Genomic DNA, 56518 nt, shown 5'->3' on the forward strand with positions numbered 1-56518 from the left:
CTCGTCCATGGCGCCGCATGCGGTGCCGGCTTCTCCTTCCTGCTGGCCTGTGACGTCCGTTTCGCCGCACCGGATGCACGGATGAATGCCGCCTATATCCGCATCGGCGTTGGCGGCTGCGACATGGGGTCGGGCTACCTCCTGCCCCGGCTGGTTGGCCTTTCCGTCACCTCGGAACTGTTGCTGACGGGCCGCTTCCTCAAAGCCGAGCGCGCAAGGGCGATCGGGCTGGTCAGCGACATCGTTCCCGCCGATGAACTGCTTGCCAAGGGAATTGAATTCGCCTCCGAAATGCTGCGTGTTTCTCCCATGGGACTGCGACTGACAAAGCAGGCCCTCAACGTCCTCATCGACGCCCCGAGCCTGGATGCCGCACTCATGATGGAAGACCGGCAGCAGGTGATCCTGCTGGAGACGAACGATCATGCAGAGGCGGTCGCAGCATTTCGCGAGAGGCGCGACCCGTCCTACTCCGATCAATAACCAGGACGGATGCCGCCTCTGCGCTACTTCGTTTCGGCAAATGTCGCAGCTATCTCCTTCAGCCTGAACTTCTGAATCTTGCCGCTGGCGGTGCGAGGAAGGTCGGCGATGGCCTCGACGCGCTCCGGCCAGAACTGCTTCGCCATCTTGCAGTCGCTCAAATAGGCTTGCACCGCGGCCAGATCGATGGTGCTGCCGGGTCGTGGAACGATGAAGGCGCAGCCGCGCTCACCGAGCCGCGCATCTGGAAAACCAACCAAAGCGACTGCGGCCACGGCAGGGTGCTTGTAGAGCAGGTTTTCGACCTCGACGACCGGCACGTTTTCCCCGCCCCTGATCAGGATGTCCTTCACCCGGCCCGAGATGCGGATGTAGCCGTCCTCGTCCATGTAGGCGAGATCGCCGGAATCGAACCATCCCTCGCTGTCGAAGGTCTGCAGCTCCGGCCGCTTGTAGTAGCCCTTGAACATCTGGGCGCCGCGAACGAGCAACCGTCCCGATTGGCCGGCGGGCACCGGCCCGCCCTCGAGATCGACAATCCGGACTTCCATCCCATCCTGCGCCCGGCCATCCGTTGTGGCCGATTTTTCTCCCGCCCGCGAAGGCTCGGTGAGCGTGCCCGACAGAATCTCGGTCATGCCCCAGAGCGAACAGACCTTGAGACCGAGTTCGTTGGCTGCCCGTTCGATCAGCACGGAAGGGATCGGCGCGCCGCCACACAGGAACGAGCGCAGGTCCTTCGGATGGGGAGCGCCCGCCTTCACGGCCTCGCAGATATCGCTCAGGAACGGCGTCGAGGCGGCGGTATAGGTAACGCCTTCACGCGCCATCAGGCCGACGCCGTGTTTGGGCTCCCACACGTCCTGAAGGATCATCGTGCCGCCAAGATAGACCGAGAGCAGAACGATTGCCGCATACCCCGTCATGTGGCCGACCGGCGAGGCCACCAGCAGGACATCGCTGGAATCGAGGCCGAACCTGCCCGTCAGCGCCTTGCAGCAGGCAATCAGCGAGTTCGAGGTGTGCATGACGCCCTTCGGCTCGCCCGTCGTGCCCGAGGTGAACATCAGGACAGACATGTCATCGGGAGCCAGGCCCACAGGAAGCTTTCCGGGATCGGACGCCAGCAGCGCGCGCTCGAAACTGTCGGGTCCATCTCCGTCGACGACGATCACATGTTGGAGATCGGGCAGATCGCCGCGCATACCCTGCGCCATCGCCGCGTAGTCGAAGCCGCGATAGGTCTTCGGAACGATGAAAACCTTGGCCTTGCAGAAATTCAGGATGTAGACCAGCTCGCGCTCCCGCAGGATCGGCATCACCGGATTCATCACGGCGCCGATCTTGCTGCAGGCGAAGGCGGTGACGACGAACTCCCACCAATTAGGAAGTTGCACCGTCACAATGTCACCGCGTCCAATACCGAGCCGCAGCAGTGAGGTGGCGGCGCGATTGGCGCGGCTTTCCAGCTCCTTGTAGGTCAAACGAAGCGCCTGCGCGCGATCCGCCCGATCGGCGACGACCGACACCTTGTCGGGTGCCTTGGCCACCGCCTCGGTAAGAAGCTGATCAACGGTCTTGTCGAGCCAGTATCCGGCTTCCCGGAAACCGGCGGGAGACGTATCGCGCTTGGCAGCGGTTGCGGTCATCATCTTTCCCTCCTGCGGCGGATTTTTCCGAATTCTATGTTCGGATTAATATCGTTCACTAGTGTACCTTATTCTGAGTTACGATAGTTTGCAACAGGTCAAGATTGTCGCTCCTGCGGCATCTCGCAAGCGGCGGCTCACCGCCCAATGAATGCCGGCTTTCGCTTTTCGACAAAGGCCTTGACGCCTTCGCGCGCGTCGGCGGTTCGCGAAATCGCGGCGAGCGTCTGCGCCTCCTCCTCCAGTTGGCTTTCCAGCGACCGGTCCAGCGTCTGCGAAAACAGACGCTTGATCGCGCCATAGGCCTCGGTGGGACCAGCCGCCAGTTCCCGCGCTATCCGTTCCGCCTCGCGCTGCACTTCGCCATCGGGAACAACGATGTCGACGAGGCCGAGCGACAGCGCTGTCGCAGCGTCCAGCGTCTCGGCGAGCAGGAAAAATCGTCTGGCGCGCGCCACGCCGATCCGGCGCGTGACCGTGGTCGTCGAGCCACTGTCCGGACTGAATCCAATTTTTGCGAAGGCCGATGAGATACGTGCCGATTCCGCGATAACGACCAGATCGGCCGCCGCCATCAGCGACACGCTTCCGCCGGCGACGTTGCCGTGCACGGCGGCAATAACGGGCGCCCGCATGCGGACCATTCGCGCAATCGCCGCATGCAAGTCCGCCGTCCAGGCCTTGATTGTTCGGGGTAGCGCGTCGCCCTGCTTCACCAGCGACATCAGGTCGCCGCCGACGCTGAACAGCCGACCGCGCCCGGAGATCAACACCGACCGCACGTCATTCCGCTCGCTGAGTTCGGCGATGCACAGGCTGAATTCGCGGCAAAACTCCCCATCGATTGGATTGCCGCGGTCCGCCTGATTGAGAACGATGTGGGCAAGGCCATCGTCGATGGTGCAATCAAAGCTCTTGGTCGACATCGCAAGATCCATCGGCGCCTCTCCCTCTTCGTGCCGCAAGCCACTTTCGCTGCAAATGCGTCAGATCGACCGCGTTTCCTTTTCCCTGCGTACCGAAGCCTGAATGGCCTCGCGGGCGCGTTGCCAGTCGGCCGGCGACAGTTTTGCGAGGCCGGCGAAGGTGCTGGGCGCCGCCAGATGATGGCCGCCGTCGATGCTGATCGTGTCGCCAGTGATGTAGCTGCAACCGTCCGACATCAGGAAGATCAGGAGATTGCGCAACTCGTCCATTTTTCCGAAACGGCGCAGCGGCACCTCATCCGCCTGCGTTGCGCCGACGCCGGTCTCCGCCAATGGATTGAGCTTGTCCCACGCGCCTTCGGTCGGGAATGGACCGGGCGCGATCGCATTGACGCGGATGCCTTTGGGGCCCCACTCAACCGCCAGCGACATGGTCATGGCGTGCACCGCCGCTTTCGCCATCGCCGCCGGCACCACGTAGGCCGATCCGGTCCAGACCCAGGTGACGAGATTGCTGATGATGACGCCGGGCAGACCTGCAGCAATCCACCGCCTGCCGCAGGCAACGGATGCGTAGAACGAACCGTCCATCACTGTCGATCGGATCGCCTCGTAACCCCGCGGCGACAGAGTTTCGGTCGGCGCCAGGAAATTTGCTCCGGCATTGTTGACAAGGCCGGTGAGCGGGCCGTCCGCCCATATCGCAGATATCATCGCCTCGATGCTGTCGGGATCGCGAACGTTGGCGATCAAGGCGTCGGCTTGCCCGCCCGATCGTTCGCGGATCTCGGCCACCGCCAGATCCAGCACCTCCTTGCGCCGCCCGCAAATATAGACGTGCGCGCCATGGGCCGCGAACCCCACCGCCATTTCCTTGCCAAGCCCGGTGCCCCCGCCCGTGACCAGGATCCGCTTGCCTTGAAGCAGGGCGGCGTCGAACATGGTGTCTTCCTTCCCTGCGGCGCGATTTTGATCACGCTTCGCTGTGCCTGGCCAGAACCGGCAGACAATTCATACACTAGCGTACTTCTTTTGTAAACCGGCTGACGGCTGGTTAAGAAGCTCCGTTTAAGCCGGAAATCGCGATATGCCCTTTAAAATACGCTGGTGTATGGTATTGGTTGATGGCCTGCCCCCGACTCGCCTCAAGGGAAATATCAATGGTTGAGCAACCCGATTGGGATCTCCGGCTTGGATATCTCATCCACGACGTGTCGCGGCTCAGGAGGATGATGTTCGACCGCGCCCTGGCGCCGCTCGGAATCACCCGCTCGCAATGGTGGGTGCTCGCGTTCATTTCGCGCAAGGACGGCCTGCCCCAGACCCAGCTCGCCAACGAACTCGACGTCGGAAAGGTTGCCGTAGGGGCGCTGATCGACCGGCTGGAGTCTTCCGGCTTTGTGATACGCCAGGCCGATCCCGTCGACCGGCGCGTCAAGCGCGTCTACGTCACCAAGCAGGCCCGCGGTTTCCTCGAGAAGCTCCGCAAGGAAACCGACAAGTTCAACGCCATGATCGTCAACGGGATCGACCGGAAGCAGCTGGAAGGTGCATCGGATGCACTGCTGGCCATGAAGCACAATCTGCTCGCCATGTCGGACGGCACGCTGCCCGAGAATCAGAAGGAGAGCGAAGAGACGGAAGCGCCACGTGCCAAGGCCCGCAAGAAGCGGCGGGCGGCCTGAGGTTAGTAACCTTCTGATACGCCACCATCGATAACTGGCGGATCATTTCCTTTCGATTTTCGCGATCGCAACGATCTCCGCCCAGCGTTTGGTGTCCGCCTCCTGAAACGCCCCCAGTTCCCCGGGGGTGGCACGAAACGGCTTTGCGCCGACCGATTCCAGATAAGCCTTCGTCTCCTCGCGCGTGACGAAGGCGGTCGTAAGCTCATTGAGCCTGGCGATGACATCGTCCGGCGTGCCCGCACGCACGAAGACGCCGACCCACGCGGTCAGTTCCGATCCGGGTAGCCCGGCTTCGGCGATGGTCGGAACGGCCGGCATGGTCGCCAATCGCTCGCTGCTCGTCACCGCCAACACGCGTAACCGCCCATCCTGTACCAACCCCTGCGCGCTGGCGGGATCGGCGAACACGCAGTCGATTTCGCCGGAAAGAACGTCGGTCAAGACCTGGGGCATTCCGCGATACGGAACGTGCTGCATTGCGATTCCAGCACGAAAGCGGAAGAGTTCGGCAGCTCCCCGGCTCGACGTGTTGCCGCTGCCAAACGACAACGGCTTTTCGCGCGCCTTTGCCAAGGCGATGAATTCGGCCACGTTGCGCGCGGGAAACTCCGCCTTCACCGTCAGCATCATCGGAATCGTCATGATGCCGGCAACCGGTGCAAAATCGCGGGCGGGATCATAGGGCATCGAATTGAAAAGATTGACGTTGGCTGATTGCGTCGAGTTGGTGGTCACAAAGATCGTGTATCCGTCGGCGTCGGCCTTCAGGACGGAAAGCGCGGCAAGGTTGCCGTCGGCACCCGGCTTGTTCTCGACCACCACGGTTGCGTTTGTGGCAGCGCCGATGCTTTCGGCCAGACGCCGGGTCACGGCATCGGTCGCGCTGCCAGCCGGGAACGGCACGACGAGATTGATCCGCCGAGACGGATAGGATGCCGCATCCGTCCCGTCCATTCCGAGCAAGGCAATGAGCAGGCCGAACGCAATCGTCAGGCACGCGCGCATGAATCGTTCCTCAACATCAACAGCTTGGCGCCGCTGCGAAAACACGGTCCTCGATTTGTTCTTACTTGTACGCTAGTTTACTATCCATGAGAACATTTTGTTACAAGCAGTCCATCCGGTTTATTGCTGCAGCATCGCAACACCCAGCCAATGCCCGATGCGTCAGACCCCTACCGGCAAGGTTCCGATTCACCGGCCGTCCCGGCCAGTTCAATTCGATCAACCCTGGCGAAGAGATTATCCGCCATGGCGATATCCGTTACGAAATGCATGGGATCAGCGTGGCCGCAGATCACGTCGGGGAAATGCCAGTCCACCGTTGCCAGAACCTTGTCTTTCGCCAGGACCGCCACTTGTAAAGGATATCTCTTGCCGATGCCGCGCTCGCTCTGATAGCCGTCGGCAATGCAATAGAGCTCCAGTCTCACCTTGCCTTCGGCGACATGCTGCACCGATACCTCGATCTCGCAAAAGCCGAACGCGGCATCGTCGTTCGAGCCCTCCATGTAGAAATAGAAAGCGCCTATCTTGCCATGCGCGCATGCGCCGAGCGCCCTGTCGCGCGGCACTTGCGGGTCAGGACGGGCCGGCGTACGCGGCGGCAGCGGCCCAAGCGAACAAAATTGGGGATAGGAATAGCACGTACCCAGGACGACCTCCCTCTCAACGGGCGCGGCGCGCAGTCGACCTCGTTTCGAGGCCGAGCAGGCTTCGCGCATTATCGGCGAACGTTTCGCGCGCCATACCCAGCGCCGCTTCTGCGAACTCCGCCGGACGGTCCTGCTTGATGGTAAACGGATAGTCCGACCCCACCACCAACCGCTCCTTGCCGACCTTTGTGACGAGATAGTCCAGCGCTGCGCCATCATAGAGGATGGTGTCGTAGTAAAACGCCTTAGCCATCTCGCCGGGATCGCGCAAAAATAGCCTGTCCAAGGGCGGTCCGATCGTTCTCGCGTGCCGCAAACGCGGCAAGATCCAGGGCAGCGCTCCGCCTCCATGGCTGAGCAAGAACCGCAAGTTCGGAAATTCCTCGACAATGCCACGCGTCATCAAGGACACCGCCGCAAAGGCAGTCTCCAATGGGAATGCAGCAACGGCGGCGAGTTCGGGCCGCCCGCCCATGCGGTCGAGGCCGAGCGGATGCAGCGGGTGGACCATCACCATAAGGCCAGCCTGCTCAGCCGCAGCATAGACCTCACGCAGCCGCGCATCGCCGAGCGGGATACCATTGATATGGGTGCCGATCTCGATGCCACGCAGGCCAAGCGAACTAACTTCCTCCAGCCGCCTGGCGGCCAGCGCCGCATCCTGCATCGGCACCATACCGACGCCAACGAAATGCCCGGGGTGCGCGCTGCAGAGTTCCGCGATCCCCTCATTGACATGCCGGCAGAGCACGTCCGCATCATCGGCTGGAAACCAGTGCGACAACAACTCCGGCATTGGTGAGACGACCTGCACGTCGACGTCATCAGCCGCCATGTCGCCAATCCGGCGCTCCGCATCCCAGCTTCTGGAATCGATGATGCGAAATATTTTGCCGCCGACGATGACCGCGGCAGCATCGCTCCCACTGATCTCGATTGACGGCCAGAGCGGATTGCGCCCCGTTTCCAACGGGATGCTGCGCGGAACGAAATGGGTATGGATATCGATGGCCTCGGCCAAAACGCTTCCTCGTTCTCGTTATGCACCGAAACGTGTAGTGCCCAACATTCCGCAGGCTTCGCTGCGATCTTACTTTACAAGCAGGTTGGACTGTTTTTATTATGCTTGCAATCGAAGAATAATGTCGGCCGCGGCAATCCGCGCCAGGGGACGGAAACGGACGAGAACCGAACATTGTCGGCTCCAATCGAAAACATCGTGATTGCAGGTGCGGGCCAGGCTGGCGGCCGCGCCGCGGAAGCCCTGCGCGCAAAGGGCTTTCAGGGCGCGATCACGATGCTCGGCGAAGAACGGCATCCGCCCTATGAGCGGCCGCAGCTCTCGAAGGAAATGCTTCACGCGCCGGAAACGCCCGTTACCTATATCAAGCAGGCCGGCGACTGGCACGACAAGTTGGGGATCCGGCTCGAAACCGGTGCGGCCGTAACCGATTGCGATGCCGATCGCCGGACCGTGTCGACCGCGGACGGCCGCTCGTTCGCTTTCGACCGCTTGCTGATCGCGACCGGGACGCGCCCTCGCCGCTTCGCAGCGATCGAGAACTGCGGGCTTGACGTTCAATACCTCCGCAATGTCGAGGATGCGCTGCGCTTCCGCAGGTCGATCCAGCACAAGTCACGAATCGCGATCGTCGGCGGCGGCGTGATTGGGCTGGAAGCGGCCTGTGCAGCGGCGATGATGGGGTGCGCGGTCACCGTGATCGAAAGCGAACAGCGCCTGCTGGCACGCGCGTTTCCGACCCTTGTCAGCGATCTCGTCGCGGCAAAGCACCGGAGCCACGGTGTGGATTTCATCTTCGGCACGACGGTAAGCGGTGCAAGTTCGAACGGCGTGACGCTCCGCGACGGCCGCGAGATCGCCGCCGATATCGTGCTGGTCGGCATTGGCGTCGAATCGGTACCGACAGTCGCTGATAGCCTTGGGCTGCCGTCGGCCACGGGAATCGCGGTTGACGCCAACGGCCATACCGCGGCGCCCGGCGTGTTTTGCGCAGGGGACGCGGCGCTGCAATGGAGCCGCTGCCATGGCCGTGCGATCCGGGTCGAGACCTGGGCCAATGCGCAGAACCAGGCGATTTCGGTCGCCGCCAACATGATCGATGGGGCAAGCGAATATAACGACCCGCCCTGGTTCTGGACCGATCAATACGACCTGAACATCCAGGTCACCGGCGACATGCTCGACAGCGATCACATCGTTCGTGGCGACACGCGTTCGGGAAAGTTCTCGGTGATCGCAATGCGCGGTTCGGACGTGGTCGGCGCGCTGTCGGTCAATGCCGCCAGGGAAATGGCTATGCTGCGGCGCGTGATCGCGGCGAACAAGCGCCCCGCCCGCGCTGACCTGGAGTCACCTGCCTACGATCTGCGGACCGCCTTGAAATGAAAACAAGCAAAGAACCTTTTCGGGAGAGACAGCAATGATGGCGTTCCAGCGGATGAACACCGCGCTCATGATCGACGAATCCAGGAAGATCTTCAAGGTTTCGCGCCAGGCCTTTGTCGACCCCGATATTCTGGAAGCCGAACGGACGCAGATATTCGACAAATGCTGGCTTTACCTCGGCCATAGCTCCGAACTCGCCAAGCCCGGCGATTTCGTCACCCGTCAGGTCGGCGGCCGAAATATCCTCTTCGCACGCGACGGCAAGGGCAATCTCAAGGCGATGCTGAACACCTGTCCGCATCGCGGAGCGCAAGTCTGCCGCGAAAAACACGGCAGCGCCAAATCCTTCCAATGCTTCTATCACGGCTGGGTGTTCGGGCTGGACGGAACGCTGCGCAGCCAACCGGGAGAGACGTCTTACGCTGAGGATTTCAAGGAGCGTTCGACCTCCAATATGCAGCAGGTTCCGCGCTTCGAGAGTTATCGCGACTTCAATTTCATCTGTTTCGACAAGGACGTCGAGAGCCTCTCGGACTATCTCGGCCCGGTCAGGGAATATCTCGACGTAATCTGCGACCAGGCCGAAGCCGGGATGACCATCGTCGGCGGCACGCAGGAATATTCGATGCGCGCCAACTGGAAACTTCTGACCGAAAACAGCATCGACGGCTATCACGCACTGACGACACACGCGACCTATCTGGACTATCTGAAGTCGGCGACGGGGGCACTGGCCCAGGTCGCATTCGAGGGTTCGGCCCGCGATCTCGGCAAAGGGCATGCCGTGCTCGAATACAAGGCCCCTTGGGGCCGCCCGGTTGCGCAGTGGATTCCTTCCTGGGGTGAGGAAGGAAAGCGCGAGCTTTCGCGCCTCTATGACGGCCTGCTCAAGCGATTTGGGAAAGAACGAGCCGACCGCATCGCCACCTTCAATCGCAACCTGTTCATCTTCCCTAACCTGGTGATCAACGACATCATGGCGGTGACGGTGCGGACCTATTATCCCGCCGCGCCCGATTTCATGAATATCAGCGCCTGGGCCCTCGCTCCCAAGGAAGAGACCGATTGGGCGCGGAAGTACCGGCTGTTCAACTTCCTCGAATTCCTTGGGCCCGGCGGTTTTGCGACGCCCGACGACGTCGAGGCGCTCGAACAATGTCAGCGCGGCTTTCGCAACTCCGCCGAAGCACAGTGGAACGATATTTCGAAGGGCATGGGCAAGGAAAACCCGTCCTACGACGACGAGTTGCAGATGCGCGCGTTCTGGTCGAACTGGAACGAACACGTTTTCAGGGTGCCGGCATGAGTGACGGAGTAACGGTCATGCAATCCATAGCTCGCACGGAAGTCGAGGATTTCTTGTTCGCCGAAGCCGAATTGCTCGACGAGTGGCGCCTGCCGGAATGGCTGGAGCTGTTTACGGACGATGCGATCTACTACGTCCCGGCGACCGATCTCGCCGTCGATGCCTCGCCGGACAACAATTTGTTCTATGTCGCCGATGATCGCTTCCGGCTTAGCGAGCGAGTCAAGCGCTTGATGAAGCGAACCGCGCATGCCGAATTCCCGCATTCGAGGACACGTCACCTCGTCAGCAACGTGCGAATCCGAAAACAGATCGGCAACGATCTGGAGATCAGTTCGGCCTTCATCACCTATCGTACCAAGGATGGCGTGACCGATACCTATTTCGGCAGCAATCGATATCGGCTGGTGCCGGGCAACGGCACGTTCCGGATTAAGGAAAAGCGCTGCCTTCTGGACAGCGAGGGCCTGCGCGCGCAGGGCCGCGTCAGCATCATTCTCTGAAGAAATGACGGAAATGGACAAGAAACTCAGGGATAATGTGGCCATCGTCACCGGTGCGGCGAAGGGCATCGGCCTTGCGATCGCCGAGCGGCTGGCAAAGGACGGCGCCAGGCTGGTGCTTGCCGATCTCGACGAGAGCGGACTGCAACAGGCCGCTGCGCATCTCAGCAAGGCGTTCGGCGCGGAGGTCGCGAGCCATGCCGGCGATCTCTCCAATCAAGAAGTAGCCGAAAAGACCGTCAATCTGGCGAGCCAGCGGTTCGGCCGCCTCGACATTCTCGTCAACAACGCCGGTGGCGGTATCATCAAGGCCTTCGCCGAGCATTCGCCGGAAACGCTGAAGACCACGATCGACCGCAATCTGTGGACCGTCTTGTGGTGTTCCTGGTATGCGGTTCCCAGGATGCGCGCGCAGGCTTACGGCCGCATCATCAATCTTGGTGCCGACTCCGTCCGTAACGGTTTGTGGGATCACGCCGCCTATAACGCCGCCAAGGGAGGCGTTCACGGTCTCACGACCGGCATGGCGCGCGAATTCGCGAAGGAGGGCATCACCGTGAACACGGTGGCCCCCTGCGCAGTGAACACGCCGCAGATGGTGGCGATCACTAAGAGCAACCCTGCGCTCGCCGCCAAATTCGTCAGCGTCATCCCCATGGGCCGTCCGGCCGAGATGGAGGAAGTCGCCTCGATGGTCTCCTATCTCGCTTCCGCCGAAGCCTCGTTCGTGACCGGACAGGTCATCAGCGTCAACGGCGGCAGCACCATGCTCTAGGTTTTTGCAATGGGTGAAACAGTCGTGCTCTGTGCGGCCAGCGAAGTGGTCGAAGGTGAAATCCGGCAGGCTCCCCTGCCCGATGGAACCAACGTTGCCTTATATCGGGTGGACGGGGCGATCTACGCCACCGCAGATATGTGTACCCATGGCGAAGCATCGCTGGCGGAGGAAGGCATCATCACCGGCAAGACTGTCGAATGCACCTTTCACTTCGGCACGTTCGACGTGACCACCGGCGAGCCCACCGGGATGCCCTGCGAAATAGCGTTAAAGACATATCCCGTCACCATCGTGGACGGAAAAGTTCAGATCGAGGTTTGACATGGCCAACCGACCCGACCGCGTCCCAGCTCCGCTGAAATCTGCCCGCCGTACGCTCGGAACAGCGCGGCGGCGAACCCAGGCCGAACGCACCGAGGCAACCCGCACGCGAATCCTGAAGGCTGCATCGGAGCTCATTCGCCGGCGCGGCTACGCACGTTTTCGAACCGCCGATGTCGCCGCCGAGGCGGGATTGTCGCGGGGGGCGCAACTTCACCATTTCCCGACGAAGGATTCGCTCGTCGTCGCCACGCTGGAATATGTGTTCGAGCAGGCTCAGATTGTAAGCCGCCGCCGCGCCGCCGCCGTCAACCGGCCGCGCGACCTGATCGAGGCCGTCATCGAAGACGCCCGCGAATTCTTCTTCAGCGAGCACTTCATGGTGGCGATCGACATTGTGCTGTCGACCTCGACCGACCAGGCCGTCCGCAAACAGATCCTCGACATCTCCCGCAAGGCCCGCCGTCCGGTCGAGACAGCCTGGACCGAGGCGTTGGCGGCGAGCGGCGTCCCGGCCTCAGTCGCAGCCGACATCGTAGCGCTGACACTCAGCGTCGTCCGCGGCATGGCGCTGCGCACGCTGTGGGACAACGATCCAAAATGGTTCGACGAGCTGTTCGCGGTCTGGCGGCGGATGATCAAGATTTTCCTCGAGCACCAGCATCCGAAGGCGCGCACGCGATGAACAACGGCCGCGCGACTCCACTGATCAATTCGGTTTGCTACGTCCGCCTCGCGGTCAGCGAGCCCAGCGCCAGTGCGCGCTTTGTATCCGACATCTTCGGACTGCAGCGCATCGCCGATCAGGACGGTGAGATTGCCTTTCGTTCGGACGATCGCTTTCGCACGGTAAGCCTCGGCAAAAACGCCACGGATAGTGCAAGCGTTGGAATAGAAGTCTGGGACGATGAGGCCCTGAAGGAAATCGGTCGACGTTTACGTGAGGCCGGCTTTACGGCCAACGAGGCCACCGCCGGCGAGTGCCGGCGCCGCTACGTCCAGTTAGCGCTGCTGGCCGAGGATGCGTCGGGCAACCGGATTGACCTGGTGGTCCGGCCGACCCGAAGTGGACGGCGCTATTTTCCCGCGCGCGATGCCGGCATCGTCGCGTTTCACGGCGTTGGCCTCCGCACCACCGATCACGCGCGCGACCTCGTGTTCTGGCGTGCCCTCGGCGCCGAGGTCAGCGACTGGGTCGGTGATATCGCTTACCTAAGAATCGACGGGCTGCATCATCGCGTTGCGCTCTATCCATCGAAACGCAGCGGGGTTCTCTATGCGGCCTTCGAGGTCGAGGCGCTCGATCAGATCATGCAGAACAGCTACTTCATGCAGGAAAGCCAGACCAGGATTGTTCAGGGCCCCGGCCGCGAACCGGCCTCGCACCAGATGTTCCTGCACGTCGAGGGGCCCGACGGTCTGATCTTCTCCTATGTGAATGGCATGGCGAAGCTCGATGAAAAGCCGCGGCTGGCGCGACAGTTTCCGCTCACCTCCACATCGCTCTGCGACTGGGGCAGCGAAAGCAAGGATGTACCGGAACTGGGCGCACCGGTGTAGATGGACAGGAGAGCAACATGATTCAGCTAAAGGACGTGAGCTACGTTCGCCTCGGTTCGCCTGATCTCGAATCTGCCGAGAATTTTGCCACGACCTGCCTCGGGCTGCAGATTGCCGAACGCGGCAAGAAGGATCTCTATCTCCGCTCCGATGCGCGCGCACATACGCTGTGCTATTCCGAAGGCGATCCTAATGGTCAGACCGTCGGCTTCGAGGTCGAGGATGAGGCGAGCCTGCAGGAGGCGGCGTCAACGCTGGAGTCGCTCGGCCACGCCGTCCACGCGGGTTCCACACATGAAGCCGAGCAGCGCAAGGTGAGAGCCTTCATCGGCTTTCGCGATCCGACCGGTAACCACATTGAACTCGTGGTGCGGCCCGAACGAAGCGGCCGCCGCTATTTTGCCAGCCGCGACGCCGGGATCACCGGCTTCAGCCATATTGGACTGAATTCCACCGATCCCGCACGCGACGAACGGTTCTGGACCCAGGTGTGCAACGCCCGCGTCAGTGACCGCATCGGCGACATCCCGTTGATGCGCGTCAACGCGATCCATCACACGATCGCGCTTGTGCGGGCACCGAAGGCTGGCATCCAGCACATCAATCATCAGGTGGAGAGCAGCGACGATGTGCTGCGCTCCTATTATTTCCTCAGTGAGCGCCGCGTTCCGATCGTGTTCGGCCCGGGACGGCATCCGACGTCAGGCGCGCGCTTCCTATACTTCAAGGGTCCCGACGGCATGATCTTCGAATATTCCGTCGGCGTCGACGAAATCGAGGATGAAGCCACGCACCGGCCACGGCAGTTCGGGTTCGAGCCGACAAGCTTCTGCATGTGGGGCTCGAAGCCCGCCGGTATGGCCTTGCCGAACAACTGAACATTGCGACGGCCTCACTGCCGCGCGAAGTGAACAAGACGAGGACGCATGGATCTGGGATTGAAGGGGCGCACGGCAATCGTGTGCGCGGCAAGTCAGGGCCTTGGCAAGGCCAGCGCCATGTCTCTCGCCCGCGAGGGCGTCAATTTGGTCATCGCCGCCCGGCGCGGCGACGTACTGGCGCGCGCGGCCGACGAAATCGCTTCCGCAACTGGAAATCGACCGAAAACGATCATTGCCGACGTAACCACGAAGGAGGGCCGTGATGCCATTCTCACCGCCTGCCCTGCCCCCGACATCCTCGTCAACAATGCTGGCGGACCGCCACCTGGGGATTTCCGCAAGTTCGAGCGCGACGACTGGATCAAGGCGCTCGATGGTAACATGCTGGCGCCGATCGCCCTGATCAAGGCGACGCTCGACGGCATGATTGCGCGCCGGTTCGGCCGTATCGTCAACGTGACGTCGCATGCGGTGAAGGCACCTGTCGCGATGCTCGCGCTGTCCAATGGCGCCCGTACCGGCCTCACCGGCTTCGTCGCAGGGCTCGCGCGTTCGGTAGCCGAGCACAATGTGACGATCAATAACCTGTTGCCCGGCACCTTTGACACCGACCGGCTGAAGTCGAATCTGGCAGCATTAGCGAGGAATTCCGCGCGCGATATCGGCGCGGTCACCGAGGAAATAAGGATCGCAAACCCAACCAAGCGGTTCGGGCATCCGGACGAATTCGGCGCGACATGCGCGTTCCTGTGCTCGGCACAGGCCGGCTATATCACCGGGCAAAACATCCTGATCGATGGCGGCGCCTATCCCGGCACATTCTGATCACAGCTCCGCTGCGGACCGGTCCCGCCCTCGGGATCGTACCAGGCGTAGGTGTAGTTGATGATGCCGAACACGCTCAGACGTCCGCGCCGTCCTGATCGCCGGCAATGGACCGAACTTCACAGTCGGTGGCGACCTCGGCCTGTTTGCGGGCACCGCACGTCGTCAACGGAGTGAACTCCTAACCCTCGCAACGGTCAACAATGACCGCCATTCGGGCGGTTACAAGATGACCTTGAGATTCGAAAGCTTCTGGCGCGCTACATGAAGGGCAAGGATTTGTGCAGCTCGCTTCGAGGTGTGCCGAAGTACGCGAACGGATTGCGGTGGTCGATCCGGACGGTGGCAATATCGAACTCACAGGCGCCGAGTTTTGATCTGCTCCTGACCTTTCTCACTCGTCCCGGCCGCGTGCTCTCACGAGACCAATTGCTCGATCTGACGCGGGGGCGCGATGAAGACGTCCTGGACCGCTCGATTGATGTGCTGGTCAGCCGCCTACGACGCAAACTTTCGGACGGCGGCGCAACTGCCATGTTCAAGACTGTCCGCAATGGCGGCTACCAGTTTGCCACCAAGGTCACTCATTAGATAAACACGCTTCGTGCTAAGGTTGACCTGTGTCTAATGACGTCGATCATCGCTGTCCTCGCTTTGATCACGTATGCGTTAGACGCGCGCACCTAAGTTCGATGAGGGCAGCAAAAGCGTTCAGAAGAAGCGCCGGAACAAAGTGCGATTAGACGAGCAATATCAACTGGCTGGGGCGGGAGGGATCGAACCTCCGAATGGCGGAATCAAAATCCGCTGCCTTACCGCTTGGCTACGCCCCAACGGTCCAAAGCCGAACGCGCCGGGGCGATGACCCTGCGCGAACCGGTTCGGACAACGCCGGTCTATAGAGGGACTTGAGCCATTTCAACAGGCTGGAATCCCAAATTTTGTCCGAAATTTGCTCCCCGGAAGCATGACCCTTTATATATATTGGGACCGCACACACGAAATCCCCGGCCGGTTTCACGCCCCTGCCGCGGCCCAATACCGCCGATCGAAGAGTTGAGACAACCCCGGTTTCGTGGGAATACGGCAGCCCATTTCCCGTCAAAGCGAGATTTTCGTCATGACCTACCGCGCGCCGATTTCCGACATCCTGCTCGCGCTCAACCACGGCGCAGGCCTGCAGGCGGCCGTGAAGGCCGGCCACTACGGCGATTTCGACGGCGACATCACCGCGGCCGTGCTGGAGGAAGCCGGAAAATTCGCCGGCGACGTGCTGGCCCCGCTGAACAGAGTGGGCGACGAACACGGCATCAAGCTTGGGGACAACAAGGTGACGACCGCGCCCGGCTGGCCCGATGCCTATCAGCGCTGGATCGCCGCCGGGTGGAACGCGGTGTCGGGCCCGGAAGCTTTTGGCGGCCAGGGCCTGCCGATGGCGATCAACGCGGCCTGCACCGAAATCTGGAGCGCCTCGAACATCGCCTTCGGCCTTTGCCCGCTGCTGACGCTCTCCGCCATCGAAGCGCTCGATGCCCATGGCAGCGAGGAGTTGAAGCAGATCTATCTGGAGAAACTCGTCTCGGGCGAATGGACCGGCACCATGCAGCTCACCGAGCCGCAGGCCGGCTCCGATGTCGGTGCGCTGCGCACCCGCGCCGAGAGCGCAGGCGACGGCAGCTATCGCATCAAGGGCACCAAAATTTTCATCACCTATGGCGACCATGACATGACCGATAACATCGTGCATTTCGTGCTGGCCCGCCTGCCCGATGCGCCCGCGGGCACCAAGGGTATTTCGCTGTTCCTGATTCCGAAATTCATGGTCAATGCCGACGGCTCGCTCGGCGCGCGCAACGACATCTATCCGTCCGGCGTCGAGCACAAGCTCGGCATGCACGCCTCCCCCACCTGCACCATGACGATGGGCGATCACGGCGGCGCCATCGGTTACCTGATCGGCGAGGAAAACAAGGGCATGCTCTGCATGTTCACGATGATGAACCAGGCCCGCCTCGGCGTTGGGCTGGAGGGCGTCGGCATTGCCGACCGCGCCTACCAGCAGGCGCTGGCCTTTGCGCAGGAACGCAAGCAGGGCCGCGCCGTCGGCAAGAAGGGCGACGGGCTCGACCCGATCATCGTGCATCCCGACGTCAAGCGCATGCTGCTACAGATGCGCAGCATGACGGCCGCGGCGCGCTCGATCTGCTACGCTACGGCTGTCGCGCTCGACATTTCCGTGCGTGCCAAGGACGCCAAGGTGCAGGCTGATGCCGCCGCGCGTGGCGCACTGCTGACGCCGATTGCAAAGGCCTTCTCCACCGATATCGGCAACGAGGTGGCGTATCTCGGCGTGCAGATCCACGGCGGCATGGGCTTCATCGAGGAGACCGGCGCCGCGCAGCATTATCGCGACGCGCGCATCACCACGATCTACGAGGGCACCAACGGCATCCAGTCGATCGACCTCGTGACGCGCAAGCTTGCCGCGAACGGCGGCGCATCGGTGTGGGCTCTGATTGATGAACTGGGCGGCATCGTCAAACAGGTCGAAACGTCGAACGATCCCGCCTTCGGTACCACTGGCGCCAAGCTGCGCGACGCGCTCGGCTCGCTGGAGCGCGCCAGCAAATGGCTGTTGGAGCGCGTGACGTCTGCACCGAACGACGCACTCGCCGGCGCCACGCCTTATCTCCGTTTGTTCGGTTCAACGCTCGGCGGCTGCATGCTGGCCGGCGAAGCACTGGCCGCCAAGAGCAATGGCGAGGCCGGCGATCCGCAGCGCTACGTGACGGTGGCGCGGTTCTTTGCCGAGAACATCACCGTGCAGGCGGGATCGCTGGAGCAGACGGTGACGGACAGCGCCGATGCCGTGAACCGCGCCGATGCGGTGTTGCTGGGGTAACGGCGGATTGCGCTTCGCTGATCTGCCCTACGAGCCGAATACGCGGGGTCGTAGGCCGGCGTCGCAGAATGGCACAGCAAGTTCCATGCAACGGCGCGTGGCATTGAAGCAACACTTCAAAAAAATGGACGATCCCGTAGTGTCCGGCCGTTGCGCATTCATTTCGCAGTGCGAACAATAAGCGCCGTCGCGTGCTTGGCTATGTAATCAGGCTCATGCGGAGCCTTGGGAGGCCGGATCATGGACCCATGGCGATTGGCAACGAAGGCGCAGCGCCGAATCAATTTCGTCGCGGGCTTGGCTCTTACGAGCTGTGCTCTCGCCTGGCTCACAGGCTTCGGTTCGGCTTCCACCGAGCACATCAGCGCTTCCGTCGAAAACGCCGGCGCGAAGTCAATCGTGGAACGCCACGAACCAACTCTCATCGCAAGCACCGAGCCCACGGCCATACCGCAGGCGACCGTAGTAGCGAACGCCGCCATCGGCGATGTTGAGACGGCAACGGCCGCCGAATCCGCGCCGCAGAAAGCCACCGACACGACGGCAAGCCGGGATGAGCCGAAGACTTTTATCGTGGCCGCGCTGCCGGATTCGTCGCAGGTGGTTCCGCCCGAAGCACCGTCCGCCGAGCGCGCGCAGGCGAGCACGCCTGATCCCGCGCCAGAGAAGGCCGCCGATACGACGGCAAGCCTGGATGAGCCGAAACCTTTTGTCGTCGCCTCAACCGATCCGTCGCAGGTGTTTTCGCCCGAGGAAGTCACAACGGCGCCCGACAATGCCCTGCCGGCCGTGAGCACCATCGAAATCAATGAGGAATGCCTGGTCGCGGAGATCTGCATCGATCGGTACCTTTGGGCGCTCTACGAACGGGCGCCCAAGATCGATGCCATCAAGGTGCATGAGCGGAGGAAAGTGACGGTCAAGCGGAAGGGCAAGACGGTGACTGTCACCAGGACCTTTACCAGGCGTGTCGACGAGGAGTTCGGCTGGAAGGACCCGAAGGCGGCGGAAAAAGTCGGCATGACGATGATGGACTACGTGATCGGCGGCATGGATCGCAGTTTCAAGATAAAGCTCTTTCATACGCTCCACGCGGCCGAACAGGCCGGACTGCAGCCAGGCATCACCAGCGCGTTCCGCGATGACTACCGTCAATCGATCGCAACCGGGCTGAAGGCTGCAACCGACAGATCCTACCATGGCGGGAGCACCCGTGGCGGCTATGGCCGCGGGCTTGCGGCCGATATCGTGAGCGTCAAGGGCGCGACCCGAGGCCAGCGATGGGTCTCCACCGAAAAGCTCTGGAAGTGGATCGACGACCACGGCAAGGAATTTGGCATCGGGCGGCCGTATCTCAATAGGGATCCGCCGCACGTAGCGCCGATCGACGGCAAGGAATATGCCTCTCGCCGCGGCGGAGCGAAAACGCAAGACGCGGAAGCGAAAACGAAAACTCGCGTGGCGGAATCGACTGTCAGGAAGGGCAAGCGGCTGGCTGCTCGAGGCGAACACAGCACCGCCAAACGCGCGCGAACCGTAAAATTGTCCAAAGGCGCGAAAACCGCAAAACTGTCCAAGGGAAGGACCATGTAGCCGGTCCGAGCACGCCCTTCCCGCACATGGCGGGAGGGCTGCAAGCCCGCCTCCCCTCCGCTCCCGTCAGGAGTTGGTCAATCATACCAATCCGCTCGCATACCGATCCTATCGGCCAGGCGGCACCAAGAGTCAGCCCGTATTCCTGACTGCATTAGCCAGCATGGCGTAAAGCTCACGCTTGGTGAATTCCCTGGTTGGCGTCGCGGACGGCTTGGGCTTAGACACCTTGGGCTTCGACACCACCCTATCCACCGGCTGGGCACAGGCTGCCGCCAACGCCGGCCTTCGTGTCGGCACGGCAACGATCTTGGGGTTGGCCGTCGGTGGCTTGTGACCACGCTTGTGGCCCATGCGCTTCAGCTTGGCGCTCACGGCGTTGCGGCTGTAGCCCAGCCGACTTGCGATCTGACCGGCACTGTGGCCCGCGGCCCAGAGTTCTTTGAGCAGTGCTACGTCTTTCGCATCCCAACTCATGGGAGATACTTATACGCCGAATGTCGGCAATAGGCGAGTCGTTGCTGAACGTGCTTCGCCGATGGTTCATCTCGTCGTTAATGCAGCCATCACTGACTTGGAAGTTGGCTACAGCGGCCGGCTCTTACCTCGGGTCACGAGTTCGCGAGCCAGCCGCCGCGACCGTCAAGGCGATCGCTGCGGGATCGCAGCAGAGCACCATCAACAATATCAGCCATCGCACCGCGTCTTCGGGCGCGGCGCCGACCATCATCGCGAGATATTGGATCGGGCCCGCGGATGCCTCGACGCGGGAACGTTCACCGGCCAGCGCTGCGCGTTGCGCCTGCAGACCGACCAGCGTTGCCGTTGCCGCCTGCCGCTGCGTATCCAACCCGTCCCGCGTCGCACGCTCCTGCGTGGCGATGTTGATCGCCCGAGTCACCCGGCCGCGCCGTGTCGACTCGTCGACGGCCCGGTCGATTTGCGCGATGCGGTTGGCCAGGTCGGCAACGTGAGCCGTTTGCGCCGTGACGCGGGCGTCGATCGCCTCAATGCGCTCGGTGACGCCGGAACGCGACGAGACCGCGACGCTGACATGCGCCTCGACCAGCTTGCCGAACACACCGGCAGCGTTGATGAGCGCGAGGCCGGCAACGAGGGCCATCATGACCGAGCGCATTTTCCAGTTGGTCCGGGCCCAATGCGCGGCCAGCCATCCGGCGATCACGAGCTTGCCGGCTTCCATGGTGGCGGCGAGCACCATGACCGCAACCGGCGCGCCGGGAAATATCTCGGCCATGCCCGCGACTGAAAAATAGGCCGCCACCGTCGCCAGTGCGAGCGCTGCAAGAAGCGCAAAGGCGCGGCTGGTGCGTGCGCGTTCCGGCGTGGCTGGAACCGGCTCCGGCACGGTGGGTGCGAGGGAAACTGTCAGCGGCTCAAGCGGCGCGTTGGGCGGCTCCGGCTCGCCATCGGCCTCGGCGATCTTGGCCTCGGTCGTCTTTGCCTCGGTCGTCTTGGCCTTGGCCGTCCTGGCTGCCTTAGCCTTGGCGCCTTTGGCGGCCTTTGATGCCGGAGAGGCGCGGCCACGCTTCGTCGCCGGCAACGGCGCCTCGCCAGATGATTCAGCGCCGACGTCTTCCGCAGGTGCCGCCACTAATCGAGGCGTGCGATTTGAGGCATTGGCCCAGGCGTCAAGCTGATGCCTGATGCGCATAGCATCGCTGTCACCCTCCGTCAGTTCGGTCGCGGAGATCGCTTGCGTGGTTGCTCGGCCTGTCATGTGGCACCCTGCCTCGTAACGGCAAAAGCCAGCTTCTCCTCGGCGAAGAACTGGAGTGTGCCATAACCTTCCGTGTCGACGGCATATCTAAAGCTTCCGTCAACGGTCGGAAACACTGCAACAGCCGTGCCCGACTCGTGATCGTTGGCTACATTTTCGACTTGCTCGCCAATCGCAAACTTCGACACCGAAAACTCCTTTCCGGATTCGTCGATGCGATTATATCTCGACGAGCAGGCCGTAGCTTCTTAACGATGCCCCTTCCGGAAATTAGGACGATGGTTGTTGCACGAATGTCTCATTCTGCTCGCGGAGGGAACCGCTCTACACGTGGAGCGCGAAACCAGCATGGCGCGATGTCCGTGCGCGACTTCTGCCGCTGCGAGCGTCATCGCGAGCCCGGACGGCGCAATCCAGAACTGTTGCAGCCTTAAGACAGTCGCGACCATTCCGGCACGGTCCCGTAGTTCTACGTTTTGCGAATCGTCCATGCACGCCCCTACTCTCAGCACAATTCGCATTCCCCTGGCGTTGCTGGTATCCGTCCCGCGCAAACAAGCACGGCTACGGAGGGGTTGCGTATTTGCAGGTCAATTCGCGTAAGGGAGCGTCCAAAAAAACGGCGTGCACCAATGTTGGCATGAACCCTGCATTGGCTGAACGAAGTGGATATTCCTTATCAACGAAGGTCGCCATGCTCGTTACTCTCGTCGCCGTTCTCTGCAACAGCCAGCTCTGTCTCGAAAAAGTCGTCACCACCAGTGACCAGTCCGGCATCACCATGAGCGCCTGCGCGGTCAACGCGCAGATTGGAATTGCCGACTGGCTCGCCAAGGGGCCGTATCGCGAGTGGCGATTGCAGCGATACAAGTGCGTGCTTGGGAAGTACGTTCCGAAGAACGAAGCCTGAGCTGCAAGCCAACTCACGCTGGCACGGTTCTTCGCCTGATATAACGAATTTGTTTGCGTGAACGTTCGTAAACATGACCTCGCCTTCTCGCGGCGCATAGCGCCCGAGGTTTGCTGAAATTCCTTCCCTCAAAACAGAGGGAGCAGGGAATGCCGGGTGCTTGCTGCACCCGCGGTCTCGTGTGCAAGAGTGGAGATAGAGGCGCACACGAGCATACAGGTACAGCCGGAGCACTCCGGCATTCCCTGCGCAATGGGTTGACGGCTTATGCCGCGCTCTCCCTGGAGACGAATTCCTCTTGCCTCCATCGCTGCCGGCTTGATGGCTCAATCGATCCGGTCGGATCGAAGTCGCCACCGGCAGCTTGGCACCAGCCACGGGTGTCGGGACCACACGGTTTTGCCGTACGCTTCAGCGCCGTACGTCTTGCGCGCCGTGCTCGCTCACGGATAACCGCCCTGCGAACAACTTCTCGCGCCCGACGCTGCTGCGTCCACCGCATCCCATCCCAACGTTCGTGACGATGGCCAACGCCCCTCTTCTTCAGGACGGGATGGCGGGTTTGTAGGACTGATTTGGGGTGGCGGCGAAGCGAATTATTTTTGCAACCGAGACTGGACGGGGCAAATCGCGTTGAAATGGCTAGGGAAGTTGGTGTTTGCGAGCAAGACCCAGAGGTGCAGACGAATGGTTTGACGCTGTCAGGGTAGCCGCAAATTTGCTTCCGCTTCCCCTGGCATGAGCGTCGCTTGGCGGGGAGCAGCTCATGGTTTTAGGCGGTCGGGTGTTTTTAGCGCACTGACCATGGCCATGCGAATGACGGTTGCGGTTTCTTGGCTTGCGGCCGCGCCGGGGTTGGCGTCGGGTTTTGCGCCTGGCCGACCGTGGCCGCCTGCCGCGGACGCGGCAGTGGTATTTCGGGCATCACCTTTGGTTCTTCCACCTTTGGCTCTTCAGGCATCATCTTTGGCGCTTCTGGCATCGCCTTTGGCTCTGAAGCGCTGGCGATGACGCGGGCGAGTTGTTCCTGGCTTGCGTTGACCCGCTCGGTAAGCGTCTGGCTTTCGCGCGCCATCTGGAGCTGGGTCGCCTTGATCTGGTCGACGATACTGTTGTTGCGCGCCACTTCTTCCCGGCTCGCCTCGAATTGGCTCGCGAGATTTTCATTGTCGCGGACCAATTGTTCTTGCCTCGCCTTGAGCTGTTCGACCGTTTGCCTCAAGGCAGCGAGATCGCGCGCCATCGGTTGGAGCTGCTGCGCCAACTCGGAAGACAAGGCAGCAGCAGCCGACGCGGCTTCTTTCGGCGCAGCGGCTTCCGGCGCCGCCTGTGTGAGAGGTTTCGCATCTGAGGTGGCCATCATCGCCGTATCAACGGAGGATGACCACCACCAGGCAGCGACACCAATGGATGCTGCCAACAAAGAACCGACCAAAACCACAAAGCGCCAATCCGCCAATCGATGACTCGTTGCCAGCGGGAGACGAGACGTCTTCATGCTGGCCGGCGGGGCCGAAGGACTGATTCCCACTTCGCGGGCCAAGTTCGAAAACTGCTGCTCCAAACTCGCGATCTGCCCTTCCGCGAGCTTGTCGTTGAGTGTGGAATCCATTTGGTGCTCCGTATCAAATGCAATGGCACCCGCCTGAGAGCGATCCGGGCATCTGCGCTACGGCGAGCTAACACTGGCGTTTAACGCAGTCGAGAAGGCGGAACTATGTTCACAGCCGGCGAACTACGGAAGGAACTCTGACCCTTCGCGAGCGCGCTGCATTCGCCGCCGAGTTCCTTACCCTGTTCCAAGCCGAAGGCCCGCATGCGCGAAGCGCACAGTCCGTAGGATGGGTGGAGCGACTTGTCCGCCGTAGCTCAACGAGCGAAGGCGGAAGCGATACCCATCAATTGCGGCGTACGACTATGATGGGTTTCGCTGCGCTCTACCCATCCTACGAATCTACGTAATCGGCTTCAGCCCTGCCTCGATCGCAGCGCGACGCGGCTCCAGGAACGGCGGCAGCGCCAACCTTTCGCCGAGCGTTTCCATCGGCTCGTCGGTCGCGAAACCCGGGCCATCGGTCGCGATCTCGAACAGGATGCCGTTGGGCTCGCGGAAATAGAGGCTGCGGAAATAGAAACGGTCGATCTCGCCGCTGTTGGGGACGCGGAGCTCATTAAGCCGCTGCGTCCAGGCGTGGTACTGCGCCTCGTCGGGGGTGCGGAACGCGACATGGTGCACGCCGCCGGCGCCTTGCCGCGCCATTGGCGAATTCTTGTCTTCGAGCACGTGCAGTTCGGCGGCGGGACTACTCTGTCCCTTTGCCTCGCCCATCTCGAACACATGGATCTGCGCGCCGTGGGCGGCATAGTCGCGCACGCGGCGCATGTTCATGACTTCGGTCAGCACGAAGGCGGTGCGCGACAGCTCGTGCACGGTCAACACGATCGGACCGAGGCCGCGGATCTGGTGTTCCGCCGGCACCGGGCTGCGTTCCCACGGCGAGGCCGTGCCCGCGCCCCCATCGTCGATCAGCACCAGCCGCTGCCCCTCGCCGTCCTCGAACGGCAGCGTCAGGCGGCCGTCGACCTCGACGATATCGCCGGCCACGGCGCCGGCTTGTTTCAGGCGATCCCGCCAATAGCCCAGCGTCTTCTCGCCCGCGACACGCAGGCCAGTGCGCGAGATCGAGTTTATTCCGCGCTGCTCGGGGGCTGCCGGGAAATCGAAGAAGGTGAGATCGGTGCCGGGATTGGCTTTGCCGTCGGCGTAGAACAGGTGATAGGCGCTGACGTCGTCCTGGTTGACGGTCTTCTTGACCAGCCGCATGCCGAGGAGTGCGGTGTAAAAGGCCAAATTCTCCCGCGGCTTCGCCGAGATCGCGGTCAGATGATGAATTCCGCCTAGCTGCATTGCGTTATCCTCCAGTCACATCCCCGAAAAATTCTCAGGGAATGGTTGGGCCCATTGCCGGATCATGTAGGATATGGCCGGATGATTGGCCAGCGGCACCGTCGCCGCCTGCTTTAGAGGCAAGTTCATGACCGGGCACCTCATTGTGTCGGACGAAGATGCGACGCGCGTGATCACGTTGAGGCGGCCCGAGAAGAAGAACGCGATCACGCAAGACATGTATCGCGCCATGAGCGACGCCATCGACACGGCGCAGAACAATCCCGATATCCGCTGCATCATCATCACCGGCGGCTCCGGCGTATTCACCGCCGGCAACGATCTGGAAGATTTTCTCAAGGACGGCACCTCCAACAGCGATGTACCGCGCGCTTCCAATGCCGCAAAATTCCTTTATTCGCTGGCGCACAACGTCAAGCCGATCATCGCCGCCGTCGACGGCGTCGCGATCGGCATCGGCACCACGATGCTGTTCCATTGCGACTACGTGCTCGCCAGCAAGACCGCGACCTTCTCGACGCCCTTCATCCATCTCGGGCTGGTGCCGGAAGGCGCGTCCAGTCTGCTGATGCCGCGCACCATGGGTCACCAGCGCGCCTTCTCCCTGCTGGTGATGGGGCGAACCTTCTCCGCCGACGACGCGCGCGAAGCCGGCTTCGTCAATGTTGTGGTGGCGCCGGGCCATACCGAGGCCGAGGCGCGCAAGGTGGCCCGCGAGATTTGCCATCTGCCGGCGGAAGCGGTCGCGATCTCGCGAAAATTGTTGAAACTGCCGCCTGAGGACATGACGCGCCGGATCGACCAGGAAGGCCATCTGTTCGGCGAACGGATGCGCTCCAAGGAAGCGGTCGCCGCGTTCAAGGCGTTCTTTGCACGGAAGAAGGGGTAACTATCGTGTAGGGTGGGCAAAGGCGCGTGAGCGCCGTGCCCACCATCTTTACTTAGAGCAAGTTCGATCGTGTGTTGGTGGGCACGCTACGCTTTGCCCACCCTACGAAGTCCAGCCTTGATCCCGCATATCGGTGCCATGAAAATTCTCTTCCGTCCCATCCTTGCGTTCGCGATCATCACGACGCTTGCCGCGTCATCGCTCGCCCAGACCCCCGCGCCGATCGACCTGCGCATTCTCGCGATCAATGATTTTCACGGCTACCTTCGCCCGCCGCCGGGTGGGATCACCATCACCGATCCCGAAGACAGGACGAAGAAGATCACCGTCCCCGCCGGCGGCGCCGAACACATGGCGACGCTGGTCAGCCAGCTTCGCGAGGGCCACAAGAACACGATCTTCGTCGCGGCCGGCGACCTGATCGGCGCCAGCCCGTTTTTGTCGGCGATGTTCCATGACGAGCCGACGATCGAGGCGCTGTCGATGATGGGGCTGGATATTTCCTCGGTCGGCAATCACGAATTCGACGAGGGCAAGGATGAACTGCTGCGGATGCAGAATGGCGGCTGCCACCCGCTCGACAAATGCCAGGGTCCGCATCCGTTTACGGGTGCGAAATTTCGCTATCTCGCCGCCAGCACGTTCGAGAAGAGCAGCGGCAAGACGGTGTTTCCCGCTTACGACATCAGGGAGTTCGACGGCATTCCGGTCGCCTTCATCGGCCTGACCTTGAAGGGCACCCCGGGCCTCGTCTCGCCGACAGGCGTTGCCGACCTCGAATTTCGCGACGAAGCCAGTACGGTGAATGCGCTGATCCCGGAATTGAAGGCGCGCGGCGTCGAGGCCATCGTCGTGCTGATCCACGAAGGCGGATTGCCGACGGGCGACTACAATGAATGCCCTGGCGTTTCGGGGCCGATCGTCGATATCGTCAAGAAGTTCGATCATGCGGTGGACGTCGTGGTCTCCGGCCATACCCACCGCGCCTATGTCTGCGAGATCGACGGGCGGCTCGTCACATCAGGCGACAAATACGGCACGCTCGTCACCGCGATCGATCTCAAGCTCGATCCAACGACGCGCGATGTCGTCAGCGCCAAAGCCGACAACACCATCGTCCGCACCGCAACGCTCGCGAAGGACATCCAGCAAACCGCGCTGATTGAATCCTACGATAGGCTGGCTGCGCCAATCGCCAACCGTCCGGCGGGTTCGGCGACGGCAACGCTGTCGCGCGTGCCCAACGCTGCCGGCGAAAGTCCGCTCGGCGACATCATCGCCGACGCGCAACTCGCCGCGACCCGCGCCGAGGAAAAAGGCGGCGCCGTCATCGCCTTCACCAATCCCGGCGGCGTGCGCGCCGACGTAACGCACAGAGAGAACGGCGCGGTGACCTATGGCGACCTGTTCGCCAGCCAGCCGTTCCGCAATCAACTGGTGACGGTCACGCTGACCGGCAAGCAGATCAAGGACATGCTGGAGCAGCAATGGCTCGATCCGAAACGGCCAAGGATCCTGCAGGTGTCCAAGGGTTTTTCTTACGCGTGGGACGCTGCCCGGCCTGACGGCGAACGCGTGCTTGCGGAACGCATGTCGCTGAACGGACAACCGCTCGATCCCGCCGCGAGCTATCGCGTCACCGTCAACAACTTCCTGTTCGTCGGCGGCGACGGTTTCACCGTGCTCACGGAGGGAACCGCGCCGCAGACCGGCATCTACGACAGCGACGCACTGAACAGCTATTTTCTGGCCAGCAGCCCGATCGGCCCGACCGCAGCCGATCGCATCATCAGGATAAATTAGCAGCGACGCGCGACGCGCCGCGTTCCCCGGATGCTGCGCAGCGCCAACAGCGCGTTCGCGCGCGTCTTCGACCCGCGGCGTGGTGCGCGGCTGATCCGGAGTCCACACGCTGCTGCGATGGGTCCCGGCTCTGCGGTGCATCGTCAAGCGACGCTGCACCGCGTCCGGGACACGGAATGCCGATTCGAAGAAAAGCCATCATCTTCTTGATGCCATTCCGTAGGCCTTTCCGAGCGGCTCCTAACGGCCTAGATTAGCCCCTCCTCGCCGGCGCGCCTTAACGCCAGGATCTTGCATGACACTCCTTCTGACCCATTCCGCATGTCTCGACCATGTCACGCCTCCGGGACACCCCGAGCGTCCGGACCGGCTGCGCGCAGTTGCTGAGGTTATGGCCGAAGATCGCTTCAAGCCGCTCACGCGCAGCGAGGCGCCGGAAGGCAATCTCGATTCCGTCACGCTGTGCCATGGCGAGCATTATGTCGGCGAGCTCCGGCACATCGCCCCGCAAAGCGGCATGATCTATATCGACGGCGACACCTCGATGTCGCCGGGCACCTGGGAAGCTGTCATGCGCGGCGTCGGCGGCGCGGTGGCGGCAACCGACGCTGTCATGTCCGGCGCCCACCGGAATGCGTTCGTCGCGGTGCGCCCGCCCGGCCATCATGCCGAGGTCTCGAAGCCGATGGGCTTCTGCTTCTTCGACAATGTCGCCATTGCCGCCCGCCACGCCCAGCGCAAATACGGCATCGGCCGCGCGGCGATCGTCGATTTCGACGTCCATCACGGCAACGGCACGCAGGACATTTTCTGGCACGATCCGACCGTGATGTATTGCTCGACGCACCAGATGCCGCTGTTTCCCGGCACCGGCGCCAGCGGCGAGCGCGGCGAGCACGACACCATCGTCAATGCGCCGCTGGCTTCCGAAGACGGCAGCGCCAAGTTCCGCGCAGCGTTCGAAAACCTGATCCTGCCGCAGTTGCAGAAATTCTCGCCGGAACTGGTGATCATCTCCGCCGGCTTCGACGCGCATTACCGCGATCCGCTGGCCTCGCTCAATCTGAAGGCCGATGATTTCGGCTGGGTCACGCGCAAGCTGATGGACCAGGCCGAGGCAAGCGCAGGTGGGCGGGTTGTGTCAGTGCTGGAGGGCGGCTACGACCTGCAGGGGCTGAAAGAGTCGGTTGCGTCGCATGTCACCGCATTGATGGGCGCGTAAATCCCCGCCACAATAGGCGCGCAAAATTGTTATTTGATTCTGCGCTCTTAGGGGGCGCATTCGGGAACCTGATATGGCCGAAAATACCCAGATGGACGTCAAAAAACTTTCCTTCGAGCGCGCGATGGAGGAACTCGAATCGATCGTGAAGCGGCTGGAGGACGGCAAGGTGCCGCTGGAGGAATCGGTCACGATCTATGAGCGCGGCGAGGCGCTGAAGCGCCGCTGCGAAGAATTGCTGCGGCAGGCCGAGGCCCGCGTCGACAAGATCACCACCGATGCAAACGGCCAGGTCACCGGAACCGAGCCGCTCGACGTGCAGTGATTCGGCCGGGGTGGAATATCACCCCACCAGTCTCGCCTGGCATAACCGAGAGAATCCGGGGCGAATTCGGCGCTCGCCTCCCACCGAACGGCTGAATAACCGGTCAGTTGGGTCGCCGATCTAGTCGCCGATTTAGTTACCGATTTAGTTCTTGGCGCCCTGCCCAGCCTGTTATAGTCGGCCATCACTCCGGGGACAGTACGTGCGCGTCCAGCACCGCCATATCATCTATATTCAGGGCTACGATCCGCGCGGGCTGGCGCAATATTACCGCATGTTCCGGACCGAGCTGCGCAAGTTCGGCCGGCTTTACCAGCTCCAGGCCACCATCAGCCGGCCCAAGGTCGCTGCCGACGACGAGATCGCGTCCTGGACCATCGATACCAAGGCGGAGGATTGGCAGACCCGCACGGCCTACGATTTCCTCCGGTTCGAAGACTTCATCCAGCAAGATCTGGCGTCGCCGATCTGGCGCACGGTGTTCAGCGCGGTGTGGATCTACTGGCGACTGGTCTTCTCCGGCACCATCGCCCGCTTCGGCAAGGCGAACTGGCGTTTTGCAACTTTCATCACCTATCCGCACCTGATGCTGTTGCTGGAGGCCGCGGGCGCCGCAGCCATCGCCTTTGTCTTCGAGAAGGGGCTGAATGCGCTCGGCATCCCCGACATTTTCAGCATCGCCATCGCGATCGCGCTCTTCGTCGCCCTGCTCGGCACCGTGCTGAAATACACGGAGAACGCCACTTACGTGCTCTATCTCCTGTGCGACACGATCTGGACCTGGGAGTTCTCGCGCAGAGAACGCCCCGAATGGGACCAGCGCATCGACCGCTTCGCGCAGCATCTGGTCAAGACAGCCAAAAGCACCGACGCCGAAGAAATCGTCATCGTCGGCCATAGCTCCGGTTCGTTCCTGTCGACGGAAATGCTGGCGCGCGCGCTGAAGCTCGACCCCGCGCTCGGCCGTCACGGTCCGCGGATCGTGCTGCTGACGATCGGCGGCAATTTCCCGATCGTCGGCTATCACGCCGTGTCGCAGCAGTTCCGCGACCATCTGCGGATGCTCGCCATCGAGCCGTCGATCGACTGGATCGACTGTCAGGCCCGCAAGGACGTGATGAATTTCTACCAGTTCGATCCGATCACGAGCCATGGCATCGACGTTGGCTCCGCCAGGCGCAACCCGAAGATCGTGCCGGTGCGCTTCCGCGACATCATCCAGCCCGAACACTACAGAAAATTCCGCTGGCAGTTCTTCCGCGTGCATTTCCAGTTCGTGATGGCCAACGAACGGCCCAACGCCTACGACTTCTTCATGATCGTCTGCGGACCGGTCCCGCTCAGCGCGCGCATGGCCGTCCCCGACGCCGCGCTTGATGTCGCCACCGGTGATTCCGGAGTGCGCGATCGGGCCTGGAAAAGGATCGAAGCCGCCACGATGGCGGCCTCAAGTGCCGCCGATTTGGGTAAAATGGAACCATCCGCCCGCCGCAGCGGTTGAAAAATCGCGGTTTTCCGATTCGCTCCCCCGGGAACCGAATTGGCTCTCCGGGTTGGCTTTGGCGGCGGCTTTGGTGTAAAGCTTGCCGTTCTGTGGGCTTGGGAGAGCAGCCTGCCGGCTAACTTTCGACGGCAGCAAGCGCTTCAAATAGCTAAAGAAACTGAACCGGGAAGGGTTTAGAAGCTACTAACGTGATGCATATCACATGGTTTAAGCCGGAGTGCATCTAGGCTTTCAAATCAGGTACCGGCCCGCCGAGATGGCACCGGGGTCTGGATTTTCACGGCGCGGTTAACGCGCTTCCCGTCTCGCGTCGGGCCGCTTGGCCCTGACATGCAAAATTGGAACATCGCAGTGACCACATTTAGTAAAACGCCGCTTCTCGATACCATCCGCACGCCCGACGATCTTCGCAAGCTCAAGATCGAGCAAGTGCGCCAGGTCGCGGACGAACTCCGCCAGGAAACCATCGACGCCGTGTCGGTGACCGGCGGCCACTTCGGCGCCGGCCTCGGCGTCGTGGAACTCACCACCGCGATCCACTACATCTTCGACACGCCGCGCGACCGCCTGATCTGGGACGTCGGCCACCAGGCCTACCCGCACAAGATCCTGACCGGCCGCCGCGACCGTATCCGCACGCTGCGCACCGGCGGCGGCCTGTCCGGCTTCACCAAGCGCACCGAGAGCGACTATGATCCGTTCGGCGCCGCGCACTCCTCGACCTCGATCTCCGCCGGCCTCGGCATGGCCGTGGCGCGCGATCTCTCCGGCGGCAAGAACAACGTCATTGCCGTGATCGGCGACGGCGCAATGTCCGCCGGCATGGCCTATGAAGCGATGAACAATGCCGGTGCGATGAATTCGCGCCTGATCGTGATCCTCAACGACAACGACATGTCGATTGCGCCGCCGGTCGGCGCGATGAGCGCCTATCTGTCCCGCCTCTACTCCGGCAAGACCTACCGCTCGCTGCGCGAGGCGGCCAAACAGATCAACAAGCGTCTGCCGAAGATCCTCGCCAACCGCGCCAACCGTGTCGAAGAATATTCCCGCGGCTTCATGATGGATGGCGGCACGCTGTTCGAGGAGCTCGGCTTCTACTATGTCGGCCCGATCGACGGCCACAATCTCGACCATCTGCTGCCCGTTCTGAAGAACGTCCGCGATATGGAAACCGGCCCGATCCTGGTCCACGTCGTGACGCAAAAGGGCAAGGGCTATGGTCCGGCGGAGGCCGCCGCCGACAAATATCACGCGGTGGTCAAGTTCGACGTCGCCACCGGCGCGCAGGCCAAGGCCAAGCCGAACGCACCGGCCTACCAGAACGTGTTCGGCGCGAGCCTCGTCAAGGAAGCCGAGAAGGATGAGAAGATCGTCGCCATCACCGCGGCGATGCCGTCCGGCACCGGCGTCGACATCTTCAACAAGGCCTTCCCGGACCGGACCTTCGACGTCGGCATCGCCGAGCAGCATGCGGTAACCTTCGCAGCGGGCCTCGCCACCGAAGGCTACAAGCCGTTCTGCGCGATCTACTCGACCTTCCTGCAGCGCGGCTACGACCAGGTGGTCCACGACGTCGCGATCCAGAGCCTGCCTGTACGTTTTGCAATCGACCGTGCCGGCCTGGTCGGCGCCGACGGCGCAACCCATGCCGGTTCGTTCGACAATGCCTATCTCGGCTGCCTGCCGAACTTCGTCATCATGGCGGCATCCGACGAGGCCGAAATGGTGCACATGGTCGCCACGCAGGTCGCGATCAACGACCGCCCGAGCGCGCTGCGTTATCCGCGCGGCGAAGGCCGCGGTGTCGAAATGCCCGAGGTCGGCATCCCGCTCGATATCGGCAAGGGCCGCATCGTCCGCCAGGGCAACAAGATCGCCCTGCTCTCGTTCGGCACGCGCATGGCCGAATGCGAAAAGGCGGCCGACGAACTCGCCGCCCACGGCCTCTCCACTACCATCGCCGACGCCCGCTTCATGAAGCCGCTCGACGTCGACCTGGTTCTGAAGCTGGCGCGCGACCACGAGGTGCTGCTCACCATCGAGGAAGGCTCGATCGGCGGCTTCGGCTCGCACGTGATGCAGACGCTGTCCGACCACGGCATGCTCGACGGCGGCTTGCGGATGCGCGCGATGATCCTGCCCGACGAGTTCATCGACCACGACTCGCCGAACGCGATGTATGCCCATGCCGGACTCGACGCCAAGGGCATCGTCGCCAAGGTGTTCGATGCGCTCGGCAAGGACTACAAGACCGAGACCGTCAAGCTCGCCTGAGACGGTAGCCGCTTCGGTTCTGACTTGATCAGAACCGAAGAGCTGGCTCTTTCGCCGGTAATCCTCATGAAGATCTACCTGGCGGGTCCCGACGTGTTCCTGCCGGACTCGATCGAGATCGGGCGCCGCAAAGCCGCGATCTGCGCCCGCCATGGCGTGAGCGGGCTCTATCCGCTCGACAGTGCGGTCGATCTTTCGGCCGCCGATGCTTCGCTCGCGATCTTTGCGGGTAACGAGGCCATGATGGACGCGGCGGACGCGATCATCGCCAACCTTACGCCGTTTCGCGGCCCAAGTGCCGACGCCGGCACGGTCTATGAACTTGGCTACATGGCGGGCCGCGGCAAATTCTGTCTGGCCTATAGCAACGACCCCGCAGTCTATGTTGAGCGCGTAAAGCGGATCTATGACATGACCAAATCCACGACCGGCCATCTGATCGACGGCGACGGGCTGACGGTGGAAGATTTCGGTCTGCCCGACAACCTCATGATGATCCACGCGCTGGACCTCCATGGTGCTAGACTGGTGACGCCGCGGCAGCGGCCTGCAGATATCTGGCACGATCTCACCTCGTTCGAGACCTGCGTTCGTCTGGCGGCGGATCGCGCCAAAGGCAAATCGGACTGACCTTGGCGAAGACGAGCAACAGCGAGACTTCTGCCCGCAAGCGCGTGGACGTGCTGCTGGTCGAGCGCGGCCTGTTCGAAAGCCGCGCCCGCGCCCGCGCGGCGATCGACGCCGGCGGCGTGACCGCCGACGGCAGGCCCGTGCTGAAAGCGTCGGAGATGATCGCCGCCAATGCCGAATTGTCCGCGCAGCCCGCACACCCGTACGTCTCGCGCGGCGGAATCAAGCTCGCAGGCGCCCTGGAACTGTATCCGATCGAGATCGAGGGCCATGTCTGCCTCGACGTCGGCGCCTCCACCGGCGGCTTCACCGAGGTGCTGCTGCAGAACGGCGCGAGCCTCGTGTTCGCCATCGATGTCGGGCACAGCCAGTTGCATCCCTCGCTGCGCAACCATCCCCGTATTGTGTCGATGGAAGAAACCGATATCCGCAAGTTCGAGGGCAAGCGCCTGCCGGCACGGCCCGATATCGTCGTCATCGACGTCAGCTTCATTTCCCTGAAGGCGGTGCTGCCGGTGGCGCTGTCGCTCGCCGCAGCACCCATGCATCTGCTGGCGCTGATCAAGCCGCAATTCGAGGCGGAACGAAAGCATTCCAAGCACGGCATCATCCGCAATGCGATGGTGCATCAGGAAATCTGCGACGATATCTCGGCATTCGCGACTTCCCTCGGCTGCACCGATATCCAGGTGTTTCCCTCGCCGATCACCGGCGGCGACGGCAATATCGAATTCTTCATGGGCGCGCGCCGTGGCTGACAGCGAGCGCCTCGTCATCGACCATGTCGGCCACCACGGCGATGGCGTCGCCATCGCCGGCGGCGGCAACATCTATGTGCCGTACACGCTGGGCGGCGAAACGATCGAGGTCGGCGCGGTTCCCGGTCACCATCCCGACCGCCGGCGATTGCTCAAGGTCGAGACCGCAAGCATGGAGCGGATCGCGCCGTTCTGTCCGCATTTCGGCGTCTGCGGCGGCTGCGCGATCCAGCACTGGGACGCCGGCCCCTATCGCGCCTGGAAGCGCGAGCTCGTGGTGACGACGCTGGCGCAGGCCGGAATCGATTGCGACGTCGCGCCCCTGCTCGATGCCCATGGTGCCGGCCGCCGGCGCATCACCCTGCACGGGCGGATTGGTACGCACGACGTGCTCAAGGTCGGCTATGCGGCGGCAGGTTCGCACGACATCATTCCGATCGACCGCTGCCCGATCCTCGATCCGCATCTGAACGGCGCGATCGAGGCGGCCTGGGCGATCGCCGAGCCGCTGATTTCGATGGGCAAGCCGCTCGACATCCAGGTCACCGCGACCAACAGTGGACTCGATGTCGATGTGCGTGGCTCCGGCCCGCTGTCGACCGCGTTGATCACAAGGCTGTCGCGCATCGCCGAACAGCACCGGCTGGCACGGCTGACGCGCCACGGCGAGCTGGTCTTGATGCGAACGCCGCCGGTGATTTCGATCGGTGCCGCACAGGTGGCGCTGCCGCCCGGCTCGTTCCTTCAGGCAACGGTGGCAGGTGAAGAGCAGCTCGCCGCGCTGGTATCCGACCACTGCAAGCGCAGCAAATACATCGCCGACCTGTTCTGCGGCGTAGGCCCCTTCGCCCTGCGACTGGCGGCAAAGTCGCGGATAGCCGCCTTCGACAGCGACGCCGGCGCGGTCACAGCCTTGCAGAAGGCCGCGACTTCCACCTCAGGGCTGAAGCCGCTCAAGGCCGAGGCGCGCGACCTGTTTCGCCGCCCGCTGATGCCGCAGGAACTGCGCGACTATGATGCGGTCGTGTTCGATCCCCCACGGCAGGGCGCGCAGGCGCAGGTGACGCAGCTCGCGGCCAGCAAGATTCCGACGGTGGTCGCGGTGTCCTGCAACGTCACGACATTCGCGCGCGACGCGAAGATTTTGATCGATGGCGGTTATAAGATCGACGGCGTCACGCCAGTCGACCAATTCCGCCACACGCCGCATGTGGAATTGGTGGCAAGGTTCAGGCGGTAAGCGCCCTCTCTTCACCCTCCCCTGGAGGGGGAGGGTCGGCTCGCGTTGAGCGTAGCGAAACGTGAGACGGGGTGGGGTGATCTCTCAGCTCGGGCACTGTTGGATGTGGAGAGACCGTCACCCCACCCCGCCGCTACGCGGCGACCCTCCCCCTCCAGGGGAGGGTAAGAATAGGCTACGCAGCCATCACCTTCCCCACCTGTCCTGCCAGATCTTCTCGCCGATCATGCAGTTGACGCGCGGCTCCCGGCCTGCGGCAGGCACGACGGGGCGTTCGGGGGTACGGCCCGCGATCTCGAGCAGCAGCTTGGTGCGGATCGCTTCCTTGAACTTGTCGCGGTCCTTGATCGTCACCACGAAGGAGCCGGGGCCGCCGATGACGCAGTCCTCGTAATAGAAATCGAGATTGTCGATATCCATGGTGGAGTAAGACGGCTCTTTCACCATGATCGGCAAGCCGTTGATGACGATGCCCTTCTCTACCGCGGCATCGCGCGCGATGACGACCGGCGCACCGTTGTTGTTCGGGCCGTCGCCGGAAATATCGATCACGCGCCGCAGGCCGCGGTGCGGGCTCTCGTCGAACAGCGGCATGGCGAAGTTGATCGCCCCCGAGATCGAGGTGCGCGATGCGCGGCGGATCGGGGTCTTGACGATTTCATTGGCGACCGCGTCGGCCGTCTCGGGCCCGTCGATCAGGCGCCAGGGGATGATGATCTTCTGGTCGGTGGAGGCCGCCCATTCGAAATAGGTGATCGCAATCCGGCCGTTCGGGCCGCTCTTCAGCGCCTGCAAAAATTCCTTGGAGACGATCGCCTGCGCATAACCCTCCCGCTGCAGCGCGAGTTCATCCAGGTCCATCGAATAGGAGACGTCGACGGCGAGGACGAGTTCGACGTCGACGGTCGGATTGGCATCCTTGTCGGCCAGTTGACGGTTGGCTGCGTTCGGTTGGTGGCCCGGCCGGTTCGCCTGATACGGCGCGGCAAAACTCGCCACATCGCCGCCGGCGAGCACGCCCGCGACAAGCACGACCCCGATCGAGACATACCAGCGCATTGCGGCCCTCCCGTCGAACGACAGTGATGGTGACATGCAAAACGGCCGACGCAAAGCGCTGAAATCATTTGTCCTTCACATTCGGGTTAGGAGCAGGCTTCGTCCACAGCCCGCGTGCCCGGCGGGTTCCGCACCGCGTTTCGTCGCCCGGTATCTGGTTTCCGAATTGAACGATCAGGACGCCCGGCGTGACAGATGCCAGCGGCCGGACAAGAAGGGCCGCATTGGCACGATCATGGTTACGCCCCCAAAACTTCCCGCAAATGACAGCCTGCCGCCGTTGATGCGCACGTTCGTTATTTCCAGTGGCCTGCTTGCCTTTGGCCTCGTGGTGGCGTTGTCGCTTCCGACGCCGCAGTCCGGCACCGCGCCGTCCGAAGCGGCCAAGCCGGAGCCGGTGCTGACGGCGGAGAATGCCGTCGAACTGTGCCGGAGCCTGTTCGAAGAACCGAAGGAATATATGGACCACGAGGCCAAGCGCCGCCGCGGGGACCTGATCGAGCTGAAACTCTCGGCAAACGCCCAGTTTCAGGACCGGCCCGGAACCTGTAAACTGATCGAGACGGCCGTCAGCCGCGGCGATCAGAGCATGGCGCAGCGTCTGGTGGACTGCCGCGCCAACTGAGCGCGGCGGACACGTCAAAAAGTTCGCTCGCCTCGGGACTATGCTGGAATGGCTGATACCACCGCCACGCCAAAAACCAAGGTCAAAACCAAGACCGAGCGGCCGCGCCTGCACAAGGTCATCTTGATCAATGACGATTACACGCCGCGCGAATTCGTCGTCACCATCCTGAAGGCCGAATTCCGCATGACCGAGGACCAGGCCCACAAGGTGATGATAACAGCACACCGGCGCGGCGTCTGCGTCGTCGCCGTCTTCACCAAGGACGTCGCCGAGACCAAGGCGACCCGCGCCACCGACGCCGGCCGCGCCAAGGGCTATCCGCTGCTGTTCACGACGGAGCCGGAGGAATAGCGGGCGACACTAGAGCCTTTTCCGTTCCGATCGAATCGGAACGGGGCTCTAGTTTTTTTGATTTGACGCGTTTTCTTGACGCGAACCGGTCTCCACTTCGCTGGAAAACGCTCTAGAGATAGGCGGCCAGCCCGGCACCGGCACCGAGACTGTTCTGTATCGATGTCGCCGAACGGTAGTTTGCAGTGATCCTGTTGGCGTAGTCTTCGGTGAAGCCGAGAACGCTTCGCTCCTCGGAGCTCATTTTTTGATATTGCTGGAGCAGCGCCAGACTGTTGGCCTGTATGCCGGCGCCGCCGAATGCGTTCAGCACGCCGCTTCGTGTGCGCTGATTGAGCTCTGCCTTCGCGGCGCTGGCTTCCTGCGCCGAGAATGACGCATCAGCGTTCAACGCCATGATGGCCAGGGTTCGATTGCCGAAGTCCGTGAAATCTACCTGCTGCCCGGTCTGCCTGCTGCCGGTGAATACCAGGTCCTTACCGTTGTCCCTGGCGCTACCCGCTTGCGCGTCGAGCATCGCCCGCGCGTTGGTTACCAGCGCATCCGGGCTTGAATCCGTGGTGGAGGAGGTTTGTGTTCGCGCTTTGTCGAGCAACGCTCTCACCGGGTCCGCATGGTTGCCGGTGACAGGAGCCTTGCCGAAGCTTGCTCTGGCGGCGACCAAGCCCTCCAGCACGGCCTGTTTCTGATCTTTCCAGGCCGCCGTTGCCTTCTCGTCGCCGCCAGCTTGATCGAGATAATCCGACGCCGCGGCGTAAAGGCTTGCATAATCTCCGGTGTGCCGGGCAATCACGACATGGGGAGACACGGCGTCGTTGAATCGTGACTGCAATGTCCTGGTCGCCGCCGTCACCTCGTCCGTTGAGAACTGGCTCTGCGCATTGTCAGCGATCACCGACAAGGTCGCGCGCGTCTGACCGGAAAAATCGACGGCGACCTGCCCATCGAGCATCGCCGATGACGTTCCGAGCGCAACGTATTGCTGGTCGAACCAGGCGCGGGCCCTCGTAGTGAGGGTCGCGACCGAAGGCTGTTCGCTGTCCGCCGCGGTTTGCGCCAGATAGGCCTTGGCCTCGTCAGACAAAGTGACCGAGGTCGAGGATGATGGTGAGGACGTGTCGGTGGTGTCGGTTGAGGCAGGACTGGCTTTCGAGGCCGTGTTGCCTGCTCCGTAAGCATTACCAGCATAGCTGAGGTAAGAGGCTGCGTTTGATCCAACCGAGATCGACACGAGAGCACCCTCCGGCGCGAGAAATGATTAGCAACAAATGAACAAGTATGGTTAACGCCTCGTTAACCGCCTGTGCCCGTGGCAAACGTCTTGTTTGCAGGGCCACATGGAGCGCGGCATCACGCCGCCGACGTCTCGTCGGCCAAACCGTAAACCCGCGCGGCCTTTGCGAAGCCCGCGACCGGAAACTCGCCGAGATCGCTCCAGCCTCCCCGGCAGATGCCGGCAAATCCTTCCGACGCCACGATGGTGCGCTTGGTCTGGCTGGCGATCTTTTCCAGCCGCGCCGCCAGATTCACCGCCGGTCCAATGCAGGTGAAGTCGAGCCGGTTGCCGCCGCCGATATTGCCGTAGAGAATTCGCCCCAAATGCAGCGCGACGCCGAAGCGAAATCGTTCGACGGCGTCGCCGACCGGATAGTTCAGGTTGGCAACGCTGGCGCGGGATTCGTGGGCGGCCTCCAGCACATGCGAGCACACCTGCCGCTCGTCGCCGACATATTCGTCGATCGGAAACACGGCGAGCAGCCCGTCGCCCATATATTTCAACACGTCGCCGCCATGCTTCTTGATCGCGGTGACCTGGCAATCGAAATACTGGTTCAGAATTTCGACGACGGTCTCGGCCGGCAGCCGGTCCGACAGCGCCGTGAAGCCGCGCAGATCGGACAGCCAGATCGCAGCATTCATCGTCTCGGTGTGGCCGCGCCTGATCTGGCCGCCCATGATCCGCTCGCCGGCGCTGTTGCCGACATAAGTGTCGAGCAGGCTCGCAGCCATTCGGTTCAAACTAAAGATCTCGACCACCCGTGCCAGCGGTTTCGCGAGGCTCCGCAGCGCCGCCAATTGTTCATCCGTGAACCCGCCCGGCTGCTTGGTGGTCCAGCTCGATGCGTTCACCGTGCCGCCAATGAAGGGCAGCGGCAGCGCGATATAATCCGTGACGCCTTCGGCGCGAAGATCGTCGATGATCGGAAAGCGCTTGCTTGCGGGATCGTCAATGGGGGCCCGGACTTCCAGCCCCTGCTGGAAAACGATCTTCAGCGGGCTGTTGTGAAAATCCGGTGACACCAGAATATGGTAATCGACCGTGCCCAGCTCGACCTCGGTGCCCGGCTTCCAGATGAAATTGCGCCCGTAAATTTCGGGATGCAGCGTGCGGACGAAGACGCCGACACGCCACAGCGGCAGCCCTGCCGCGACCATCCGTTCGCAGCACTCGGCCATAAACCGGGTCGGGCTGGTCGCCGACCTCCCGCCGTCAATCAGCCAGTCGGTCAGCTTCTGCAGTTCTGCGATATTCATGGCGGCGTATTTGCCGCGCAACTGCAGCGCGCGTCAAGCGCGCTCCCACAGACGGCGTGACCCGAAGGCGGAGCTGCGCTAGCTTTACGGCGCAACCAGGGGAAACGTAAAAAGTGTACGACATCATCATCGTCGGCGGCGGATCAGCGGGCTCGGTCATGGCCCACCGGCTCTCCGCAAAGAGCGCCAACAAAGTCCTGCTCTGCGAAGCAGGCCAGGACACGCCGCCCGGCAACGAGCCGCCCGAGATCCGCGACAGCTATTCAGGGCTGGCGTATTTCGATCCGCGCTTCCACTGGACCGAGCTCAAGGTCACGACCCAAATCGTCAGCCACAACAACCCTGATGAAGGCCGCCCGCCGCTGCGCAAGTATGAGCAGGCGCGCGTGCTGGGTGGCGGGTCCTCCATCAACGGCCAGATGGCCAATCGCGGCGCGCCGACCGACTACGCGGAGTGGGAAGCCCGCGGCGCCACGGGCTGGAACTGGAAGGACGTGCTGCCCTACTTCAAGAAGGTCGAGCGCGATCTCGATTTCGACGGGCCGTTCCACGGCAAGGACGGCCGCATTCCCGTCCGCCGCATTCCGCAGCAGCATTGGACAGGGCATTCGCAGGCGATGGCCGAGGCCTGCAAGCTTGCGGGCTTTGCGTTCCTGCCCGACCAGAACGGCGAGTTCACAGACGGCTATTTCCCGGTGACACACTCCAATCAGGACGAGCAACGCGTCTCGGCCGCGATGGGTTATCTCGATCGCGAGACACGCAAGCGCACCAACCTGACCATATCGACCAACACGCAAGTCAAGGAGTTGCTGTTCGAGGGCACGCAATGCGTCGGCGTGAAGGCGCTGGTCGACGGCCGCGAACAGGAGTTCCGCGGTCGCGAGGTCATCCTCTCCTGCGGTGCTATCCATTCGCCGGCGCATCTCTTGCGCGCCGGCATCGGGCCGGTCGGGCACCTGAAAGAGATGGGCATTCCGGTCCTGATGGGCCTAGCGGGCGTCGGCCAGCGCCTGATGGATCATCCCTCGATCGCGCTGTCGTCCTTTGTCCGCCGTGGCGCGCGCATGAACGACCACACCCGACGCCACATCCAGATGGGGCTGCGCTACTCCTCGGGTCTTGCCGGCACGCCGGCCGGCGACATGTTCGTCGCTGTTCTCACCAAGTCGGCCTGGCATTCGGTCGGCGAGCAGATCGCCTCGCTGCTCACCTTCGTCAACAAGACCTATTCGGAGACCGGGCAGGTGAAACTCGCTTCGCGCAACCCGCAGGCAGAGCCGATCGTCGAGTTCAACCTGTTGTCCGACAGGCGCGATCTCGACCGCCTGATGAGCGGCTTTCGCAAGATGGCGGCGCTGCAGATGAGCGCGCCGCTCAAGGCGGTCACCGACAAGCCATTCCCGGCCTCGTATTCCGACCGCGTGCGCAAGATCGGCGTGGTCAACACCAAGAACAAGGTCCTCACCGCCATTGCCGCAACGCTGATGGACGGGCCGGCGGTGTTGCGCCACTACATGATCGACAATTTCATCGTCGAAGGTTTCACGTTCGAGCAGGTCATGAGCGATGAAGAGGCGCTCGAAGCCTTCGTGCGCAAGGCGGCAATCGGCGTGTGGCATGCCTCCTGCTCATGCCGGATGGGCCGGCCAGACGATCCAATGGCGGTCGTCGACACGCAAGGCCGCGTCAAGGGCGTGCAGGGATTGCGGGTGGTCGACGCTTCGATTTTCCCGGTGGTGCCGTGCGCCAACACCAATTTTCCGGTCCTGATGGCCGCGGAAAAGATCGCAGACGCCATGCAGTGAGGGAGGTCGGGACGCTAGCCGCCGACCTGGCCGCGATGGCGCAGGAAGTGATCCGCCAGCACGCAGGCCATCATGGCCTCGCCCACCGGCACGGCGCGGATGCCGACGCAGGGGTCGTGGCGGCCCTTGGTCATGATGTCGGTGTCGGCGCCCTTGCGATCGACGGTCTGGCGCGGCGAGAGGATCGACGAGGTCGGCTTCACCGCAAAGCGCACCACCACCGGCTGGCCGGTCGAGATGCCGCCGAGAACACCGCCGGCATTGTTGGAGAGGAATCGCGTGCCGTCATTGCCGGTGCGCATCTCGTCGGCGTTTTCCTCGCCCGACAATTCGGCAGCGCCAAAGCCTGCGCCGATCTCGACGCCCTTCACCGCGTTGATGCTCATCATCGCCGCCGCCAACTCGCCGTCGAGCTTGGCGTAGATCGGCGCGCCCCATCCCGCCGGCACGCCTTCGGCGACCACTTCGATGACGGCGCCGATCGAGGAACCGCTCTTGCGGATACCGTCGAGATACTGCTCGAAGAACGCGGCCTTGTCCTTGTCCGGGCAATTGAACGGATTGCGCGCGATCTCGTCCCAGTCCCATTTGTCGCGGTCGATCTTGTGCGGCCCCATCTGCACCAGCGCACCGCGCACCTTCACGTCGGGAAGAATTTTGCGCGCGATGGCGCCGGCGGCGACGCGCGTGGCCGTTTCGCGCGCCGATGAACGTCCGCCGCCGCGATAATCGCGCAGGCCATATTTGGCCTCATAGGTGAAGTCGGCGTGACCCGGGCGAAACTTGTCCTTGATCTCGGAATAGTCCTTGGAGCGCTGATCGGTATTCTCGATCAAAAGGGCGATCGGCGTTCCCGTCGTCACCTGCACGCCGGTCTCGGGATGGGCCATCACGCCGGACAGGATTTTTACCGCGTCGGGCTCCTGGCGCTGGGTGGTGAAGCGCGATTGTCCCGGACGGCGGCGATCCAGATCGTTCTGGATATCCTCATTGGTCAGCGGGATCAGCGGCGGGCAGCCGTCGACCACGCAGCCGATCGCAATCCCGTGGCTTTCGCCGAAGGTCGTGACCCGGAACAGATGGCCGAAGGTGTTGTGGGACATGGTGTCTTGAATTCGGTTGCCGACATTTAGCGCTAATGTTGATTGTCAACGTTTCGTAACGCGGTGGAGAGGGCTGGTCAAATCACCTCTCACCCCGTCATGGCCGGGCTTGTCCCGGCCATCCACGTCTTGCTTGGCGGCGCATTCGAAGGAAGACGTGTATGCCCGGGACAAGCCCGGGCATGACGGCGGAGGGATTAACTATACTTCCGCAGACCGCCGTCGCGGAACACGTAGACGGCGCCCTGTTCGATCAGGAGGTCCGCGGCGCTCTTCGGGGTCTCGATGCCCAGCGCCACCATCAGCGCCCGCGCGGTGCCGCCATGGGCCACGGCGACGGTGTCGCCCTTCACGGAATCGTACCAGTCGCGCATCCGGTGCTGCACTTCGGCGTAGGTCTCGCCACCTTCCGGCGCCATCGTCCATTTCGCCGTCAGCCGCCTGGCATAGAGCACGGGGTCGGCGGCCTGCATCTCGGCCAGCGTCGAGCCCTCCCAGACGCCGTAGCCGATCTCGCGCAGGCGATCGTCGAGCGCATATTTTTCCGGCGGCAGCTTCAAGGCGCCGCGCACCAATTCCATCGTCGCCCTCGCCCGCTGGAGCGGACTTGCGACGAACGGCAGCGCGGCCTTGTCATGGCCGTCGCGCGCGAACAGCCCGGCGAGGACATTGCCGGCATGGGCCGCCTGCCTGCGGCCGAGATCGTTCAGCGGAACGTCCTGCGCGCCCTGCAGCCTGCCTTCCGCATTCCACGACGTCTCGCCATGGCGAATGTAGTAGATCACGGGCGCTGGCATCGGATTATCAGGCTATTCCTTGCTCGGCGAACTGGAGAGCGAGATGTCCGGCGCGTCGGGGCGCTTCATGCCGACGACGTGATATCCGGAATCGACGTGATGCACCTCGCCGGTGACGCCGCGCGACAGGTCCGACAACAGATACAGCGCGCTGTCGCCGACCTCGTCGATGCTGACGTTGCGGCGCAGCGGCGCGTTGTATTCGTTCCACTTCAGAATGTAGCGGAAGTCGCCGATGCCGGATGCGGCGAGCGTCTTGATGGGACCTGCCGAGATCGCGTTGACGCGGATGTTCTTCTCGCCAAGGTCGGCGGCGAGATAGCGCACGCTGGCTTCGAGGGCCGCCTTCGCAACGCCCATCACGTTGTAATGCGGCATCCACTTCTCGGCGCCGTAATAGGTCAGCGTGATGATCGAGCCGCCGTCGGTCATCAGCTTTTCGGCGCGTTGCGCGATCGCGGTTAGCGAGTAGCAGGAGATCAGCATGCTCCTGGAGAAATTGTCCTGCGTCGTCTCCAGATAACGGCCGTCGAGCTGGTCCTTGTCGGCGAAGGCGATGGCATGGACCACGAAGTCGATCTTGCCCCACTTTTCCCGGAGCACGTCGAATACCGCGTCGATGGTGGCTGAATCAGTGACGTCGCAATGGCCCAGCAGGAGAGCATTCAGCTCCTTCGCCAGCGGCTCGACCCGTTTCTTCAGCGCGTCGCCCTGCCAGGTGAGCGCGATTTCCGCGCCCGCGTCGTGGCATGCCTTGGCGATGCCCCAGGCGATCGAGCGGTTGTTGGCGACGCCGAGGATAACCCCGCGCTTGCCCTGCATCAGGCCTGATTTTTGCGACATCTTACTTTCCATCGCGCTTCCCTGTCGGGCTTGGAGGTACACCAGCACTCCAGCGCGGTCGAGCCCAAATCCGTCCCCGGATTAACGCTGTTTCCGGTGCGGCTCAATGGCTGGAATAGACACGTCAATTGGGTGTTATGTTGGGTAAGGCGTTCGCGCCTCACGACTCTTGCAACTCTTGCAAACTGGTGCCGATGAGCGCGTTTCGTCAAAGTGTCGAAGCCATGATTCCGGCGCTCCGCCGCTATGCACGTGCGCTCGCGCGCGATGGCGACATCGCCGACGATCTGGTGCAGGACACGCTGGTGCGCGCGTTGCGTTCGGAACGGCTGTTTCTCGGCGGCGACGTCAGGAGCTGGCTCTATACGATCCTGACCAATTTGAACAAGAACCGGCGGCGGTCGCTGGCGCGGCGGCCGCAATTCATGCCGCTGCTCGACAACAACCCCGACGCCAGCGGCACCGAGGCGGAGGGCCGCGACATCGCCCGCGCGCTGGCAACATTGGTGGAAGAACAGCGCTCGGTGCTGCTGCTGGTGATGCTCGAAGGACTGAGCTACCGCGAGGTCGCCGACATCCAGGGCGTACCGATCGGCACCGTAATGTCCCGGCTTGCCCGCGCCCGCGCGCATGTCAAAGCTTCTTTGGAGGGCGAGCGCACGGCGCTGCGGCGGGTGAAATGAAAATGCGTGTAGCAGGCGTGATGCACAGACAGACCAGGAATAGACAGAGACGACCACAATGACCGATCGCAACATTCCCGTCACCGAAGACGAGCTGCATGCTTACGTCGACAACGAGCTGCCGGCGGAACGCCGCGGCGACGTCGAGGCGTGGCTCGCCTCGCATCCCGACGATGCCGCGCGGGTGCAGTCGTGGCGCGCGATGGCGGAGGCGCTGCATGCCAGGTACGATTCGGTTATCGACGAAGCAGTACCGAAGCGGCTCGAGATCGAGCGGCTGGTGCGGCAGCCGCGCAAATGGGTGTACGGCGCGATGGCGGCCACGCTGGCAGCGTTCATCGTCGGCGGCGGCATCGGCTGGGTCGCGCGCGGCGCGGCGGCAGCGCCCTCCGCTTTCCAAAATCTGACGGTGCACGCGATCGAAGCGCACCGGCTTTACGTGGTGGAGGTGCGGCATCCCGTCGAGGTGCCGGGCAGCGAACGCAGCCATTTGCAGCAATGGCTGACCAAGCGCTGCGGCTGGGTCGTCCGCGCGCCGGAACTGGCGGGGGCCGGGTTGAAGCTGGTCGGCGGGCGGCTGTTGCCGGGGTCCGGGGGGCCGGCGTCCTTCATGATGTATGAGAGCGCTTCGGGCGAACGTTTCACGATCTACACCGCAAAATCGAGCGCCGAGGCGACGCAGATGCGATTCGCGGTCGAAGGCAAGGAAAGCACGCTGTTCTGGGCCGATGACGGCGTGGTCTATGCGGTGGTGTCTACCGGCGCCGACCGCGGACGGCTGACTCAGGTCGCCCAGGCGGTCTACGACCAGATGGAGAAGAAGAGCTGACCCGTAGATCCTATGGGGTGGCAGGTGGTCAGGGGTAAGCTGAGTTTGCGACCACCCAACCACCCGGAGAATCTACCGGTAAGAAAAGCGGCGGCCGGTAAGAAAAGCGGCGGATAGGCAACACCGCGGCGCTTGTCCCAATTCTGACATCGAAAATCTGGAATCAAAACACCGGTGCGTCTCATTAATGCACCGGGTGATCACGCGAAAATGAGTGGCGCTCGATCCGCCGATCGGCGCAAGCGGCCTCGATCGGGGTTTGGTACCGCGCTGGTCCCCCTTTCGAGGCCGCCCCTTTTTCCAAGAAACCATTTGTTTTCAAGGAAATAGGCCGATTTTTCGGGAAAAATTCCTGCCAAGCCCCGTACTGTCCGACGCGTGTTTTCGTGCCACGAATCGCGGCCGAATCACTCGACTCAGCCGAAATCGCTGCGCGGGTTATAAGGGTGGCCGTCGCGCCACTTTTCCATCAATGCCTCAAGTTCGGCATCGTTCCCGTCGGGCAGAATAATTCGGGTAGTGACGAACAGGTCCCCGGTTCCTCCCGCCTTGGGCAGACCCTTGCCCTTGAGGCGGAAGATGCGGCCGCTGGAGGTATTTTTCGGAATCGAGAGCTCCACCGCGCTGCCGAGGGTGGGCACCCGGACCTTGCCGCCCAGCACCGCCTCATAGAGCGTAATGGGCAGATCCAGGCGCAAATCGCTGCCATCGATCTTGAAAAAGGGGTGCGGCGCGATGCTGACCGTAATCAGGAGATCGCCCGGCGGGTGGCCCGCCGCGGTTTCGCCCTGCCCCTTCAGCCGGATCTGCTGGCCGGCGGTGACGCCTGCCGGAATCCTGACGTTGAGCTCCTTGCCTGTCGGCAGGCGGACGCGTTTTTCTCCGCCCTTGACCGACTCTTCCAGCGACACCGTCATCGCGACGTTCAGATCGAGATCGAGACCGATCCCGCCGGTGTCGAATTCAAAGGTCCGGCCACCGCCCGGACGCCCGCCCCTGGCCGCGCCGCCGAACATGCTGTTGAGGATATCCTCAAAGCCTGCCCCGCCCGCGCCGCCCGGACCGCCACCGGTGCGGAAGCTGTAGGATTCGAAGCCGCTCGCTCCACCGGCGCGGCCGCGCGGGTCGCCGCCGCCAAAGCCGCCACCAGAAAAACCCTGGAAGCGTGGCTTGCCGTCGGCGTCGATCTCGCCGCGGTCGAACTGCTTGCGCTTGTCCTCGTCGCCGATGATCTCGTTGGCGGAGTTGATCTCGGAAAAGCGCGCAGCCGCCTTCGGATCGTTCTTGTTGTTATCCGGGTGATGCTTCTTGGCGAGCTTGCGGTAGGCACTCTTGATCGCCGCAGCGCTGGCGCCCCGCGGCACCCCCAAGACCTCATAGGGGTCGCGCATTCGTCACATCTCCTTCACGGGAATTCGGTTCTTGAAGCTTAGGACAATTCGCCGGCTTTGGCTTCATCTGGGGAGCCAGTTGCATTTTTGCAACTACCCCGAAGGCTTTGCTTGAAAAAGGCTTGGCTTGAAGAAGGCTTGGCTTGAAAACCTTTCAGGCCTTATCCCCGCGTCCAGGGCTTGATCGTATGGATTTCCCATCGACCTTTGCCGGCCTTGCAGGCAGCGCCCTGCAGCCAGCTTTCCGCACGGCCGTTGACGTAGCTCGCCAGGAAATCCCGGCAGGTGCGCCCGTCTTCCGCGGAATAGGCCTGGGACAGCGGCGTCACCGAGCCGCGCGCGCCGGTTTCCGGATTTTCCCAAGGCTGGCTGGAATCCTTGTCGCCCTTGGTCAGCACGTCGGAGGCGGCGGTGCGGGCAAAGGCGAGATCGCTCTCGGTCGGCACCGGCGCCGTGCCCGGTTGCTTGCCCAGCGAACCCGTGACGTCGGCGGCGCTCATCCTGGCGTAGGCGTCCGGGCGCGACATGCTGCAGCCGCCCGAGCCGAGACCGATCAAAATCAACGTCATCACCGCGCCGCTCGGCCCGATCGCCGATAGGCCAACGCGTCCCCATACCCTATATAGGGCGAGCCCGTACCGGGGCTGCAACGCGCTCTGGGACGCGAACGGACGCAACTGGGACTCCTGCCATGACGGACACGACCTCCATCAAACACCCGACACCGTTAACATCGGGTGATTTTACCGCGGCCGAGGAACCGTTTGCGCTGTTCGCCGAGTGGTTTGCGGAAGCCGTGAAGTCCGAGCCGAACGATCCGAACGCGATGGCGCTGGCAACTGTCGACCCTGACGGGCTGCCTGACGTCCGGATGGTGCTGATGAAGGGCTACGATGCGGATGGTTTCGTGTTCTACAGCCACATCGCCAGCCAGAAGGGCCGCGAACTCGCCGCAAATCCTAAGGCGGCTTTACTATTTCACTGGAAGTCGCTGCGCCGTCAGGTCCGCATCCGCGGCAACGTGTCGCCGGTGACGGATGAGGAGGCCGACGCCTATTTCGCCACGCGGCCCAAGCAGGCGCAGATCGGCGCCTGGGCCAGCAAGCAGTCGCAGCCGCTGGAGAGCCGCTTCGCCTTCGAGCAGGCGATCGCCAAGGTCGCCGCCAAATACGTGATCGGCGAAGTGCCGCGCCCGCAAGGCTGGAGCGGCTGGCGCATTCACCCCACGCGTTTCGAATTCTGGCACGACCGCCCGTTCCGCCTGCACGACCGCATCGAATTCCGCCGCGATGCGCCGGCACAAGCCTGGAGCAAGGTGCGGCTCTATCCCTGATTGATTTTGTCATGGCCGGGCTTGACCCGGCCATCCACGACTTCCTTTCTATGCGACCAAGCAAGACGTGGATGCCCGGGACAAGCCCGGGCATGACGGAGAACGAGAGAATCTGAATGCCCCCTTCATCCAACGCGCCGCGGCGCACGCTGCTCTTGACCGGCGCCAGCCGCGGCATCGGCCATGCTACCGCGATCCGGTTCTCGTCCGCCGGCTGGCGCGTCATCACCTGCTCGCGGCACGCCTTTCCGGAAGTCTGCCCGTGGGGCGCAGGCCCGGAGGATCACATCGAGGTCGACCTCGCCGACCACGCCGACACGACACGCGCGATCTCCGAGATCCGCAAGCGGCTGGAGAACGACGAACTGCATGCGCTGGTCAACAACGCCGCGATCTCGCCGAAGGCGCCGAATGGCGGCCGACTCAGCACCATGGACACCGATATCGAAACCTGGAGCCACGTGTTTCGCGTCAACTTCTTCGCGCCGATCATGATGGCGCGCGGCCTGATCGAGGAATTGAAGCACGCCAAGGGCGCGGTGGTGAACGTCACCTCGATCGCGGGCTCGCGCGTGCACCCGTTCGCGGGCGTCGCCTATGCGACCTCGAAGGCGGCACTTGCTTCACTCACACGCGAAATGGCCTCCGATTTCGGCCGCGTCGGCGTCCGCGTCAACTCGATCGCGCCGGGCGAGATCGACACCTCGATCCTGTCACCGGGCACCGAGAAGATCGTCGAGCAGCAGATTCCGATGCACCGGCTCGGCACGCCGGACGAAGTGGCGAAGATCATCTATGTGCTGTGCACGGAAACCAGTTCCTACGTGAACGGCGCCGAGATCCACATCAACGGCGGCCAGCACGTTTAGGAAGTGACGGTCTCGCAGGGTGGGCAAAGCGCAGCGTGCCCACCCTTCTGTCAGCGGATCAGTGGTGGGCACGGCGCAAGCGCGCCTTTGCCCACCCTACGCGACCTTCTCGCCGTTCACTCCGCGTAAAACTTTCGCGTCGCGGTTCGCACCGCCGTCGCGGCAACGTTGAACGTGCTCGAGCATTCGTCCTCGTTCTCGCCGTCCGCCAGCACAGCACCGCAGTGCCGGCAAAGCCGCGTCGAGAACGCCTGCGCCTTGCCAACGACGCGGCCCTGCTGATAGCGCGCAAGATCGATGACGTTGCGTGGCGACATTATGAGTTTCTCAACCATGGGATCCTCGCGGCCTGAGAGACACTTTATCGCAGACAAGTTTCGATCATTCGTTCAGCGCACCGCTCAAATTTTAGCGGTGGAGTTGAGTGGATCTTCGCAGGTGTGGAACGGCAAGGAACCGCTGATTCACAGCCACTTCTTCCACCTGAAGAGAAAGTACGGCAGCACGGCTGCCATGAGCATCATGACCAGCGCCATCGGATAGCCGTGCGCCCATTCGAGTTCCGGCATCGCCTTGAAGTTCATGCCGTAGATCGAGGCGATCAGCGTCGGCGGCATCAGGACAACGGCCATCACCGAGAACAGCTTGATGATGTTGTTCTGCTCGAGATTGACGACGCCGAGCATGGCGTCAAGCGTGAAGGTGATCTTGTTGGAGAGATAGGACGAATGGTCGGTCAGCGAGACGACGTCGCGCTGCATGGTCTTGAGTTGCTCGCGCATGTCCTTGGACCATTTGGCGCCTTCCACCACCGCCGACAGGAAGGTGACGACACGGCCGATCGAGACCAGGCTCTCCCGGATCTTCGAAACCAGATCCCCCTTCCGCCCGATCGCGATCAGGATCTGGGAATATCGCTTGGCCTGGCCATGGCGCGCGCTTTCGGGCTCGAAAATGTCGTGGGAGACTTGGTCGACCTCGGCGCCGGCGCGCTCCAGAATGTCGGCGCAGCGGTCGATCACCGCGTCCAGCAGTTCCATCAGCACCATTTCGCCTGAGATCGCGGGCATGCATGAGCGCGCCAGCTTGTGCTCGACCAGGGCAAACGGCTTCGGCTCGTCGTAGCGCACCGTCACAAGGCGGTGGCCTGCGAGGATGAAGGTGACGGCCGTGGTCTTCGGCATGTCGGTGTCGGATTGGCACATCAGCGTCGCCGTCATGTAGCGGGCGCTGTTTTCGATATAGAGCCGGCTGGAAATCTCGATTTCCTGCATGTCCTCCCGGGTCGGTATCGCGATCCCGGCCAGCCGCTCGACGGCGCGGTCCTCCTCCAGCGTTGGATTCAACAGGTCGATCCAGACCGCATTGTCCGGCAGCGCCGCCGGATCCGCGGCGGTGAGCTTCTTCAGGGTGGATTCGGAGGGAACAAACACCGAAAACATGGGCAACTCCGGAACGGGGCAGCAGTCTCTCGTCTTGACGCGCTTTCTTGACGCGAACCGGTACCCACCCCGGATCAAGTCTGGGGCAGGCTTTCGCTTGAAAACGCTACAGCACCCAGCGGCACTAAAGCCGATTCTGGCAAGTGCTTCATGACTGGCGCATTAACCGCCGATCCATATTTGCGGCGGCGGAGTGGCGTTTATGGCGGTGGGGTGGCATCGGCGCGGCCCCGATTTGGCCCCGGCGCCACCCTTGCCCAGAAATCAACAGGAACTCGCAAATTTTGCGGCACAAAAGTCACAGCCGGCCTTCCGCAGCGCCGAAGGGGCGCGCAAATGCTGGCATAAGCGCCGGTTTTTGCGGATAATGCGCTTAATGGAATCGTCGCGTTTTTGATGCAACATTTGTTGCTGCGAACGCAATACTTTCGATTGGAAGTGTACCATGTCGTCGCTGAAAGTAATCCTGGGGTTGATCGCCGCCGGCCTTGCATTGTCCGGCTGTATGCCGGCAACCACCTATCAGGCTGCTCCTGAAGCCACCCTCAAGCCGAACGACAAGGCCCAGCTTGCCAAGGCGCGCTACGCCGCGGTCAAGCCGGCAGAGCCGTTCCGCCGCGCCATTGTCGACTATCACCGCAAGGAACTGGCCGGCACCATCGTCGTCGATTCCGATAACCACTATCTCTATCTGGTTCAGGATGGTGGCAAGGCGATCCGGTATGGCGTCACCGTCGGCGAGGAAGCCCTCGCCTTCTCCGGGATCGCCAAAGTCGGTAACATGGCGGAATGGCCGAAATGGACGCCCACGGCCGATATCCATAAGCGCATCGAAGGCCTCCCGGCCTCGGTACCCGGCGGGGTCGACAATCCGCTCGGCGCCCGCGCGCTCTATCTCTATCAGGGCAACAAGGACACGCTGTTCCGCATCCACGGCACCAACCAGCCGGAATATATCGGCGCCTCGATCTCCTCGGGCTGCATCCGCATGACCAACGAGGACGTCATCGACCTCTACAGCCGGGTGAAGCAGGGTACGGTCGTCGTCGTGCTCGAGCCCAAGCAGGGCGACTCGCCGTTCAATTCCAAGATGGCGCTGCAGGGCGGCGGCAGCAGCGGCCCGATGCCGCAATAGACGATGCCGTAGTAGCCGACGCCGGTTATACCGCAGTCGAAGATCAAGAGCGCCGGTTTTGCCGGCGCTTTTTCTTTGCAGGCTTCTCCTCGCGTGGCGGCTCGGCCTCCTCCGGTTTCTCGGCATCCGAGTTTTCAGCGTCCGGCTTCGCATCGCGCTTGGCGTCAGACTTCGCATTGGACTTCGCGTCAGATTTGGAGTCGTCCGGTTTGGCGGCGACCTCGCGCGGCGGCGCTTCGTCGGGCCGCTCGGCCGGCAATAGCGGCGCTTTCTGCGGCAGCGGGTCCCACACGTCCCACTGGCAGATCCGGTAATTGTTGCGCCGTTCCATCAGGTCGAGATGGATGTGATCCTCGTGGTACCAGTCCGAGCCTGGACCCAGCACCGTCGAGAACCGCGTGCAGGCGGAATGCAGCACACTCTCGCGCAATCCCCGCGGCACGGTGCGGTCGGTCAGCGAGATCAAGCTGCCGTCGGCGAACTTGAAGGCGCGAACGTCGACCGCGTTGGCGCGGCCATGCTCGGAGAGCTTGGCGCCTGCGATTCGGTTGCGGCCGCGGCACTCGTACGAATCGAAATTGTCGAGATCGGAGACGGCGCTGCCGAGGCGCTCCGCCAGCGGCGCGATATCGTTGCGGATCCACCCGGCCAGCGCAGACGCCATGGTACAGCGCAGGATCGCCGCCGGCTTCACCGAAACCTGCCGCTTGTTCGGCAGCACGATCGCCTCCAGCCGCACCAAATCCTCGCCGCCGCAGCCGCCGGCGCCCTTGATGTCGGGAATGCTGGGCGCGATCGCGATGGCCTCCGTCAGCGCCAGCCGGCAGGCCGATGGCTGTGGCGTGGGCTGCGGCGCTGGCGTGGCCTGCTGGTCAGGCTTGCCGTTCGGGGAAGACGCCTGCTGCTCCTTGTCCGGCTTGCCGCGCTCGGCCGAAGGGGCCTCAGACGGGCGCGGCTTCGGCAGCGGCACCACCGCCTTGGATAGCGGCTCCGCCGCACGGCGCGTCGTCGGGCGCGGCCTTGGCGATAGATCCCTGAACAGGTCGTCCCACGGCGCGGCGCGAGACCGTTTCGCCGCCCAGGCCGGCTCGACTGGCATGCCAATCAGGATCGCCACCGCGGCAACGGTAACCATTGCCGCTCCAATGCGACGAAAGGCGCCATAAGCCCATTTTCGGCTTGCGTTCTGCGCGGTAAAGTTCATGTCAATTCCATGAACCCACCCCGCGATCCGCCCGTACAGTCGGCGGATCGTGCGGCAACGAACAAAACCATCGGAGGGAAGTGCGTATGCTCGGATTGATGCAAGACTGGCCTTTGCTGTGCCATCGGATTATCGAACACGCGGCGAAGTATCACGGCACGCAAGAGGTCGTCACGCGGTCGGTCGAAGGCCCCATTCATCGCACCAATTACGCCGAAATTCATGCACGCGCACTGAAAGTATCGCAACGGCTGGATCGCGACGGCATCAAGCTCGGTGACCGCGTCGCCACTATCGCCTGGAATACCTGGCGCCATCTCGAAGCCTGGTACGGCATCATGGGAATCGGCGCGATCTGCCATACTGTCAATCCGCGGCTGTTCCCCGACCAGATCGCCTGGATCATCAACCACGCGCAGGACCGCGTGGTCATGATCGACATCACCTTCGTGCCGATCCTGGAAAAGATCGCCGCCAGCCTGACGAGCGTCGAGCGCTACATCGTGCTGACCGACAAGGCCCACATGCCGCAGACCACGCTGAAGAACGCGGTCGCCTATGAGGACTGGATCGCGGAAGCCGACGGCAAGTTCACGTGGAAGGATTTTGACGAAAATACCGCAGCCGCGATGTGCTACACCTCGGGCACCACGGGCGATCCGAAGGGCGTATTGTATTCGCACCGCTCCAACGTGCTGCACGGGTTAATGGCCAACAATGTCGACGCTCTCGGCACCAGCGCCGCCGAGACAATGCTGCCGGTGGTGCCGTTGTTCCATGCCAACAGCTGGGGCATCGCATTCTCCGCGCCTTCGATGGGCACCAAGCTCGTGATGCCGGGCGCCAAGCTCGACGGTGCTTCGGTCTATGAACTTCTCGACACCGAGAAGGTCACGCACACCGCCGGCGTGCCGACGGTGTGGCTGATGCTGCTCAACCACATGGCGGCCGGCAATCTGAAGCTGCCCCATCTGAAGAGCGTGGTGTGCGGCGGCTCGGCGATGCCACGATCGATGATCAAGGCGTTCGTCGACATGGGCGTTCGCGTGCGCCACGCCTGGGGCATGACCGAGATGAGCCCGATCGGCACCGTCGCCGCGCTGAAGCCGCCGTTTGCCGAACTCACCGGCGAGGAACGGCTCGACATCCTGCAGACCCAGGGCTATCCGCCGTTCGGCGTCGAGATGAAGATCACCGACGATGCCGGCAAGGATTTGCCGTGGGACGGCAAGACCTTTGGCCGCCTCAAGGTGGCCGGCCCCGCGGTCGCCAAGGCCTATTTCAAGGTCAATACGGATATTCTCGACGATGAAGGCTTCTTCGACACCGGCGACGTCGCGACGATCGACGCGCACGGCTACATGCGGATCACCGACCGCTCCAAGGACGTCATCAAGTCCGGCGGCGAATGGATTTCATCGATCGATCTGGAGAACCTCGCGGTCGGCCATCCCGCGGTCGCGGAAGCCGCCGTTATCGGCATCTATCATCCCAAATGGGACGAGCGTCCGCTCCTCATCATCCAGCTCAAGGCCGGCCAGCAGGCGACGCGCGAGGACATCCTGAAATTCATGGACGGCAAGATCGCCAAATGGTGGATGCCCGACGACGTAGCTTTCGTCGACGGCATTCCCCACACCGCGACCGGCAAGATCCTGAAGACCGCGCTGCGCGACCAGTTCAAGAGTTACCGCTTCCCGAACGCAGCGGCGTGAGGCCTGCCCTGAAAACGCGAAGGCCGCTTCCCACAAACGGAAAGCGGCCTTCCTGAAGCTCATGCCTGCGCAGATCGATCACGATCCGGTTCAATCCGACCGGATCGGCTGCCGTCTATCCCCTCAGCGCAGCGCCAGCGCCTCCAGCTTTCGCTGCGCGTCGGGTTCGCCCCATTCCTTTGCCCGCTGATACCACGTGCGGGCCTGCGCGATATCCGCCAGCGGACCGTCGGCGCCGATCTGCCTGAGTAACGCCGGATCATAGGTCGTGCCGACGAGCAAGGCTGCCCGCGCATCCCGCGCCTCGGCGCCGCGCATCAGCAACAGCCGCGCCGACTGGACGTCGCCGCTGGCGAGCAGAACCTGTCCGCGTTTGATCAGGCCGGCGACTTCCCTCGGATCGAGGCTGCGCACGACCTCCGTCTGCCGCGGGGCGGGCATCGCCGACGGCACGGCCGCGGCCACGGCGACCGGCGGCGCCACAGCGACTGGCGGCGCCACGGCGACCGGCGGCGGCACGGCAACTGGTGGCTGCACGGCCACCGGCGGCGCCACGGACATTGGCGGCGGCGCCACGGCGATCCTTGGCGGCTGCGCGACCGCGGCAAGGCTTGGCGCTGCCGCCCAGGTCAGCCGCGTGGAGGTGCCGGTGAGAGCCACGCCGTTACCGTCACGCAATTCCGCCGTGACCAGCATCTGGCCGGTGAATCCTTCGGGCGGAATGACCGAAACGCCGGAAATCTCCGTCGCCGGCACGCGCCACTCACTGGAACCGCTACGCTTGCCGGACGTCAGCCGTGAGCCGGCAGTCAGTCCGTTGATGGATACGAACGCGCCGGGCGGCGGAGCGCCGACGTGAATTCCGAGCGGCACGGGATCGTTGGTGAAGCCGCTGCCGTCCTGCACGGCCAGGGTCGCCGTGCGCTTCGCTGGCGGCGCCGGCTGCGGCGCCGGGGTGACCGACGATTTTACCGACTGCCAGGCAGCCGCAAGCGACGCGCTGTCCTGACCGGCGGGGCGTTGCGAAGACGGAATGGCCATGACGAGAAGCGTCGCGATGCTCGCCGCAATCGCCACCGCAATCGAGAAGCGGATGACCTGCTGGAGCA

55 protein-coding genes, 1 tRNA gene and 1 pseudogene (2 of these 57 cut by a window edge) are annotated in these 56518 nt (G+C 62.9%); 33 read left to right on the forward strand and 24 right to left on the reverse strand.

The annotated features are described in order from the left end of the window. Window positions 1-483 carry the 3' portion of an enoyl-CoA hydratase/isomerase family protein gene (locus IVB22_RS31310; RefSeq protein ID WP_247521026.1) on the forward strand. The gene continues 321 nt to the left of window position 1, outside the view, so 483 of the gene's 804 nt are visible here — the last part of the coding sequence; its start codon lies off the left edge, out of view; its stop codon occupies window positions 481-483. Window positions 484-506: 23 nt separating this feature from the next. On the opposite strand, the gene IVB22_RS31315 is transcribed toward IVB22_RS31310, so the two are convergent. From IVB22_RS31315 to IVB22_RS31325, 3 genes are all read right to left on the reverse strand, one after another. Continuing rightward, on the reverse strand, window positions 507-2132 hold the full coding sequence (locus tag IVB22_RS31315) for an AMP-binding protein (protein ID WP_247521027.1): 1626 nt from the start codon (window positions 2130-2132) through the stop codon (window positions 507-509). Window positions 2133-2269: 137 nt separating this feature from the next. Further along, the gene (locus IVB22_RS31320; RefSeq protein ID WP_247521028.1) at window positions 2270-3070 is read right to left on the reverse strand and encodes an enoyl-CoA hydratase/isomerase family protein; all 801 of its coding nucleotides are present in this window, start codon (window positions 3068-3070) and stop codon (window positions 2270-2272) included. 48 nt (window positions 3071-3118) lie between these two features. After that, window positions 3119-4000: an SDR family oxidoreductase gene (locus IVB22_RS31325; RefSeq protein ID WP_247521029.1), complete on the reverse strand. Its 882-nt coding sequence runs from the start codon at window positions 3998-4000 to the stop codon at window positions 3119-3121. Window positions 4001-4218: 218 nt separating this feature from the next. Here IVB22_RS31325 and IVB22_RS31330 point away from each other — a divergent pair, with 218 nt between their 5' ends. Further along, window positions 4219-4743, forward strand: coding sequence for a MarR family winged helix-turn-helix transcriptional regulator (locus IVB22_RS31330; protein WP_247521030.1), 525 nt, complete (start codon window positions 4219-4221; stop codon window positions 4741-4743). Window positions 4744-4785: 42 nt separating this feature from the next. Here the strand turns inward: IVB22_RS31330 and IVB22_RS31335 are convergent, their stop codons facing one another. From IVB22_RS31335 to IVB22_RS31345, 3 genes are all read right to left on the reverse strand, one after another. Continuing rightward, a complete protein-coding gene (locus tag IVB22_RS31335) occupies window positions 4786-5751 on the reverse strand; it encodes a tripartite tricarboxylate transporter substrate binding protein (RefSeq protein ID WP_247521031.1) in 966 nt (321 codons plus the stop codon). 170 nt (window positions 5752-5921) lie between these two features. Then, window positions 5922-6470, reverse strand: coding sequence for a hypothetical protein (locus IVB22_RS31340; RefSeq protein WP_247521032.1), 549 nt, complete (start codon window positions 6468-6470; stop codon window positions 5922-5924). After that, entirely contained in the window at window positions 6415-7422 is a 1008-nt protein-coding gene (locus IVB22_RS31345; protein ID WP_247521033.1) for an amidohydrolase family protein, read from the reverse strand. The genes IVB22_RS31340 and IVB22_RS31345 overlap by 56 nt, the downstream gene beginning before the upstream one ends. Before the next feature lie 174 nt (window positions 7423-7596). On the opposite strand from IVB22_RS31345, the gene IVB22_RS31350 reads away from it, so the two are divergent. The 10 genes and pseudogenes from IVB22_RS31350 to IVB22_RS41530 all read left to right on the forward strand — a co-directional run. Beyond that, the gene (locus tag IVB22_RS31350; RefSeq protein WP_247521034.1) at window positions 7597-8808 is read left to right on the forward strand and encodes an NAD(P)/FAD-dependent oxidoreductase; all 1212 of its coding nucleotides are present in this window, start codon (window positions 7597-7599) and stop codon (window positions 8806-8808) included. 34 nt (window positions 8809-8842) lie between these two features. Next, window positions 8843-10114 (forward strand): aromatic ring-hydroxylating dioxygenase subunit alpha, encoded by a 1272-nt coding sequence (locus IVB22_RS31355; protein ID WP_247521035.1) that lies wholly within the window; start codon window positions 8843-8845, stop codon window positions 10112-10114. A gap of 17 nt (window positions 10115-10131) precedes the next feature. Beyond that, window positions 10132-10617 carry an aromatic-ring-hydroxylating dioxygenase subunit beta gene (locus IVB22_RS31360; protein ID WP_247521036.1) on the forward strand — a complete coding sequence of 162 codons (486 nt, stop codon included), beginning with the start codon at window positions 10132-10134 and terminating at the stop codon, window positions 10615-10617. A 13-nt stretch (window positions 10618-10630) separates the two neighbouring features. Beyond that, a complete protein-coding gene (locus IVB22_RS31365) occupies window positions 10631-11392 on the forward strand; it encodes an SDR family oxidoreductase (protein ID WP_247521037.1) in 762 nt (253 codons plus the stop codon). Between the two features lie 9 nt (window positions 11393-11401). After that, the gene (locus IVB22_RS31370; protein WP_247521038.1) at window positions 11402-11716 is read left to right on the forward strand and encodes a non-heme iron oxygenase ferredoxin subunit; all 315 of its coding nucleotides are present in this window, start codon (window positions 11402-11404) and stop codon (window positions 11714-11716) included. Between the two features lies 1 nt (window position 11717). Further along, window positions 11718-12401 (forward strand): TetR/AcrR family transcriptional regulator, encoded by a 684-nt coding sequence (locus IVB22_RS31375; RefSeq protein WP_247521039.1) that lies wholly within the window; start codon window positions 11718-11720, stop codon window positions 12399-12401. Beyond that, window positions 12398-13276 (forward strand): VOC family protein, encoded by an 879-nt coding sequence (locus IVB22_RS31380; protein WP_247521040.1) that lies wholly within the window; start codon window positions 12398-12400, stop codon window positions 13274-13276. The genes IVB22_RS31375 and IVB22_RS31380 overlap by 4 nt, the downstream gene beginning before the upstream one ends. Before the next feature lie 17 nt (window positions 13277-13293). Next, window positions 13294-14154, forward strand: coding sequence for a VOC family protein (locus IVB22_RS31385; RefSeq protein WP_247521041.1), 861 nt, complete (start codon window positions 13294-13296; stop codon window positions 14152-14154). A gap of 48 nt (window positions 14155-14202) precedes the next feature. Further along, window positions 14203-14982, forward strand: a complete 780-nt coding sequence (locus tag IVB22_RS31390; RefSeq protein WP_247521042.1) for an SDR family oxidoreductase — start codon at window positions 14203-14205, stop codon at window positions 14980-14982. 326 nt (window positions 14983-15308) lie between these two features. Beyond that, a pseudogene (locus IVB22_RS41530) lies at window positions 15309-15573 on the forward strand (winged helix-turn-helix domain-containing protein); the annotation flags it as partial. Between the two features lie 167 nt (window positions 15574-15740). On the opposite strand, the gene IVB22_RS31400 reads toward IVB22_RS41530, so the two are convergent. Continuing rightward, window positions 15741-15815: transfer RNA gene (locus tag IVB22_RS31400), tRNA-Gln, on the reverse strand. A 287-nt stretch (window positions 15816-16102) separates the two neighbouring features. On the opposite strand from IVB22_RS31400, the gene IVB22_RS31405 reads away from it, so the two are divergent. Both IVB22_RS31405 and IVB22_RS31410 read left to right on the forward strand, forming a co-directional pair. After that, window positions 16103-17884 (forward strand): acyl-CoA dehydrogenase, encoded by a 1782-nt coding sequence (locus IVB22_RS31405; protein WP_247521043.1) that lies wholly within the window; start codon window positions 16103-16105, stop codon window positions 17882-17884. A gap of 240 nt (window positions 17885-18124) precedes the next feature. Then, window positions 18125-19477 (forward strand): hypothetical protein, encoded by a 1353-nt coding sequence (locus IVB22_RS31410; protein ID WP_247521044.1) that lies wholly within the window; start codon window positions 18125-18127, stop codon window positions 19475-19477. A gap of 132 nt (window positions 19478-19609) precedes the next feature. Here the strand turns inward: IVB22_RS31410 and IVB22_RS31415 are convergent, their stop codons facing one another. The 3 genes from IVB22_RS31415 to IVB22_RS31425 all read right to left on the reverse strand — a co-directional run bounded on the left by IVB22_RS31415 (window position 19610) and on the right by IVB22_RS31425 (window position 21406). After that, window positions 19610-19954: a GcrA family cell cycle regulator gene (locus IVB22_RS31415; RefSeq protein WP_247521045.1), complete on the reverse strand. Its 345-nt coding sequence runs from the start codon at window positions 19952-19954 to the stop codon at window positions 19610-19612. Between the two features lie 124 nt (window positions 19955-20078). Then, on the reverse strand, window positions 20079-21218 hold the full coding sequence (locus IVB22_RS31420; RefSeq protein WP_247521046.1) for a hypothetical protein: 1140 nt from the start codon (window positions 21216-21218) through the stop codon (window positions 20079-20081). Then, window positions 21215-21406, reverse strand: coding sequence for a hypothetical protein (locus IVB22_RS31425; RefSeq protein WP_247521047.1), 192 nt, complete (start codon window positions 21404-21406; stop codon window positions 21215-21217). The genes IVB22_RS31420 and IVB22_RS31425 overlap by 4 nt, the downstream gene beginning before the upstream one ends. A 506-nt stretch (window positions 21407-21912) precedes the next feature. Between IVB22_RS31425 and IVB22_RS31430 the strand changes: the two genes are divergently transcribed. Continuing rightward, window positions 21913-22128, forward strand: coding sequence for a hypothetical protein (locus tag IVB22_RS31430; RefSeq protein WP_213289303.1), 216 nt, complete (start codon window positions 21913-21915; stop codon window positions 22126-22128). A 790-nt stretch (window positions 22129-22918) separates the two neighbouring features. Here the strand turns inward: IVB22_RS31430 and IVB22_RS31435 are convergent. Together IVB22_RS31435 and IVB22_RS31440 are read right to left on the reverse strand one after the other, a co-directional pair. Then, window positions 22919-23692, reverse strand: coding sequence for a hypothetical protein (locus tag IVB22_RS31435; RefSeq protein WP_247521048.1), 774 nt, complete (start codon window positions 23690-23692; stop codon window positions 22919-22921). A 390-nt stretch (window positions 23693-24082) separates the two neighbouring features. Further along, on the reverse strand, window positions 24083-25036 hold the full coding sequence (locus tag IVB22_RS31440) for a ring-cleaving dioxygenase (protein WP_247521049.1): 954 nt from the start codon (window positions 25034-25036) through the stop codon (window positions 24083-24085). A gap of 127 nt (window positions 25037-25163) precedes the next feature. Here IVB22_RS31440 and IVB22_RS31445 point away from each other — a divergent pair, with 127 nt between their 5' ends. From IVB22_RS31445 to IVB22_RS31485, 9 genes are all read left to right on the forward strand, one after another. Next, window positions 25164-25925 (forward strand): crotonase/enoyl-CoA hydratase family protein, encoded by a 762-nt coding sequence (locus IVB22_RS31445; RefSeq protein WP_247521050.1) that lies wholly within the window; start codon window positions 25164-25166, stop codon window positions 25923-25925. Between the two features lie 138 nt (window positions 25926-26063). Next, window positions 26064-27728: a bifunctional UDP-sugar hydrolase/5'-nucleotidase gene (locus IVB22_RS31450; protein ID WP_247521051.1), complete on the forward strand. Its 1665-nt coding sequence runs from the start codon at window positions 26064-26066 to the stop codon at window positions 27726-27728. Between the two features lie 295 nt (window positions 27729-28023). Beyond that, complete coding sequence (locus tag IVB22_RS31455; RefSeq protein WP_247521052.1) at window positions 28024-28950, forward strand: histone deacetylase family protein; 927 nt, start codon at window positions 28024-28026, stop codon at window positions 28948-28950. Between the two features lie 73 nt (window positions 28951-29023). Beyond that, complete coding sequence (locus IVB22_RS31460; protein ID WP_247521053.1) at window positions 29024-29275, forward strand: exodeoxyribonuclease VII small subunit; 252 nt, start codon at window positions 29024-29026, stop codon at window positions 29273-29275. 202 nt (window positions 29276-29477) lie between these two features. Beyond that, entirely contained in the window at window positions 29478-30776 is a 1299-nt protein-coding gene (locus IVB22_RS31465) for a hypothetical protein (RefSeq protein ID WP_247521054.1), read from the forward strand. A gap of 333 nt (window positions 30777-31109) precedes the next feature. Beyond that, entirely contained in the window at window positions 31110-33056 is a 1947-nt protein-coding gene (dxs, locus tag IVB22_RS31470; protein ID WP_247521055.1) for a 1-deoxy-D-xylulose-5-phosphate synthase, read from the forward strand. Window positions 33057-33122: 66 nt separating this feature from the next. Then, window positions 33123-33686: a nucleoside 2-deoxyribosyltransferase gene (locus IVB22_RS31475; RefSeq protein ID WP_247521056.1), complete on the forward strand. Its 564-nt coding sequence runs from the start codon at window positions 33123-33125 to the stop codon at window positions 33684-33686. 2 nt (window positions 33687-33688) lie between these two features. Continuing rightward, window positions 33689-34444, forward strand: a complete 756-nt coding sequence (locus IVB22_RS31480) for a TlyA family RNA methyltransferase (protein WP_247521057.1) — start codon at window positions 33689-33691, stop codon at window positions 34442-34444. After that, a complete protein-coding gene (locus IVB22_RS31485) occupies window positions 34437-35684 on the forward strand; it encodes a class I SAM-dependent RNA methyltransferase (RefSeq protein WP_247521058.1) in 1248 nt (415 codons plus the stop codon). Before IVB22_RS31480 ends, IVB22_RS31485 begins: the two co-directional genes overlap by 8 nt. 186 nt (window positions 35685-35870) lie before the next feature. Here IVB22_RS31485 and IVB22_RS31490 read toward each other — a convergent pair whose 3' ends face one another. Further along, window positions 35871-36743, reverse strand: coding sequence for a DUF1194 domain-containing protein (locus IVB22_RS31490; protein ID WP_247521059.1), 873 nt, complete (start codon window positions 36741-36743; stop codon window positions 35871-35873). A gap of 166 nt (window positions 36744-36909) precedes the next feature. Here IVB22_RS31490 and IVB22_RS31495 point away from each other — a divergent pair, with 166 nt between their 5' ends. Together IVB22_RS31495 and clpS are read left to right on the forward strand one after the other, a co-directional pair. Further along, window positions 36910-37368: a hypothetical protein gene (locus IVB22_RS31495; RefSeq protein ID WP_247521060.1), complete on the forward strand. Its 459-nt coding sequence runs from the start codon at window positions 36910-36912 to the stop codon at window positions 37366-37368. A 48-nt stretch (window positions 37369-37416) separates the two neighbouring features. Then, window positions 37417-37722 (forward strand): ATP-dependent Clp protease adapter ClpS, encoded by a 306-nt coding sequence (clpS, locus tag IVB22_RS31500; RefSeq protein WP_247521061.1) that lies wholly within the window; start codon window positions 37417-37419, stop codon window positions 37720-37722. Window positions 37723-37834: 112 nt separating this feature from the next. On the opposite strand, the gene IVB22_RS31505 is transcribed toward clpS, so the two are convergent. Together IVB22_RS31505 and IVB22_RS31510 are read right to left on the reverse strand one after the other, a co-directional pair. After that, window positions 37835-38674: a hypothetical protein gene (locus IVB22_RS31505; RefSeq protein WP_247521062.1), complete on the reverse strand. Its 840-nt coding sequence runs from the start codon at window positions 38672-38674 to the stop codon at window positions 37835-37837. Between the two features lie 398 nt (window positions 38675-39072). Then, complete coding sequence (locus IVB22_RS31510; RefSeq protein ID WP_247521063.1) at window positions 39073-40257, reverse strand: adenylate/guanylate cyclase domain-containing protein; 1185 nt, start codon at window positions 40255-40257, stop codon at window positions 39073-39075. A 113-nt stretch (window positions 40258-40370) separates the two neighbouring features. Between IVB22_RS31510 and IVB22_RS31515 the strand changes: the two genes are divergently transcribed. Beyond that, window positions 40371-42065: a GMC family oxidoreductase gene (locus IVB22_RS31515; RefSeq protein WP_247521064.1), complete on the forward strand. Its 1695-nt coding sequence runs from the start codon at window positions 40371-40373 to the stop codon at window positions 42063-42065. 14 nt (window positions 42066-42079) lie between these two features. On the opposite strand, the gene aroC is transcribed toward IVB22_RS31515, so the two are convergent. From aroC to fabI, 3 genes are all read right to left on the reverse strand, one after another. Further along, complete coding sequence (gene aroC / locus IVB22_RS31520) at window positions 42080-43168, reverse strand: chorismate synthase (protein WP_247521065.1); 1089 nt, start codon at window positions 43166-43168, stop codon at window positions 42080-42082. A gap of 197 nt (window positions 43169-43365) precedes the next feature. After that, window positions 43366-43965, reverse strand: a complete 600-nt coding sequence (locus IVB22_RS31525) for a histidine phosphatase family protein (RefSeq protein ID WP_247521066.1) — start codon at window positions 43963-43965, stop codon at window positions 43366-43368. Window positions 43966-43977: 12 nt separating this feature from the next. Then, window positions 43978-44808, reverse strand: a complete 831-nt coding sequence (fabI, locus tag IVB22_RS31530) for an enoyl-ACP reductase FabI (RefSeq protein WP_247521067.1) — start codon at window positions 44806-44808, stop codon at window positions 43978-43980. 194 nt (window positions 44809-45002) lie between these two features. Between fabI and IVB22_RS31535 the strand changes: the two genes are divergently transcribed. Together IVB22_RS31535 and IVB22_RS31540 are read left to right on the forward strand one after the other, a co-directional pair. After that, on the forward strand, window positions 45003-45491 hold the full coding sequence (locus tag IVB22_RS31535; RefSeq protein ID WP_247521068.1) for an RNA polymerase sigma factor: 489 nt from the start codon (window positions 45003-45005) through the stop codon (window positions 45489-45491). Window positions 45492-45549: 58 nt separating this feature from the next. After that, a complete protein-coding gene (locus IVB22_RS31540; RefSeq protein WP_247521069.1) occupies window positions 45550-46320 on the forward strand; it encodes an anti-sigma factor in 771 nt (256 codons plus the stop codon). A 416-nt stretch (window positions 46321-46736) separates the two neighbouring features. Here IVB22_RS31540 and IVB22_RS31545 read toward each other — a convergent pair whose 3' ends face one another. Further along, a complete protein-coding gene (locus tag IVB22_RS31545; protein ID WP_247521070.1) occupies window positions 46737-47711 on the reverse strand; it encodes a DnaJ C-terminal domain-containing protein in 975 nt (324 codons plus the stop codon). A gap of 161 nt (window positions 47712-47872) precedes the next feature. Continuing rightward, window positions 47873-48280 carry an RT0821/Lpp0805 family surface protein gene (locus tag IVB22_RS31550; protein WP_247521071.1) on the reverse strand — a complete coding sequence of 136 codons (408 nt, stop codon included), beginning with the start codon at window positions 48278-48280 and terminating at the stop codon, window positions 47873-47875. 122 nt (window positions 48281-48402) lie between these two features. On the opposite strand from IVB22_RS31550, the gene pdxH reads away from it, so the two are divergent. Next, window positions 48403-49044, forward strand: a complete 642-nt coding sequence (gene pdxH / locus IVB22_RS31555) for a pyridoxamine 5'-phosphate oxidase (protein WP_247521072.1) — start codon at window positions 48403-48405, stop codon at window positions 49042-49044. Window positions 49045-49160: 116 nt separating this feature from the next. Then, window positions 49161-49913, forward strand: coding sequence for an SDR family NAD(P)-dependent oxidoreductase (locus tag IVB22_RS31560; protein WP_247521073.1), 753 nt, complete (start codon window positions 49161-49163; stop codon window positions 49911-49913). A 116-nt stretch (window positions 49914-50029) separates the two neighbouring features. Here IVB22_RS31560 and IVB22_RS31565 read toward each other — a convergent pair whose 3' ends face one another. Both IVB22_RS31565 and IVB22_RS31570 read right to left on the reverse strand, forming a co-directional pair. Then, window positions 50030-50248 carry a hypothetical protein gene (locus IVB22_RS31565; protein WP_247521074.1) on the reverse strand — a complete coding sequence of 73 codons (219 nt, stop codon included), beginning with the start codon at window positions 50246-50248 and terminating at the stop codon, window positions 50030-50032. Window positions 50249-50377: 129 nt separating this feature from the next. After that, window positions 50378-51355 (reverse strand): magnesium transporter CorA family protein, encoded by a 978-nt coding sequence (locus IVB22_RS31570; protein WP_247521075.1) that lies wholly within the window; start codon window positions 51353-51355, stop codon window positions 50378-50380. A 445-nt stretch (window positions 51356-51800) separates the two neighbouring features. Here IVB22_RS31570 and IVB22_RS31575 point away from each other — a divergent pair, with 445 nt between their 5' ends. Beyond that, window positions 51801-52490, forward strand: a complete 690-nt coding sequence (locus IVB22_RS31575) for a L,D-transpeptidase (protein WP_247521076.1) — start codon at window positions 51801-51803, stop codon at window positions 52488-52490. Between the two features lie 43 nt (window positions 52491-52533). Here IVB22_RS31575 and IVB22_RS31580 read toward each other — a convergent pair whose 3' ends face one another. Next, window positions 52534-53694: an extensin family protein gene (locus IVB22_RS31580; protein ID WP_247521077.1), complete on the reverse strand. Its 1161-nt coding sequence runs from the start codon at window positions 53692-53694 to the stop codon at window positions 52534-52536. An 86-nt stretch (window positions 53695-53780) separates the two neighbouring features. On the opposite strand from IVB22_RS31580, the gene IVB22_RS31585 reads away from it, so the two are divergent. Beyond that, window positions 53781-55409: a fatty-acid--CoA ligase gene (locus tag IVB22_RS31585; RefSeq protein WP_247521078.1), complete on the forward strand. Its 1629-nt coding sequence runs from the start codon at window positions 53781-53783 to the stop codon at window positions 55407-55409. Window positions 55410-55532: 123 nt separating this feature from the next. Here the strand turns inward: IVB22_RS31585 and IVB22_RS31590 are convergent, their stop codons facing one another. After that, window positions 55533-56518, reverse strand: partial view of a hypothetical protein gene (locus IVB22_RS31590; protein WP_247521079.1) — the 3' portion only. The gene runs 301 nt beyond the window's last position; 986 of the gene's 1287 nt are visible here — the last part of the coding sequence; the start codon falls outside the window, past its right edge — the gene reads right to left on this strand; the stop codon is at window positions 55533-55535.

This window comes from Bradyrhizobium sp. 190 (genome assembly GCF_023073415.1).
In the GTDB taxonomy this organism is placed as follows: domain Bacteria; phylum Pseudomonadota; class Alphaproteobacteria; order Rhizobiales; family Xanthobacteraceae; genus Bradyrhizobium.

Bases quoted from the DNA above. Each gene is read 5' to 3' on its own strand.
- IVB22_RS31315 (WP_247521027.1), bottom strand. From the start codon at position 2,132: ATGACCGCAACCGCTGCCAAGCGCGATACGTCTCCCGCCGGTTTCCGG.
- IVB22_RS31320 (WP_247521028.1), bottom strand. From the start codon at position 3,070: ATGGATCTTGCGATGTCGACCAAGAGCTTTGATTGCACCATCGACGAT.
- IVB22_RS31325 (WP_247521029.1), bottom strand. From the start codon at position 4,000: ATGTTCGACGCCGCCCTGCTTCAAGGCAAGCGGATCCTGGTCACGGGC.
- IVB22_RS31330 (WP_247521030.1), top strand. From the start codon at position 4,219: ATGGTTGAGCAACCCGATTGGGATCTCCGGCTTGGATATCTCATCCAC.
- IVB22_RS31335 (WP_247521031.1), bottom strand. From the start codon at position 5,751: ATGCGCGCGTGCCTGACGATTGCGTTCGGCCTGCTCATTGCCTTGCTC.
- IVB22_RS31340 (WP_247521032.1), bottom strand. From the start codon at position 6,470: ATGCGCGAAGCCTGCTCGGCCTCGAAACGAGGTCGACTGCGCGCCGCG.
- IVB22_RS31355 (WP_247521035.1), top strand. From the start codon at position 8,843: ATGATGGCGTTCCAGCGGATGAACACCGCGCTCATGATCGACGAATCC.
- IVB22_RS31360 (WP_247521036.1), top strand. From the start codon at position 10,132: ATGCAATCCATAGCTCGCACGGAAGTCGAGGATTTCTTGTTCGCCGAA.
- IVB22_RS31365 (WP_247521037.1), top strand. From the start codon at position 10,631: ATGGACAAGAAACTCAGGGATAATGTGGCCATCGTCACCGGTGCGGCG.
- IVB22_RS31370 (WP_247521038.1), top strand. From the start codon at position 11,402: ATGGGTGAAACAGTCGTGCTCTGTGCGGCCAGCGAAGTGGTCGAAGGT.
- IVB22_RS31375 (WP_247521039.1), top strand. From the start codon at position 11,718: ATGGCCAACCGACCCGACCGCGTCCCAGCTCCGCTGAAATCTGCCCGC.
- IVB22_RS31380 (WP_247521040.1), top strand. From the start codon at position 12,398: ATGAACAACGGCCGCGCGACTCCACTGATCAATTCGGTTTGCTACGTC.
- IVB22_RS31385 (WP_247521041.1), top strand. From the start codon at position 13,294: ATGATTCAGCTAAAGGACGTGAGCTACGTTCGCCTCGGTTCGCCTGAT.
- IVB22_RS31390 (WP_247521042.1), top strand. From the start codon at position 14,203: ATGGATCTGGGATTGAAGGGGCGCACGGCAATCGTGTGCGCGGCAAGT.
- IVB22_RS31405 (WP_247521043.1), top strand. From the start codon at position 16,103: ATGACCTACCGCGCGCCGATTTCCGACATCCTGCTCGCGCTCAACCAC.
- IVB22_RS31410 (WP_247521044.1), top strand. From the start codon at position 18,125: ATGGACCCATGGCGATTGGCAACGAAGGCGCAGCGCCGAATCAATTTC.
- IVB22_RS31415 (WP_247521045.1), bottom strand. From the start codon at position 19,954: ATGAGTTGGGATGCGAAAGACGTAGCACTGCTCAAAGAACTCTGGGCC.
- IVB22_RS31420 (WP_247521046.1), bottom strand. From the start codon at position 21,218: ATGACAGGCCGAGCAACCACGCAAGCGATCTCCGCGACCGAACTGACG.
- IVB22_RS31430 (WP_213289303.1), top strand. From the start codon at position 21,913: ATGCTCGTTACTCTCGTCGCCGTTCTCTGCAACAGCCAGCTCTGTCTC.
- IVB22_RS31440 (WP_247521049.1), bottom strand. From the start codon at position 25,036: ATGCAGCTAGGCGGAATTCATCATCTGACCGCGATCTCGGCGAAGCCG.
- IVB22_RS31445 (WP_247521050.1), top strand. From the start codon at position 25,164: ATGACCGGGCACCTCATTGTGTCGGACGAAGATGCGACGCGCGTGATC.
- IVB22_RS31450 (WP_247521051.1), top strand. From the start codon at position 26,064: ATGAAAATTCTCTTCCGTCCCATCCTTGCGTTCGCGATCATCACGACG.
- IVB22_RS31455 (WP_247521052.1), top strand. From the start codon at position 28,024: ATGACACTCCTTCTGACCCATTCCGCATGTCTCGACCATGTCACGCCT.
- IVB22_RS31460 (WP_247521053.1), top strand. From the start codon at position 29,024: ATGGCCGAAAATACCCAGATGGACGTCAAAAAACTTTCCTTCGAGCGC.
- dxs (WP_247521055.1), top strand. From the start codon at position 31,110: ATGCAAAATTGGAACATCGCAGTGACCACATTTAGTAAAACGCCGCTT.
- IVB22_RS31475 (WP_247521056.1), top strand. From the start codon at position 33,123: ATGAAGATCTACCTGGCGGGTCCCGACGTGTTCCTGCCGGACTCGATC.
- IVB22_RS31490 (WP_247521059.1), bottom strand. From the start codon at position 36,743: ATGCGCTGGTATGTCTCGATCGGGGTCGTGCTTGTCGCGGGCGTGCTC.
- clpS (WP_247521061.1), top strand. From the start codon at position 37,417: ATGGCTGATACCACCGCCACGCCAAAAACCAAGGTCAAAACCAAGACC.
- IVB22_RS31505 (WP_247521062.1), bottom strand. From the start codon at position 38,674: ATGCTCGATGGGCAGGTCGCCGTCGATTTTTCCGGTCAGACGCGCGCG.
- IVB22_RS31510 (WP_247521063.1), bottom strand. From the start codon at position 40,257: ATGAATATCGCAGAACTGCAGAAGCTGACCGACTGGCTGATTGACGGC.
- aroC (WP_247521065.1), bottom strand. From the start codon at position 43,168: ATGTCCCACAACACCTTCGGCCATCTGTTCCGGGTCACGACCTTCGGC.
- IVB22_RS31525 (WP_247521066.1), bottom strand. From the start codon at position 43,965: ATGCCAGCGCCCGTGATCTACTACATTCGCCATGGCGAGACGTCGTGG.
- fabI (WP_247521067.1), bottom strand. From the start codon at position 44,808: ATGTCGCAAAAATCAGGCCTGATGCAGGGCAAGCGCGGGGTTATCCTC.
- IVB22_RS31535 (WP_247521068.1), top strand. From the start codon at position 45,003: ATGAGCGCGTTTCGTCAAAGTGTCGAAGCCATGATTCCGGCGCTCCGC.
- IVB22_RS31540 (WP_247521069.1), top strand. From the start codon at position 45,550: ATGACCGATCGCAACATTCCCGTCACCGAAGACGAGCTGCATGCTTAC.
- IVB22_RS31545 (WP_247521070.1), bottom strand. From the start codon at position 47,711: ATGCGCGACCCCTATGAGGTCTTGGGGGTGCCGCGGGGCGCCAGCGCT.
- IVB22_RS31550 (WP_247521071.1), bottom strand. From the start codon at position 48,280: ATGACGTTGATTTTGATCGGTCTCGGCTCGGGCGGCTGCAGCATGTCG.
- pdxH (WP_247521072.1), top strand. From the start codon at position 48,403: ATGACGGACACGACCTCCATCAAACACCCGACACCGTTAACATCGGGT.
- IVB22_RS31560 (WP_247521073.1), top strand. From the start codon at position 49,161: ATGCCCCCTTCATCCAACGCGCCGCGGCGCACGCTGCTCTTGACCGGC.
- IVB22_RS31565 (WP_247521074.1), bottom strand. From the start codon at position 50,248: ATGGTTGAGAAACTCATAATGTCGCCACGCAACGTCATCGATCTTGCG.
- IVB22_RS31570 (WP_247521075.1), bottom strand. From the start codon at position 51,355: ATGTTTTCGGTGTTTGTTCCCTCCGAATCCACCCTGAAGAAGCTCACC.
- IVB22_RS31575 (WP_247521076.1), top strand. From the start codon at position 51,801: ATGTCGTCGCTGAAAGTAATCCTGGGGTTGATCGCCGCCGGCCTTGCA.
- IVB22_RS31580 (WP_247521077.1), bottom strand. From the start codon at position 53,694: ATGAACTTTACCGCGCAGAACGCAAGCCGAAAATGGGCTTATGGCGCC.
- IVB22_RS31585 (WP_247521078.1), top strand. From the start codon at position 53,781: ATGCTCGGATTGATGCAAGACTGGCCTTTGCTGTGCCATCGGATTATC.